Genomic DNA, 57,671 nt, shown 5'->3' with positions numbered 1-57,671 from the left:
GTGCGATACCGCTGTTTCTGGCTGAGAACCCTCATCTGAGCTTTACCGATGCGGTTTTTGAATCGGTATCCGGTCTGAGTACCACAGGTGCAACGGTGATTACAGGCCTCGATAGTCTGCCGGAATCCATCCTCTTCTATCGCCAGCTTCTGCAGTGGCTTGGCGGCATGGGTATCATTGTTTTGGCTGTCGCTATTCTGCCAATGCTCGGCATTGGTGGTATGCAGCTCTACCGTGCCGAAACGCCGGGACCGGTTAAAGACAACAAGCTGACACCTCGTATTACCGAAACGGCAAAAGCCCTCTGGTATATCTATCTGACCCTGACGGTTCTTTGTGCATTGGCATACTGGGCTGCCGGTATGACACTGTTTGATGCCATCGGCCATAGCTTTGCTACTGTGGCTATCGGTGGTTTCTCCACCCACGATGCCAGTATCGGTTACTTCGACAGTGCAGCCATCGAGATGATCGCTATCATCTTTATGCTGATCTCAGCCGTTAACTTCTCGCTGCACTTTCTTGCCTGGCGGGAACGCTCCGTGAAGAACTACTTCTATGATCCGGAGTTTAAGTTCTTTATCTTCCTGATCGGACTTACCTCCGTCAGCACCATAGGTGTTCTCTGGATCACCAATACCTATGAGATTGCCGATTCCATTCGACATGGTCTGTTTGAAGTCGTCTCAGTCGCGACAACGACAGGGTTTGGTGTTGCAGACTTCTCACAATGGCCGAGCGTGCTGCCCTTCACCCTTTTCCTGGCAGCCTTTGTCGGCGGCTGTGCCGGTTCTACCGGTGGTGGTATGAAGGTGATGCGCATTCTGCTGATCCTTAAGCAAGGTATCCGTGAGATTAAACGTCTGGTACATCCGAATGCCATCATCATGGTGAAACTGGGTGGTCGCAGCGTTCCTGACCGTGTAATCGAAGCGGTATGGGGCTTCTTCTCGGTTTACCTGATGCTGTTTGTCGTCATGCTGATCGGGCTGTTAGCCACAGGCCTGGATCAGGTAACAGCCTGGTCTGCGGTAGGTTCAGCACTAAATAACCTGGGGCCGGGCTTGGGCGATGTCGCTGCACACTATGGCGATATCCCGGATACCGCCAAATGGATTCTAATTGTGGCTATGCTGCTGGGCCGTCTTGAGATCTTTACCCTGTTAGTTCTCTTTACCCCAATGTTCTGGCGTCGCTGAATTCGAAACCGCCAATCAATAAAAAAAGGCCTGAATTTCAGTCAGAAATTCAGGCCTTTTTGCTTATTCTTTACGGCAAAATTAGTAAAACCTTTTTTCGCCCTCAGGGCGGGATTTAAAGCGCTTATACTCCCACTGATACTGGTCGGGAGCCATCGCTACCAGAGCTTCAACCGTGCGGTTCATTGCCGTCACAGCCTCGATATCATCCCGGCTATAAATTCCATCATCCGCATCGATAAAATGAATATTAAAGCCTTCGCCATTGGGTAAACGCTCAGCAAAACCTGCAACAACCTTTGCACCGGTTTTACTGATCAGTCGGGTAACGAGCTTTGGAGAAAAAGCTTCGATCCCCATAAAAGGTGCAAAAACGCCACCTGAACGGTCATCCGGCTCCTGATCAGGAAGATTGCCCACCATCTCGCCCTCTTTGAGAAGCTTAAGCAGCTGAGCTACCCCTTTCATATTGGCTGGGGCTAATTTCATGCCAGCGCGGGTTCGGCCTGCAACGATAATCTGTTCAAGGGCAGGATTTTTGGGGATGGCATACATCACAGAAAAGGGAAAATGCTGATTGATCAGATGACCCAGAAGCTCCCAGTTACCCAAATGTGGCCCAAGGAAAATTACCCCTTTGCCGGCCTCGTGAGCGCGCTGTAACACATCCAGGCCATGAACCTCTTTTATCTGGTCGAGAATCTGATCCATAGGAGCCATCCAGCACCAACCAAATTCGCAGCCGGTTTTCATGGTTTCTCTCAGACTCAGGCGAACCTTTTCTTCAAGCTGCTCCGGACTCAGTTCCGGATAAGCCATAGACAGATTTTTACGGGTGATTCTGGCGGCCTTAGTGTTCTTCCGGTACATAAGATCGCCCAACCAATCGCCCCACTTTTGTAAACGAGGTAATGGCTGACGGCTCAGGAAACGCAACAGTGTGCCAGTCAGGCGTTGTTCCAGAAACCGCTTAACCGACTGTTTCATCTTTTTCATAATGTCAGGCGCTCTTTCTCGACTTCATCGCCTGTTCGATGATGGCAAACTGCTTATCCAGTGCTCCACGATTACTTTCCACCACAGCCATAACTTTCTCACCCAGCTCCCGTCTCAGGTCAGGTAATTCCACCAGAGGGCGTAACTGAGCAAAAATATCCGCAGGGTCTGAACAGCGAATCAGAGCTTTATGCTGATCAAAGGTCTCCGCAACATCTGCAAAGTTAAACAGATGACCACCAGACAACACCGGCTTACCCAGAGATGCGGGTTCCAGAAGGTTATGCCCCCCAATAGGCATAAGACTACCGGCAACAAAGGCGATATCCGATGCAGCATACATCAGCATGAGTTCACCCATGGTATCGGCGAGTAAAACCTGATCGCTTTCCTCAAAACCTTCGTCACGGGAGCGACGCTTAAAACTGAACTCCTGACTTTCAATCAGATCAGCAACATCATCGAAGCGTTGCGGGTGACGGGGCACGAGTATCAGTACAGCATCAGAATGTTCCTGAAGCAGTAGCTTATGCGCTTCCAGAAGCCGCTCATCCTCACCGGCATGAGTACTGCCAGCTACCCAAACAGGTCGTTCACCAAATAGTGATTCTTTTAACTCCTGCCCTTGCTCAAGCAGTTCAGGAGCGGGGTTAATATCAAACTTGATACTACCGGTAACCGAAACCTTATCCCGTGGTGCTCCCAGTTCAATAAAACGCTGGGCATCCTCTTGTGATTTAGCAGCAACCGCATAGATATCAGCCAAAACCTCTTCCGTCGTTTCTTTAAACTTCTGATAACTCAGCATCGATCTTTCTGACAGGCGACCATTGGCAAAAACCAGAGGGATCTCTCTTTGATGGCAGCCATGGATCAGGTTTGGCCAGATCTCTGTTTCCATAATAATGGCTACTTCCGGCTTCAGGCTATCGAGGAAACGATTAGCAAACCAGGGCAGATCCAATGGGATCATCAGCTGTGTTCCTTTGCCTTTCAGAGCCTTTCTGGCCTGACGGGCACCGGTTGCCGTCATTGTCGTGACAACTAAAAGATGCTGATCAAACTGCTGTTGCAGGCGATCAATCAGGGGCGTTGCCGCGATAACCTCACCCACTGACGCTGCATGCAACCAGATCACCGGTTTGATCGGCAGGCTTGGGGTATAACCCAAACGTTCGGAAAAGTTATTCAGTTCTGTGGTTTCTTTTTGCGCTTTCCAGAGCAGAGCCGGCGATAACAGGGTAAGAATCGTGCTGTAGAGGCCGCGGGTAATCTTCATAAATTCGGTATTCCGGTTATCCAGTTGTCCGGTTAATCATCTCAATCGTATGGTTTACAAATTGTCTCTGGCCTACGAGCCCTTAGCCTGATATTCCGCCATCAGGCGGTCGATCTGACTTATGACATCCTGCGTTTCGATCAGCTCCATCGCATGGGGATGTCGTACACGCTCCCCCCAGGAGAGCTGGTCTACGGATTTATTCATATAGGTTTTTGCAGCATCCGGATATCGGTTCACGACCCATTGCTGCCATTTATAAGGTCCCGTACGCAGCACATTGGAAGTTGCGAACAGGCCTATCACCGGCGTATCAACAGCATTCGCAAAGTGCACAGGGCCAGAGTCGGGAGCAATAACCAGTGAAGCCCTTTGTATCAGAGCGACCAACCCCTGCAGTGAGGTCTGTGCGACCAGATTAAGTACCGGGGTCGTCGCCCGTTCCATAATCTCCTTCGCGTAATAGTGCTCAATATCCCGGTTACCACCGGTGATAACCGCTTTGATACCGTACTCCCGGTAAAGGTATTCAACCACTTCAACGTAGCCATCAAGCGTCCAGTTACGGAAATTTCGTGCCCGCTGGCTTGAGCAGGGGGAGATCACCACATAACGATCACAGGGACATTTTTGCTTCGCTTCAGCCAGCGCCTCATCTGAAACCGGAAGTTGCCACTCGAGATCAGATGGCATCTCCGGAGCAATTCCAAGGGTATCCAGAAAATCATAAAAGCCTTCAACAACATGGCCCTTCTCACGAGGTACAATGCGTTCATTGGTGAACAGCCACTGCCAGTCTTTTGCTCTGGCTTTATCAAAACCAAGTTTCACCTCAGCCTTGATCCCCACTGATAACACTGAGGCACGCAGGGCAGCCTGCAGATGCAACATCAGATCAAACCGGGTGTCCGCCAGCTGTTTCCAGATCGCTTTCATGCCTTTAAAGCCTGAGGCTTTGTCGTAGACAATAAACTCGACCCCCGACAGTCCCTTAAGTAGACTGTGCTCCGCCTTACCGGTAACCCATACAATTCGGGTCTCTGGCCAAACCTGCTGTAATCGCTTAACAACAGGAACGACATTAGACACATCGCCTAACGCTGACAGCCTTAAAATACAGATTGTCTGGGGTGGTGTTTTCCGGAAACGAGACATGACCATCGAGATATATTCCTCCAAGAAGCAGCACATTCTATATGATGCTGATCACCTGTCACAAATTGATGGCACTTTCTTTGATCCTGAATTCTGGAAGCACCAGAACCGCTTAACGGAGCCCAGCGGAGGACGTGGACAGGCTTTCTTTGTGGATCATCCGGATGGCTTTCAATATTTACTGCGTCACTATCGTCGGGGCGGACTTGCGGCAAAAGTCAGTCAGGACAAATACTGGTATTCAGGTCTCGAGAACAGCCGGCCTTTTCAGGAGTTCCGCCTGACCCATGAACTCTTTACTGCAGGACTTCCGGTTCCTCAGCCTCTGGCAGCAAGAGTCTGTCAATCAGGGCTTTTTTATCAGGGTGATCTGATGACTCTTAAGATTCCTGGAGCCACGCCTTTTGCGAAATTTCTGCCAGAGCCCGATCAACATCAGCTTTGGTGGAATGTGGGCTCCATGATTGCCAAATTCCATAAATGGGGGCTTAACCACGTTGACCTGAATGCCAATAATATTCTCGTCGATTGCAATGCAAAGGTTTGGCTGATTGATTTTGACCGATGCAAAAAAATGCCCGTAACAGGTCAGTGGCAAGAAGAGAATTTGCAACGTCTCAGGCGTTCCATCAGCAAACTTACCTGTCGAGAAGTATCTGATGACTTATGGCAGGCCTTACAGAAGGGCTACAAAAGTTAAAGCTGAGCAGCATTAAATCTGTATTACTTACGGGGTAATAATCGTCACTTGAGAGCTGATCGGTTATATTGATCACAACTTTTAAAACGATCAATTATTAGAATTTACCAATATGTTAAAGAAAATTATCGCAACAGGATTAGCTCTGGTCTCCTTGTCAGGTCATTCATTGGCTCAGGATGATCGAGGTCTGACCGGTTTTGCCTCCGACCTGGGGACAGGTTATAAAAACGTTTACAGTTCTGACAATCTACCCTGGTTAGGTAAGACATTACTTGTAGGTGGTATTTTCGCTAATACCGACTTAGACCAGAACATTCAGGATAGTTATAACCGTAATATTCTGTCTGATAGCTCTAACGACTTCTCCAAATTCACCAAGACCTTTGGCGATACCGCTCCCACAGCTATTTACTTTGGTTTGGCTGCAATAAACCGCATGGCCTGTGATCGTGATTGTGGTCCTATTCCCGAGTGGGGCGATCGCAGTTTGCAAGCGCTGTTGGTGGGACTGCCAGCGGTATGGACCTCTCAGGCTATTTTGGGTGGTGCCCGCCCTCGTCACGGTGTCGGCTCCGAATGGAACATTTTCGAATTTGAATATGAACATACTGTCAGTGGACACGCGTACGTGGGTGCAGTGCCCTTCCTGACCGCCGCTCAAATGACTGACAACCCATACGCCAAAGCAACCTTCTATGCTTTATCGCCTCTGACGGCAATTTCTCGTATCAATGACCAGAAACACTACTTCTCTCAGGCACTCATGGGCTGGTTATATGCGGCAAAAGTTACGGAAGTGATCAACAGTGATCTACAGCCGGAAGATACCGTTGTGCTACCCTATGCCGACGAAGATACTGTGCTTGTAAGCGTGATTAAGCCTTTCTGATAGATTCAGAGCGACAAATACCGAAGATCACCGAAAAAAGCGGCTATATCAGCCGCTTTTTTCATGCTTGTTGCCCAATGTCCACTACATAGATATGCGGTCGAAATGTATACTTGATCGTTTATAAAAATTCATTAGCTCATTGATGGTGGCTAACTGAGATGAATCAAAATACGCCAGACGTAAAAACTTTTCAGGGCCTGATTCTGGCCCTGCAACAATACTGGGCCGATCAGGGCTGTGTTGTTCTGCAGCCACTGGATATGGAAGTGGGTGCCGGTACTTTCCACCCGGCAACTTTCCTGCGCTCCATCGGTCCTGAGACCTGGAATGCGGCTTACGTGCAGCCTTCCCGCCGTCCGACTGATGGCCGTTACGGCGAAAACCCGAACCGCCTGCAACACTACTATCAGTTCCAGGTGGTGATGAAACCTTCGCCAAAAAACATTCAGGAACTGTACCTGGGTTCTCTGCGCATGATGGGTATCGATACCAATGTGCATGATGTGCGCTTTGTGGAAGATAACTGGGAATCCCCGACTCTGGGTGCCTGGGGTCTGGGCTGGGAAGTCTGGCTGAACGGCATGGAAGTGACTCAGTTCACTTACTTCCAACAGGCCGGTGGCATCGAATGTTACCCGGTAACCGGTGAGATCACTTACGGTCTGGAACGTATCGCCATGTACATCCAGGGTGTAGACAGTGTTTATGATCTGACCTGGACCATCGATCCTGACGGCAACAAGGTGACCTACGGCGACGTATTCCACCAGAATGAAGTGGAACAGTCCGCGTTCAACTTTGAACACGCTGACGTGCCGATGCTGTTTAAAAACTTCGACCATTACGAGTCGGAGTGTCAGAAGCTGTTGGCTCTGGAAACCCCTCTGCCACTACCCGCTTATGAGCAGGTACTGAAAGCATCCCACACCTTTAACCTGCTGGATGCCCGTCACGCTATCTCGGTAACCGAACGTCAGCGTTACATCCTGCGCGTGCGCACCATGGCTCGTGATGTGGCCAACGCCTACTTTAAAGTACGTAAGGATCTGGGTTTCCCGCTGGCACCTGAAGCCCTGCGTGAAGAAGTTCTGGCTCAGTTCAAAGAGGAAGAGGCATAAGATGGCTGAAGTACGCGATTTTTTAGTTGAACTGGGTACCGAAGAGCTGCCGCCAACGGCACTGAAACGTCTGTCTGATGCCTTTGCTGAAGGTATCAAAGCAGGTCTGGAAAAAGCCGATATCCCATTTGCTGAAGTTAAAGCCCTGGCTACCCCACGCCGTCTGACGGTTCAGGTTAAAGACCTGGCCGTTGCACAGCCTGACCGTGAAATCCAGCGTCGTGGCCCTGCACTGCAGGCGGCTCTGGATGCCGACGGCAAACCGACTAAAGCAGCAGAAGGTTTTGCCCGCTCCTGCGGTATCGAGTTTGACCAGCTGGAAAAACTGGAAACCGACAAGGGTACCTGGCTAGTATTTAATACCGTGCAGAAGGGTACTCAGACCGCTGACCTGCTGCCGGAACTGGTAAGCAAATCCGTTGCTCAGCTACCGGTTCCTAAGCGCATGCGCTGGGGTGCAAGCCGCACTGAATTCTCCCGCCCGGTACACTGGCTGGTGAGCCTGTTTGGCAGCGACGTAGTGGATATGGAAGTACTGGGTCTGAAAGCAGGCCGTACTACCATGGGTCACCGCTTCCACCACAATGAAAGCATCGAACTGACCTCCACCGAAGGTTACGTGGAAACCCTGCGTAACGCTTTTGTACTGGTGGATATGGACGAGCGCCGTGACACCATCCGTAAGCAGGTTAATGAAGAGGCCTCTAAGCTGGGTGCGGTTGCTGAGATCGACGAAGATCTGCTGGATGAAGTAAACGGCCTGGTTGAGTGGCCGGTTGCACTGACCGGTTCTTTCGAAGAGCGTTTCCTGGAAGTGCCTGCGGCCTGTCTGATCTCTTCCATGAAAGAGCACCAGAAGTATTTCCACCTAGTGGATCAGAACAACAAGCTGAAGCCAAACTTTATTACGGTGTCCAACATCGTCAGTAAAGATCCAGCTCAGGTGATTGCCGGTAACGAAAAAGTGATCCGTCCGCGTCTGGCGGATGCGGCTTTCTTCTTTGAAACCGACAAAAAACGCCCGCTGGCCGAGCGTATCGATGCCCTGAAAACCGTGACCTTCCAGAAGCAGCTGGGCAGCATCTACGACAAGTCCCAGCGTGTTAGCCAGATCGCTCAGTTTATTGCTGAGCAGATTGGTGGTGACAAGGCTAAAGCGCAGCGTGCAGCCGACCTGAGCAAGTGTGACCTGGTAACCGAAATGGTACTGGAGTTCACCGATCTGCAGGGCATTATGGGTGCGCACTACGCCGCCAACGACGGTGAAGATGCAGAAGTAGCTCAGTCCCTGAACGAGCAGTACATGCCGCGTTTTGCCGGTGACGAACTGCCTGCAACCCAAACCGGTATGGCACTGGCTATTGCCGACCGTATCGATACCTTAGTAGGTATCTTCGGTATCGGTCAGCGCCCGACCGGTGACAAAGACCCGTTTGCCCTGCGTCGTGCCACCATCGGTATCCTGAGCATTCTGGTGCACAACAAGCTGGATATCGATCTGAAGGACCTGATCGAACTGAGCATTGCTCAGCACGGTGATCTGCCAAAAGCAGAAGGTCTGGCAGACGACGTGCTGAACTACATGCTGGACCGTTTTCGTGCCTGGTATCAGGCGGAAGGCATTCCTGCGGAAACCTTCCTGGCAGTACGTTCCCGTCCAGTAAGCAACGCTTATGACTTCGACCGTCGTGTGCAGGCAGTAACCGCCTTCAGCAAGCTGGATGAAGCTGAAGCACTGGCAGCTGCCAACAAACGTGTAAACAACATTCTGGCTAAGCAGAACTACCAGGGCGATGCTCAGGTGAACACTGCTCTGCTGACTGAAGATGCAGAGAAGGTACTGGCAGAGCAGGTAGCTGCGAAGCAGGCTGAACTGGCACCTCTGTTTGCTGCTGCAGACTATCAGACTGCACTGAACAGTCTGGCCAGCCTGCGTAGTGCGGTAGATAACTTCTTTGACAATGTGATGGTGATGGCCGATGACGAGCAGGTTAAAAATAACCGTCTTGCTCTGCTGGCTTCCCTGAGCAGCCTGTTCCTTGAAGTTGCTGATATCGCCCTGCTACAGCAGTAAGCATCATCAGAAAAAGCTAAAATCACAAACTGTTTCCTGTTTTACATTTTGTGGTTGTTAAAGCTAAAAAAGAGCCGTATTTTTACGGCTCTTTTTTTATCCCTGATTTTTATCCGACAATCATCCACACCAAAGAATACGACTATTACCATGACTAAACTGGTTATCCTAGACCGCGACGGCGTTATCAATCTGGATTCTGATGCTTTTGTAAAAAGTGCTGATGAGTGGATTCCTATCGAACCCAGCATTAAAGCAATCGCTCGTCTTAATAAAGCGGGTTATCAGGTAGCCGTTGCCACCAACCAATCTGGTCTGGGACGGGGTCATTTTTCTCAGGCTGATCTGGATGCCATGCACGATAAAATGACCGCACTGGTAGAAGCTGAAGGTGGCCACTTTGCCACCATTAAGTATTGTCCGCATAAACCGGACGAAGGTTGTGAGTGCCGCAAGCCTCTTTCAGGTCTGATTGATCAGATTACTGAAGAACTGAGTATTCACTCACTTGATGGTTGCTACATGGTTGGGGATAGTTTACGCGATCTTCAGGCCGGTGAAGCCCGTGGTTGTAAAGCAGTTCTGGTTAAAACCGGAAAGGGCGAAAAGACTCTGGCAACCAATGAAGGCCTTGAGAACGCTCTGATTTTTGATCAGCTGGCTGACTTTGTAGAGTGGGTGTTGTCTCAGGAGTCCTAACTATCTCCCGTATGCCTCACTGACTCAGCCACAAAAAAAGCAGCCCGCGGGCTGCTTTTTTCATTTGGATCGTCTAAAAGTGATAGCTATTAAACATCCAGGTTTTCTACTGTCAGGGCATTAGTTTCAATAAAGTCACGACGCGGCTCTACTTCATCACCCATCAGGGTGGTAAAGATCTGATCGGCAGCTACCGCATCTTCAATGCTCACACGCAGCATACGACGGGTTTCCGGATCCATGGTGGTTTCCCACAGCTGATCAGGGTTCATCTCACCCAGACCTTTATAACGCTGAATACTGAAGCCACGGCGCGCTTCACCAAGCAACCATGCCAGAACATCAGCAAAGCGGTTAACGTCGTGCTTGCGCTCGCCTCGTTGGATATAAGCGCCTTCTTCCAGCAACCCATCCAGACGTTCTGCCAGTTCGCTGATCGCCTTGTAATCCTGAGACTTAAAGAAATCCAGACCAAAGCGGTAATCAGTCGGTACACCGTGCGCAATGATGGTGACTTCCGGCAGATAAACACTACGCTCGCTATCGTGAGCAACGCGCCATTCGAAACGCATCGCCGGGTGGCGACCCGCATTTTCTTCCAGAATATCCTTCAGACGATCAACCCAAGCCTGAACCACAGACTGATCTGCAAGGGCTACGTCATTCAGTGTTGGCAGTTCCAGCATCTGATCCAGTACAGGCTGAGGATAAGCACGATACAGGCGCGAGATACGACGCATCACATCCTGATAACTGGCTACCAGATCACCCAGACCTTCACCGGAAATACCAGGTGCTTCAGGGTTCACGTACAGAGCCGCACCATCCAGAGCCGTATTGGTCAGATATTCTTCCAGAGCCAGCTCGTCTTTCAGATACTGCTCCTGCTTACCGCGCTTAATCTTGTACAGCGGAGGCTGAGCAATAAAGATATGGCCGCGCTCAATCAGCTCCGGCATCTGACGGAAGAAGAATGTCAGCAGCAGCGTACGGATGTGAGAACCATCCACGTCCGCATCCGTCATGATAATGATGGAGTGATAACGCAGTTTGTCAGGGTTGAACTCTTCACGACCGATACCACAGCCCATCGCGGTAATCAGAGTGCCAACTTCTGCAGAAGACAGCATCTTGTCAAAACGTGCCTTCTCTACGTTAAGAATCTTACCTTTCAGCGGCAGAATCGCCTGAGTCTTACGGTTACGCCCCTGCTTGGCAGAACCGCCCGCAGAGTCACCCTCCACCAGGTAAAGTTCAGACAGTGCCGGATCTTTTTCCTGACAGTCCGCCAGCTTACCCGGCAGACCTGCGATATCCAGAGCACCTTTACGGCGAGTCATCTCACGGGCTTTACGGGCTGCTTCACGGGCACGAGCCGCATCCAGCATCTTATTGACGATCGCTTTCGCTTCGTTCGGTTTTTCCAGCAGGTAATCAGCAAACAGACGGCCCATTTCCTGCTCAACCGCAGACTTCACTTCCGAAGAAACCAGCTTGTCTTTCGTCTGGGATGAGAACTTTGGATCCGGCACTTTAACCGAGATAATTGCGGTCAGACCTTCACGGGCATCTTCACCGGAGGTGTTTGCCTTATCTTTCTTAACCTTAGGATCCTGTTCGATATAGCTGTTCAGGGTACGGGTAAGTGCGGCACGGAAACCTGCCAGGTGGGTACCGCCATCGCGCTGAGGAATGTTATTGGTAAAGCAGAAAATGTTCTCCTGATAGGAGTCATTCCACTGCAGTGCCACCTCAACACCGACACCATCTTCCCGCTCAGTGGAGAAGTGGAACACATCGTTCAGAGCAGTTTTGTTCTGATTCAGGTAGCTGACAAATGCGCTCAAACCACCTTCGTACTTGAAGTTATCGGTACGACCAGAGCGTTCATCCAGCAGAGTGATGCTGACACCTGAGTTCAGGAAAGAGAGCTCACGCAGGCGCTTCGCCAGAATATCGTAATGGAATTCAACATTGGTGAAGGTCGCTGCAGACGGGTGGAAACGGGTTTCGGTACCGGTTTTATCAGTCTCACCGATCACCTTCAGGGGCTCCTGAGGCACACCATGAACATATACCTGCTCGTGAACCTTACCACTACGCCAGATGGTCAGCGTCAACTTTTCAGACAGGGCGTTTACTACAGAAACACCTACGCCGTGCAGACCACCGGATACCTTGTAGCTGTTATCATCAAACTTACCACCAGCGTGCAGTACGGTCATAATAACTTCTGCTGCTGATACACCCTCTTCTTCATGCATATCCACAGGAATACCACGGCCGTCGTCTGATACAGTGATCGACTCGTCCGGGTGGATAATGACTTTAATATCAGAACAGTGTCCTGCCAGTGCCTCGTCGATGGAGTTATCCACCAATTCAAACACCATATGGTGCAAGCCTGTTCCATCATCGGTATCGCCGATATACATCCCTGGACGCTTACGAACCGCATCGAGACCTTTTAGAACCTTAATGCTGGATGAATCGTATGATTGTTCGCTCATATCCTGTTCCTGTGTTTACAGCCGTCCCAGCTCACCAGTAGGTGTTATGGGTTTCGGGTGTGTTCTAGCTGACCATGTTTCACGTGAAACACGTTCATTGGCGTTGATGCCGACCAAGAATCGATCAGGGCATCAGCCTCCACACTGGTAATAAAAACCTGGCACTGCATCTCTTCGAGTACCCGGCATAAATAAATTCGGTGTTCACTATCTAACTCTGCAGGAAGGTCATCAACCAGATAAATACTTTGCTTACCGGTAACCTTCTGCATCAGTCGCCCCTGAGCTAACAGGAGTGCGCACACCACTAATTTTTGTTGTCCCCGGGATAACACATCTACCGCTGGCAGTTTGTTCACCCGGATTTTCAGATCAGCCCGATGAGGACCTGACTGAGTAAAGCCAAGGGCCCAATCTTTCTCACGGTTTTGCCGGAGTACATCAAGGCAGTCTGAACCCCGCTCCCAACCCCGATAATAACTGAGTGAAACCTGATCCGAGAATGACAGCTCAGAAAGTGTTGCCTCAAATTCCGGTTTCAGCAGTTCGATATAGCGGGAACGGTACTGATCAATCTGTTCTGCATAACCTGCCAAGGATTCATCCCAGATATCAAGTTGCGCAGAGCCCTGTATTTTACCATATTTCAGCAGTTTATTGCGTTGTTTCAGCGCTTTTTGCCCCGCCTGCCAAACAGGAAAAAAACCATGTTCCACGTGAAACACTCCCCAGTCGACATACTGTCGGCGTACCTTTGGGGAACCTTCAAGTAACTGGAACGACTCAGAGTTGATCGTTTGAACCGGCAATAGCTCAGCCAACTGAGAGGCCGAACGGGCCTGCTGACCTGCAATGCGAATCTGTTGTTCACTTTGCCGGTTGCGGGAAATGCCTACAGGGACAATCTGCTGATGTTCGGCCAAGGCATTAAAGACCTCAGCAAACAGGGTGTAGGCATCCTCTTCAAAATTGATAATGGCCGGAGTACGGCTGGCCCGAAAGGAACGCCCTGTCGATAAGACAGAAATCGCTTCCAGTATCGAAGTCTTACCCGCCCCATTCTCACCAATAATTAGATTAACCCCAGGTGCAGGCTGTAGACGTACAGAATTCAGATTTCTGAAATTGGCGATATCCAACCGTCTGAGACTCATGAAAAGCATCTCCGGTTGAAACAATGAAAGGCAAAAACAAATAAAGCCTCACCGGTAGTCCGGTAAGGCTTTATCAGAATGCGGTAATCAATCTGCATGACAGAACTGATGCATTTCAAACTTAGGGATTTCAAAAAAAGAAATCGTCAGTCTTACAGACGCATCGGCATCACAACATACAGAGAATCGTCCTCTGTACCGAACTCTTCAATCAGCGCACTGCTGTTAGCGTCAGAAGCTGTAATCTTAATCTGCTCGTTGTTCAGTACATCAAGAACGTCCAGAACATAAGTTACGTTGAAGCCAATCTCCAGCGCATCGCCCTGGTAATTTACGCTGATGTTCTCTTCCGCTTCTTCCTGCTCAGTCGGGTTATTCGCTGTTACCTCCAGATTACTATCGGTCAGGCACAGGCGAACACCACGGTATTTTTCATTGGAAAGAATAGAGGCACGGTGCAGTACTTCACGCAGTTCCTGACGATCTGCAACAACCACTTTATTACCGTTACGGGGAATAACACGCTCGTAATCCGGGAACTTGCCATCAACCAGTTTAGAGGTGAAAACATAGTCGCCAGTCTTAACGCGAATATGGTTGCTGCCCAGTACTACCTGAACCGGAGTATCGGACTCATCGAACAGACGACCCAGACCCACAATACCTTTATGCGGCACGATAGAACGAACCACACTTGTAGCACCATGATCGATCGATAGTGAACAGGTCGCCAGACGGTGGCCGTCTGTTGCCACACTGCGCAGCATGCCAGGGCTTAGTTCCAGCAGCAGACCATTCAGATAATAACGAACGTCGTTTTGCGCCATGGCAAAAGAGGAACGATCCAGCAGACGTTTGAATTCTTTCTGTGTCAGTTCGAAAGACAGATCCTGTTGGCTCTCTTCTACTTTCGGGAATTCCGCAGCGGGAAGTGTTGAAAGAGAGAAGCGGCTACGGCCTGAACGAATGATAACCTTTTGATCTTGAAGGGAAAATTCGATATTAGACTGATCCGGAAGCGACTTGCAGATATCAAAAAGCTTCTTCGCAGGAACCGTAGTTGCGCCCGGTACTTCCACCGCACCATCAATGGACAGATGGCTCAGAATTTCCACTTCCAGATCCGTACCTGTCAGAGATAGCCCCTGAGGGTCGGCAACTACCAGTACATTAGACAGTACAGGCAGAGTCTGACGACGCTCAACAACGCCATTCAAAAGTTGCAACGGACGCAGCAGTGCTTCACGGGAGACAGTAAATTTCATAACAGGCTATTCCATAAACAGTTAACTGATGCCGAAGCTAACAAGGCTCCGGTCATTGGTAAATTCTTTTTCGTGAGAAATCCGGATTTGCTTCTAGCTGGTCAAAGCTCTCAACAGACTCTTATAGTCTTCACGGATTTCTGCATTCTCTTCCTGCAGCTCTTTCACCTTACGGCAGGCATGCAGTACCGTCGTATGGTCACGGCCGCCAAAGGCATCACCAATCTCAGGATAACTGTGATTGGTCAGCTCTTTTGCCAGAGCCATAGCAACCTGACGCGGACGGGCAACCGAACGGCTGCGGCGCTTAGACAGAAGATCCGGTACTTTAATGCTGTAGTACTCTGCAACGGTACGCTGGATATTGTCGATACCCACCTGTTTATCCTGAACCGCAAACAGGTCACGCAGGGATTCACGAATAAAGTCAGTCGTAATCGGCTGACCACGGAAATGAGAATCCGCGATTACCTTCTTCAGCGCTCCCTCAAGATCACGAACGTTGGATCGGATTTTCTGAGCAATAAAGAAAGCCGCATCATCAGATAGCAGCACACGTGCCTGATCTGCTTTCTTCTTCAGAATCGCAACACGGGTTTCCAGCTCAGGCGGATCGATAGCAACCGTTAACCCCCAACCGAAGCGGGATTTAAGGCGCTCTTCCATACCACTGATCTCTTTCGGGAAACGGTCACTGGTCAGAATCATCTGCTGACCACCTTCAAGCAAGGCATTAAAGGTGTGGAAGAACTCTTCCTGTGAACGCTCTTTACCGGCAAAGAACTGAATGTCATCGATCAGCAGGGCATCTACGCTGCGATAGAGACGTTTAAAGTCGTTAATAGCATTCAGCTGCAGTGCTTTAACCATATCCGCCACAAAGCGCTCAGAATGCAGATACATCACCTTAGCGTTAGGGTTCTGTTGAACCAGATAGTTACCCACGGCGTGCATAAGGTGGGTTTTACCCAAACCAACACCACCGTACAGAAAGAGCGGGTTATAAGCACCACCGGGGTTTTCAGCCACCTGACGGGAAGCAGCCCGGGCCAGCTGGTTCGACTTACCTTCAACAAAGGTTTCAAAGGTGTGATTCGGGTTCAGGGCACTCTGATGTTTCAGTGCGCCATCAACCTGAACGGTACGTTCCGTTTTGACAGGAGAAGAACCTGAAGATGGTGAAGAAGAAACTAACGCCGGCGCTGCAGGTTTTATTGCTTCTATTAAAGAAGGTGCTGTGTCTTCTGCAGCAACCTGTGTTTCAGGCTCCTGAATAAAATGCGGTCTTGGAGGGGTCGTACGCACAATAACACCAGGCGGAGTCACAGGCTTGGCAGCTGCAGCCTCAGGAGCCGATACCGTGCGTTTACTGCCGATCTCCAGAATTAACTGAGGCGGCTGACCGTTACTGAGTTCATTCAGCAACTCAGAAATGCGGGTCAGATATTTATCTGATACCCACTGCAGAACAAAACGGTTAGGTGCTAACAGTTTCAGACTTTGCCCTTCAGTATCAGCCTGAAGAGGGCGAATCCAGGTATTGAACTGCTGAGATGGCAGCTCATCCTGCAAGTAACCTAAGCATTTCTGCCAGAGTGCTAATGACACGGTCGATCCCCAAGAAAAACAAAGCAACATTTTATCGGTTAAGTCTCAGGTTATCCACATAGAGGCTTTGAAATTGACGAATTTCATTCACTTCCCGGCTGTGGATAACAGGGCATACAAACAGAAGTGAGTTCTGGGGAGTAATCAAGGCATAATTTCGGGTGTGTATAAGGCTTCTTTTTATCCACAGCACACCACAAACATGCTGACAGAAAGATTGCTTTTTATCTTCAGCCTTATACATCAGTTAAAGTCTCTGTTTTCAAAGGCTCAGATCGCTTATCCACAGAAAAGTCTTTCCTCTATATATATCACTTCAATTATCTTTCTTTTCTTAATAAATCTATATTGCTTCTGTTTACGAGTATGGATAACTCGAGCCTCTGGATAATTGTTTTACTCTGAATACATCCGGCGGGTTTCGAGATGAAAATCGATTTAGTGATGAAGATTTCAGTTATTGGAAGATCTCCAACAACGGACTGGTATCGCGAATCAGGAAAAGTCCCTTCAGGATCTGCAAAAGCTTTTGAATTTATGAAATGAATTCAGGAAGATAGCGGTCTGCATCAACAATAAAACTTATACACAACCACTTTTTCTCAGGAAATATTTGAAGTCTCCGGCGTAATTCAATAGAATTCCCGCCCTGATCAAAGACTAGGCGCACTTTCTGCGCCATTTTGAAAGTGAAAGTGTGGGAATACAGTCATGAAAAGAACTTTTCAACCAAGCGTTCTGAAACGCAAGCGCAACCACGGCTTCCGTGCTCGTATGGCTACTAAGAACGGCCGTAAAGTCATCACTCGTCGTCGCGCCAAAGGCCGTGCACGTCTGAGTGCTTGATTTCTGGTCTGCTGATTTTTTAGCGCAATGACCAGTTACGGATTTCCCCGGGATGTCAGACTTCTGACAGCCGGGGATTACCGTTCCGTTTTTGACGACGTCCAGATTAAAGTATTTGGCCGTTGTTTTATGATTCTTGCCCGTCCCAATACTCTGCCCCACCCTCGCATCGGCCAGATCCTGGCTAAAAAAAATCTTCGTCGAGCAGTCGATCGAAATCGGATCAGACGTCTAACCCGCGAATCGTTCCGGTTGAATAAGCATCAGATGCCCGCGATGGATCTTGTGTTACTCACCCAGAAAGGTCTCAGCGATCTCTCTTCTGAAGAATATGCTCATCAGCTTGATTTGGCTTGGAAACGGCTAGAGACGTTACATCGCAAGAAGTCATCCGGTCAAAAGTCCGGCCACAAACCTCGTGGTAAGCGGAAACCTCGTCCGGAAAAATAATAATCCTGATGCTATTTCATAGATTTATCCCCGGTATGGCTTGCCAGAGAGCAGTGCCACACTCAAAATAGCATTTCATTTTTTTCAACACGAATCCGGTAAGAGCATACCCATGGACGTGAAACGTTTATTTTTGATCATCTCCCTGGCCTTAGTGTCTTATCTGATGGTGGTTCAGTGGAATAAGGATTATGGTCCTCAGGCACAAGCGCCTGTGGTTCAGAATACTTTGCCTTCCTCTGCCCCTTCAGCGACTAACTCTGGCAGTGACGATATCCCGCAAAATTCTGCCCGTGGTGATCTGGCAGCCAACTCTGAAGCCAGTACTTCTCTGATTGAAGTTCGCACTGATGTTCTGGATCTGCGAATCGATCCAAAAGGTGGTGATATTGTTTACGCAGCGCTGCCTCAGCATACTGCTCGCGTAGATACCCCAGAAATTCCTTTTGTTCTGCTTGAGCGCAGCAAGAGCCGTACTTATGTCGCTCAAAGTGGTCTGGCCGGTGTAAACGGTCCTGACGCTTCCCGTAATGGCCGCCCACTGTTCAGCACTGAACAGGCGAGCTACGAGCTGACTGAAGGTGCTGATTCTCTGCAGGTTGATCTGAACTTTGTTCAGGAATCCGGTGTGCAAATCACCAAACGATTCACTCTGCAGCGTGACAGCTACGATATCCGTGTTGAATATCTGATCAATAACGCAAGCTCTGAAGTATGGTCCGGTTACCACTTCGCACAGCTGAAGCGTGATAACTCTCCTGATCCGACTCAGGCCGAAGGCATGGGTATGGTTTCTTATCTGGGTGCAGCAATCTCCAGCCAGGCTGAGAAGTACGAGAAGATCACCTTCCAGGATATTCAGGAAAAAGACGTTAAGCGTGAATCTGTGGGTGGCTGGGTAGCCATGATTCAGCACTACTTTGTAAGTGCGTGGATTCCGGATCAGAACGTAAAGCAGGAATACAGCACCCGCAGTACTTCCCGTGGCGACAACATTGTTGGTTTCTCCAGCCCTGAGACTGTACTTCAGCCTGGCGAGCAGGTAACTCTGGGGAGCAACCTGTACGTAGGTCCTAAGGTTCAGGAACGTCTTGAAGCTGCAGCGACCAACCTTGAGCTGACCGTAGACTTTGGTTGGTTGTGGTTTATTGCACAGCCGCTGTTCTGGATGCTGGATATCCTGCACGGTTTCCTGGGTAACTGGGGTTGGGCAATTATCATCCTGACTGTGATGATCAAAGCGGCCTTCTTCCATCTGTCTGCCTCTGCATACCGCTCCATGGCGAACATGCGTCGTGTCGGCCCTGAACTCCAGCGTATGAAAGAGAAGTACGGTGACGATCGCCAGAAGATGTCTCAGGCGATGATGGAGCTGTACAAGAAAGAGAAGATCAATCCAATTGGCGGTTGTCTGCCTATCCTGATTCAGATGCCGGTATTTATCGCGCTGTACTGGATGCTGATGGAAAGTGTTGAACTGCGCCACGCGCCGTTCATGCTGTGGATCACCGACCTGTCGGTTAAAGATCCATACTTCGTACTGCCGATCATCATGGGTGCGTCCATGTTCATTCAGCAGCTGCTGAACCCAACGCCTCCGGATCCTATGCAGGCGAAGCTAATGAAGATGCTGCCAGTGGTATTCACGGTATTCTTCCTGTGGTTCCCTGCTGGTCTGGTACTGTACTGGGTAGTGAACAACGTACTGTCTATCGCACAGCAATACGTGATTACCAAACGTATTGAAGCCGGCGATGGCAACAAAGCTAAAGCCTAGCGGGCAGATGACACATTAAGTGTCAGCTGCACCTAAGCTGAGAAAAGCCCCTGACGGGGCTTTTTTCGTTTTATCCACATCCACTTTTTGATATAAGCCTGTCACAGCTCTGGGCGCCAGCAGTTCAGACGGGGCACGTTTTCAGACAGAAACCAACGGAGATCAGCCATGACACAGGCCACGGCATCAAACATCGATACCATTGCGGCACAGGCCACACCACCGGGTCGTGGTGGCGTAGGCATTATCCGGATCTCAGGACCTGAATCTGCTGATGTGGCTAAGAAACTCCTGGGTACTCTGCCTCAGCCCCGCTTCGCCCATTACGGCCCTTTCTATGCCGAAGATGGCAGCGTGATGGATGAAGGCATAGCGCTCTGGTTCCCGGGACCAAACTCCTTCACCGGTGAAGATGTGCTGGAACTGCAAGGGCACGGTGGCCCTGTGATTATGGATATGATGCTCAAGCGTGTGCTTGGCTGCGGTATCCGTATGGCCCGCCCCGGCGAGTTCTCCGAGCGTGCTTTTCTGAATGACAAGATGGATCTGGCTCAGGCCGAGGCGATTGCTGATCTGATCGACAGTGTTTCCGAGCAGGCAGCGCGTAATGCTGTGCGATCTCTGCAGGGTGCCTTCTCCGATAAAGTCCATCAGCTTGTGGATAAACTAACCCACCTGCGTATGTATGTAGAAGCGGCTATCGATTTCCCTGAAGAGGAGATTGATTTTCTGGCAGACGGCAAGGTGATGGCAGATCTGGAAGCGATTCAGACAGAACTTCGTCAGGTTCAAAGCAGCGCCAGCCAGGGTGCGCTGATGCAGGAAGGCATGACGGTGGTTATTGCGGGTCGCCCTAACGCCGGCAAATCCAGCCTGTTAAATAGCTTATCCGGTAAAGACAGTGCCATCGTCACCGATATCGCAGGTACAACCCGTGATGTGCTGCGAGAGTATATTCATATCGATGGTATGCCACTGCATATCGTGGATACCGCAGGTTTGCGGGATACACCGGATCAGGTAGAACAGATCGGTGTTGAGCGCGCCTGGAACGAAATTAAGAAGGCAGATCGCGTGCTGCTGATGGTGGACAGCTCCGAAACCAAAGAAACCGATCCGCATACGCTGTGGCCGGAATTTGTCGATCAGCTGCCTCCATCCGTACCGATTACTGTGGTTCGGAATAAGATTGATCAGACCGGTGAAACTGCTGGTCTTGATGCTGACACCTACCCGACCGTGATTCGCCTTTGTGCTAAATCCGGTGAGGGTGTGGATAAGCTAACTCAGCATCTGAAAGAAGCGATGGGTTATACAGGCAGTACCGAGGGTGGCTTCAGTGCCCGCCGCCGCCACCTTGATGCGCTGGAGCAGGCCGGTGAGTTTATCAATAACGGTCATTACCAGTTGCTGAATATGGGGGCTGGTGAATTGCTGGCTGAAGACCTGCGTATGGCGCAACAGGCTCTGGGCGAAATTACCGGCCAGATGAGTGCCGATGACCTGCTGGGTAAGATCTTCGGATCTTTCTGCATCGGTAAATAAAAGTGATTCAGCAGCCAAGAGACAACGATGGGATTTAGTGCACCGGTTCGTGCGGCTCTCTGGATGTCCGGAGCCCTCTTCTCCTTTATGGTGATGGCGGTTTCCGGTCGTGAGTTGTCAGCTGAGCTTGAGACCTATCATATTCTTTTCTTCCGTAGCGTCATTGGCGTTGTTCTGATTGGAGCTCTGATCAGCTATTACGGAACTCATCTGCTGAAAACCCAGCATCTGATTCGACATGGCCTGAGAAATATCGCTCACTATGCCGGACAATATGGTTGGTTCTATGGGTTGGCCTATATCTCTTTAGCAGAAGTGATCGCCATTGAATTCACGACTCCTGTCTGGACAGCACTCTTTGCCTTCTTCCTGATAGGGGAAAGACTGACTGCTGCTCGCCTTATCGCACTGACACTGGGGCTGGCAGGGCTGGTGATGATCCTGAGACCTTCAACTGAGGGGATGAATCCTGCGGCACTGGCAGTTCTTGCCGGAGCGGTAGGCTATGCCTTCTCCTATATCCAGACCAAGTCCCTGTCAGCAACGGATGCTCCGCTGACTATTCTTTTCTACATGACCGTAATGCAGCTGCCATTTGGTTTAGTACCCAGTGTGCTGGATTGGCGATTACCCTCGCTGGAAATGATGCCCTGGGTCGTGCTCGTGGGAATCACAGCGATGACCGCCCACTACTGTATGACCCGGGCCTTCAAACTTGCGGATGCCACTGTGGTTGTTCCTATGGATTTCCTGCGCCTGCCCCTGATTATGGCGGTAGGTTTTATCGTCTATCAGGAGTCCGTGGATATCTGGGTATTGGCAGGCGCAGTGGTGATGTTCTCCGGTAATCTGATCAATGTGCGTGCCGAGCAGAAGAAGTTAAGAGTCTGATCTTCTGCTGTCAGGCGCATGATATTCAGGCGATAGCCAAAGTGACCGTTGCTTTAGCAACCAGCGTTTTCTGATCATCCCTCACCGCCCAAAGCATGGATTCAACAATGCTGAGGGTATTTCCCGGTTTAAGCACTTCAGCTTCACAGATAAGGTGTTCACCGGAAGCCGGGCGAAGCAGATTGATCTTAAACTCGGCAGTCAGTACCCGTTTTCCTTCCGCAATCAGCGTTGCTCCGGCTGCCCCTGCGGTATGGTCACAGAGGGTTGCCTGAACCCCGGCATGAACAAAACCATCCTGTTGTTGATGATCCTGCCGAATGAAGAGCTGGGTGGTGCAGATACCAGGTTTGATCGTTTCAGCCTGCATCCCTAAAGCCTGAATAAAGGGCGCACTTTCAAGCACCCTTTTGACTTCCTGTTGGTAGTTTTCATTTTTAGGTATGAACTGATTCTGAGAAGTGACGACTGAGCTCATGGACTTGCCTTATTGTTATTGTGTCAGAGCCTCATGGTAGAGGCTCGATAAGCTAAAAGGCAGCGCGCACTGTGAACCGTCAGTCGCTTTTCATTCCGAGTCAGTGAAGCCAGTTAGACATCAGCAAACGGAGACGCGTAGGATGTGTTTAGTGTTTAGTGAGTGTGCTCAGCGCTTAGCCAGAATCAGCAGGTTTCTCGGGCTAATGGATTTATCGCAAAACCGGTGAAGTTCCACGTGAAACCCCGCTTCTTCGAGAGCCAGTGCCCGGTCAGCCACCAGCCATATTTCCAACACGCGCCGAAAATGGCTTTGCAGCCATTCCAGCTTACGAACCCTAAGCAGCCTTTCTTCCCCGTCCAATAAAGCCTGAGATAATTCTGCGTCATTGAAAGGCAGATCTTCAATGATGCTATGTTCGCTCTGAAGCTTGCGATTGATCAGAGCCCAGTGCACAAAATCTTTGAATTCACCGGATAAGAGTTTCTTTGGGAAGGCTGGCAGAGGTTTATAGTGAGTTTCCCCGGTAAGAGTCTGGCGTAACAGATCGAAGCTTAATCGCCAGTGCAGCTCAATATCCCGTAATCGGCTGATACGTTGCCCACCCGTAACGGTTTCCTGCAGTGGGACTTTCAGATCCTGACGACTTAAGGTGAGACTGCTTTTCTGGCCTGATATCGAAAAGGGCTGGTAGGTATCTGCTTCCGTCAGGTGATAACAGCAGGGCGCGATAGCCAGTTGTTCAATCGCCTGATCCGGCTTGCAACACTGAGTGATAAGTCGGGTGTGAAGATCACCACAGGCATGAAGGGCAACAGCGGTCTGATGCTGGTTTAAAATGCTTGCGGCTTCATCAGAAAGCGCATCGCCCTGCAGTAAACTTTGCTGCAGTTGTGGATAACGCTTTTGTTGCTGAAGAACCAATGCTTCTCCCTGATTACAGAGACTTTGCTGCCATTCAAGGCTGGTGACCTGATAACCTTTGCTGACCGACAGCAGTCGACCCAGGTGGCCTTTACCAGCACACCATTCGAGTAACATCTGCTTTGATGCGTATTCAACGCTCGGTAGAAAATCAGCAAACTGCTCAATCTGGCTCCATTTACGACCGGGAATACCAGTGCTCAGATGTTTTATGCACAACGGCTTTTGTTGATAGGCCGTTTCTGAGTTATCCACATCAGGAATGCTTTGCTCAATCTGTTCCAGTTCATTCAGACAGGTAATCCATTTATCCAACCACTGCTTTCCGGCATCAGCGTTGGCGCTCAAATGCTCGAATTGAGCTGAATCCAGTTTTTCCAGTTCTGTCAGCAGATTTTCCGGTAACTGACTACACTCATTGAGTTGCCGAAAATGGAACGGCTGGATCTGCCAGTAGGGTTGATATTGGGTAAGCAGTTGATCAGCATGATGAAAAAGTGAACGCAGCACATCAACCTCAGAAATGAGCGATAAGGAAAGAGAAACCTGTTCGAACACAGCTGAAAATCAGCCATTTGAACGGGAAAATTCAATTTTACCGCTTAATAAGTAAATAAGTGGCGATAAATGGAAACTAAATTGGATTTTAGCCCCGAATGCAGGCACAATGCGTGCCCCTCAGGGTGTAAGACAGCTGTTTTCTCCGTATCTGATCCTCGAATCAGCCCCGATTGCGCACAGCGCGTACCCTGCCAAATTGATAGCCATTTCCCGGCTATATGAAATTGTGAGTAGCCGTGCACTGGATTTGTGCAGCTGACTCCATGAAGCGAAGTGGAACCCGTAATTGATATTGAGCGATATGATAGCGCGTCAGTATGCTTGGATGAGATGCCAGGGGTTCCGTCATTTATACCTTAACGACTCAGGTAACCCTTGAATGTCATCAGAAGAAACTGTTGTAACCAGCTTTGCTGAGCTGGGCCTTCCCGAATCCCTTGTTGCATCCGTAAAAGAGATTGGCTACGAAACCCCATCACCGATTCAGGCCGCGAGTATTCCGGTTCTGCTGAAAGGTGACAGCCTGCTGGGTCAGGCTCAAACCGGTACCGGTAAAACCGCATCTTTCGCACTGCCTATGCTGGCTCGTGTTGATGCCAAACAAAACAGCCCTCAGGTGCTGGTACTGACCCCTACCCGTGAACTGGCAATTCAGGTTGCAGAAGCGTTCCAACGCTATGCACGTGATATCCGTGGTTTCCACGTACTGCCGATTTATGGCGGTCACAGCATGACGCTGCAGCTGAAACAGCTGAAACGTGGTCCTCAGGTTATCGTGGGTACTCCGGGCCGTGTTATGGACCACCTGCGTCGTGGCACTCTGGACACCTCTACCATGAAAGCCGTGGTACTGGATGAAGCCGATGAAATGCTGAAAATGGGCTTCATCGACGACGTTGACTGGATTCTGGGCCAGGTGCCTCAACCACGTCAGGTTGCTCTGTTCTCTGCGACGATGCCGAACGAAGTTCGCAAAGTTGCCCGTCGCCATCTGGATGGTGCACAGGAGATTCAGATCGCAGCGAAGACCTCTACCGTTGATACTATCAATCAGCGTTACTGGCAGGTAAGCGGCGTTAACAAAATGGACGCCCTGACCCGTATTATGGAAACCGAAGATTTTGATGCGGCGATCATTTTCGTACGTACCAAAACCGCTACGGTTGAGCTGGCTGAAAAGCTGGAAGCCCGTGGTTACAGTGCTTCTGCACTGAACGGTGACATGAACCAGGCACTGCGTGAGCGTACTGTTAACCAGCTGAAAAACCGTAAGCTGGATATCGTTATCGCCACTGACGTTGCAGCCCGTGGTCTGGACGTTGAGCGTATCACTCACGTAATCAACTATGACATTCCTTACGACACAGAAGCCTACGTACACCGTATTGGCCGTACTGGCCGTGCGGGTCGTATCGGTGATGCGATTCTGTTCGTTACCCCACGTGAGCGTGGCATGCTGCGTGCGATTGAGCGTGCGACCCGTCAGCGCATTGAGCGCATGGATCTGCCAACCCGTGAAATGGTTGCTGATCAGCGTGTTAAACAGTTCAAAGACAGCGTTGTTGAGATGTCCACAGCCGTTGGCGCGGATATGGATTTCTTCCGTAACCTGATTCAGCAGCTGACTCAAGAGAACGAAATGTCTCTGGAAGATATCGCTGCGACTCTGGCCTGGAAGGTTCAGGAGAAACGTCCTCTGATCCTGCCACCGGAAGAAGAGCGTCCACGTCGTGAGCGCCGTGATCGTGATGATCGTCGCGATGACCGTGGTGAGCGTCGTCCACGTCGTGAGCGTCCGACTGATGTGAACTTTGTGCGTTACCGTATCGAAGTGGGCCGTACTGATGGTCTGCAGCCGGGTGACGTTGTTGGCGCTATCGCTAACGAAGCCGGTATCGAGAGCAAGTACATCGGTAATATCCGTCTGTACGATCAGTTCAGTACCGTTGAGCTGCCGGAAGGCATGCCTGAAGACGTTCTGAACCATCTGCAGAAGACCCGTGTACGTCAGGTTGCGATGAACATCAGCGTTGATAAAGGTCCGGCTCCTAAAGATGAGCCTCGTGGTGACCGTCCGCGCCGTCCACGTAACGATCGTCGTGGTGACAATCGCGGCGACCGTCCGCGTCGTCCACGTGGTGATCGTGATAGCCGTGACAATCGTGGCGGAGACCGTCCACGTCGTCCACGCAATGACGGTTAATCATCACTGATGACTGACCGATAAAGCGCAAGCTTTGAGAAACCCGCCCGTAAAACGGCGGGTTTTTTTGTGCCTGTAGAAAAGTCATGACACTTTTTTTACCGGTATTTCGGTCGGTATAAAAGCTGTATGAATGAGCCTAAGAACTCTGGATAAACTGAGGCAATCCGGAGGTGTTGATAAGTCACTGTTTTATCCCCAGCTTCCCCGAAGGATACTCCAAGCTAATCCGAAGGAACTCCGATGAGTTAAACACAAGCGCAAAGTTCTCTGGAATCAGGGGTAGCGGGACTTATCCACAGAAACTATCCACATAATAACTATCACTATAATCATCTTTTTAAATAAATGACTTTAATGATGTTAATTGTGTGCAAAAGAACAAAAATCTTCACGCTGACAGCCTTTACAACCCTTCTCATTTACGCAGGCAGGTATATACTTGTCTCCCTTCGCGAAACCAGTACTTATACACAGTCTGCCCTTGTCCCCGCGCGGATCAGAAAGTCAGCCTGACAAGTGCGTAACCAGATAGTTAGAGGTGATATTGTGGATTATCCAACCCGCTTTGATGTGATAGTGATCGGTGGAGGTCATGCGGGAACGGAAGCCGCTCTGGCATCAGCACGGATGGGCTGTTCTACCCTTCTGCTGACCCACAATGTCGAAACACTGGGACAGATGTCCTGTAACCCGGCTATTGGTGGTATCGGTAAAAGTCATCTGGTGAAAGAGATCGATGCTTTAGGCGGTGCTATGGCACTGGCAACCGATAAAGGTGGTATTCAGTTTCGCGTACTGAACAGCCGTAAAGGCCCTGCAGTTCGGGCGACCCGTGCTCAGGCTGACCGAATTCTTTATAAAGCCGCTATCCGTACTATTCTGGAAAATCAGGAAAACCTGACCATTTTCCAGCAGGCCGCTGACGACCTGATTATGGATGGTGAGAAAGCTGCTGGCGTGGTGACTAATTCCGGTATCCGTTTCCACTCTGAAACCGTGGTGCTAACCGCTGGTACTTTCCTGGGTGGTGTGATTCATATCGGTCTGGAAACTCAGTCCGGCGGTCGTGCCGGTGATCCGCCATCGATTGCGCTGGCCAATCGTCTGCGTGAAATGCCTTTCAGAGTGGGCCGTCTGAAAACCGGTACGCCACCACGTATCGATGCCAAGTCTGTGGATTTCTCTGTGATGGAAGCTCAGCCCGGTGATACACCGACTCCGGTCATGTCGTTTATGGGTAAACTGGAAGATCATCCGGAGCAGATCAGCTGCTATATCACTCATACCAATGAACGCACTCACGATATTATCCGCTCCGGTCTTGATCGTTCACCGATGTACACGGGTGTTATCGAAGGTGTGGGCCCGCGTTATTGCCCGTCCATTGAAGATAAGATTCACCGTTTCTCGGATAAGGATTCCCACCAGGTATTTATCGAACCTGAAGGTCTGACGACCCATGAGCTTTATCCGAATGGTATTTCTACCAGTCTGCCGTTTGATGTTCAGCTGGAGCTGGTACGCTCCATCCGTGGTATGGAAAACGCTCATATCATGCGTCCGGGTTATGCGATCGAATACGATTTCTTTAATCCACAGGACCTGAAACACACGCTGGAAACCAAATTTGTCCCCAACCTGTTCTTTGCCGGCCAGATCAATGGCACCACAGGCTATGAAGAAGCCGGTGCCCAAGGGCTGTTAGCGGGTCTGAATGCTGGCCTGCGTGCTCAGGGCAAAGAGGGCTGGTATCCGCGTCGTGATGAAGCCTATATCGGTGTGATGGTGGATGACCTGATTACGCTGGGTACCAGCGAGCCGTACCGTATGTTTACCAGTCGTGCGGAATACCGCCTGATCCTGCGTGAAGATAATGCCGATCTGCGCCTGACCGAAAAAGGCCGTGAACTGGGTCTGGTTGATGACCTGCGCTGGGCTGCATTCAGCGCGAAGAAAGAACAGATTGAACAGGAAACCAGCCGTTTAGCGGGGACCTGGATTCAGCCTAAGACAGAACAGGCTTCTGCTGTGGAAGCGAAAACCGGTCAGCCGATGACCCGGGAATACAACCTGCTGGACCTGCTGAAACGTCCGGAGCTGGAATATGATGATCTGGCTGGGCTGAAAGGTGAGCCTGTGGATAATCCACAAGTGGCTGAACAGGTCCAGATTCAGGTGAAGTATGCGGGTTATATCAGCCGTCAGCAGGATGATATTGAAAAACTGCGTCGTCATGAGAACACAGAGCTGCCTGCGGATCTGGATTACGATGGCATCGAAGGTATGTCGAAAGAGATTCGCCAGAAACTGAGCGAAAATCGTCCGGAAACACTGGCGGCGGCAAGCCGCATTCCCGGTGTGACGCCTGCAGCCGTTTCTCTGTTGCTGATTCACCTGAAGAAACGGGCGATGGCCAGCAACAGCCAGCTGGATAATAAATCAGGCAGCAAGACTCCGGCCTGATCGCCGATATCGACAACTAAGAATTTCATTGGGCAGAGATTCTGCTCTGAAGCGCAGACAACGAGTAAAGGCAGCAGGTAAAGGCTTTGAACGACAACGCACTGGAATATCAGTTACGCCGTGGTATTGAGGCGATGGGGTTAGAAATCAGTGACTCACAACAAGGGTTACTGATGGATTACCTTCGCTTACTGGAAAAATGGAACAAAGCCTTTAATCTAACGGCAGTGCGTGATCCGGCTCAGATGGTGGATCGCCATCTGCTGGATAGTCTGAGTATTCTGCCTTACATCAAGGGCCCTAACTGTATCGACGTAGGTTCCGGTGGTGGTTTACCGGGGATTCCAGTGGCTATCGTGCGTCCTGATCTTAATATCACCCTGATGGACAGCAATGGTAAAAAGAGCCGATTCCAGTTTCAGGCCGTAACCGCTCTGAAGCTGGAAAATGTTACCGTGGTCAACAAGCGGGTTGAGCAATATCAACCGGAGCAGTTGTTTGATCAGGTGATGAGTCGCGCATTCAGCTCACTGCAGGATATGATGCAGTGGACGCGCAATCTGGGAACGCAGGATGCTGAGTGGCTGGCCATGAAAGGTGTCTACCCTGAGGATGAACTGGAACATCTGCCGGAAGGCTTTGTTTGCAAAGAAGTTCACCGACTGGATGTACCTGGTTCTGATGGCGAACGTCATTTGGCGCTTATTAAGCGCAGTGGTTTTTGATGGCATTTAGAGAAGGTCTCTGAAGCCACAGAAGGCTGACAGAAACTGATAGCAGGAAGAAACGGATGACAAATGTATTCGCAGTAACCAATCAGAAAGGTGGTGTGGGTAAAACAACCAGCTGCGTGAATCTGGCCGCATCTCTGGTTGCGACCCGTCGTAAGGTATTGCTGATCGATCTGGATCCGCAAGGTAATGCCACCATGGGCAGCGGTGTCGATAAAAACGAATGCGAGTTTTCTGTTTGCGATCTTCTGCTGGGCGAAGCCACCATTGATCAGGTGAGAGTGAAAACGGATCCTGCCGGATATGACTTACTGCCTGCAAACTCGGATCTGACCACTGCTGAAGTCCAGTTACTACAGATTGAAGCCGGAAATTTCCGACTGAAACGGGTTCTGGCTGAAATGGCTGACCAGTATGACTATGTACTGATCGACTGCCCACCGTCACTGAACATGCTGACGGTGAACGCTCTGACAGCATCCGATGGTGTGATTATTCCGGTTCAATGTGAATACTATGCGCTGGAAGGTCTTTCCTCGCTGATGGAGACCATTCAGCAGATCAAAGAAACGGTGAATCCGGATCTGCGTGTTGAAGGTCTGTTGCGCACTATGTACGACCCGCGCAATAGCCTGACCCGTGATGTGTCTCAACAGCTGATTCAGCACTTCAATGACCGTGTGTATAAAACGGTTATCCCACGTAATGTACGTCTGGCTGAAGCCCCGAGTCACGGCATGCCTGTACTGAATTACGATGAGAAATCAAAAGGTAGCCTTGCCTACCTGGCTCTGGCCGGTGAACTTGTGCGCAAAACCAGTCAGGCTGCCTGATACTGAACACTTTTTGATCACTTAACACTTTATCAATTAACACTGTACGCTTTTATTTAACGGGAGAACCAATGTCGGCGAAAAAACGAGGTTTAGGTCGTGGACTTGATGCATTGTTGGGTTCTGGATCATCCAGTCTGACGCAGCCCCGTGAAGTCTCAGTGGTTCCTGAAGTAAAAGCTGATCAGTCGAGTGAGCCCTCCCGAAAAGAAACTCTTGATGGCGAAATGCGTCATCTGCCGGTTGAGTTTCTGAGCCGCGGCCGTTATCAGCCACGCCGTGATATGGATCCGGACTCCCTAGAAGAGCTGGCCAGTTCGATTCGAGCTCAGGGCATTATGCAGCCGATTGTTGTTCGTCCGATCGAAAAAGAGCGTTTTGAAATTATCGCCGGTGAACGCCGCTGGCGTGCGGCACAGTTGGCAGAGCTGGATCAGGTTCCTGTCATCATTCGCGATGTCAGCGATGATGCGGCCGTTGCCATGGCTCTGATTGAGAACATTCAGCGGGAAAATCTGAACCCGGTTGAAGAAGCTTTTGCACTTCAGCGTTTGCAACAGGAATTCGAATTAACCCAACAGCAGGTTGCTGATGCTGTGGGTAAATCCCGTTCAGCGGTGACGAACCTGCTTCGCCTAATTGCCCTACCCGATGATGTGAAAAAAATGCTGGAGCATGGTGATCTGGAAATGGGTCATGCCCGAGCAATTCTGGGTCTTGAAGATAAAGATCAGAGCCCTGCCGCAAGAACGGTTGTCGCCAAAGGGATGTCTGTTCGTCAGACCGAAGCTTATGTGCGTAAACTGCAAACGCCCGCGGAAGAAAAAGAGGATCAGAAACCTCAGGCCGATGTGGAATTCCTGCAGCGAAAACTGGCGGAGACACTCGGTGCCCCAGTGCAGATTAGCCACAATAAAAAGGGCAAAGGGAAGCTTGTGATTAATTATTCCAGCCTTGAAGAGCTGGACGGCATCCTGTCTCACATCCAATAAAGATTGCTTCGGCAATCTCCTTCTTAAGGCGGATAAGGCTTATCTATTGGTCTTAGATCAGGTTTTGAGCGGGTAATTCAGTTGAATGGCTTGCTTAATCAACCTATAATCCTGCGGTCACAAAATGACGTTACTCTGTTTCTGTACTGTGAATAACACAGTAGGCAGGGTTTCTACGCGCAGATAGTTTTAGGAGAGAAGATGGGCGCCAAAAGCGCACAGTTGAAACGGCCCAAGGTATTTCGGGTTGTCGGACTGCAGATTTTCGTCACTCTCCTGATCGCGGGCGGATGTTTATTATCCGGAGATCCCGTTCTGGCGTACTCGTCTCTCTTAGGTGGTATGGTGTGTTCGTTTCCGAACCTGTACTTTGCCTGGAGAATGTTCCGACATATGGGAGCGGCTTCAAAAGAAGTTGTGCGTTCTTTTTATCGGGCAGAGGCGATGAAGTTTGGTTTAACGGTCGTATTGTTTGCTCTGGTTTTTATCCTAGTACGCCCCTTAAACCCAATTTCTTTTTTCTTAACTTACGCGGTAGTTCAGTCAGTTCATTGGTTAGCGCCTTTCATTATGAAACGATAGTTTCGAAAGGTTGTCCCATAGGCTGGTTACGCTACTACTAAAAATTCGAGGAAGACAATGGCAGGCGCAAATCCGACACCTTCCGAGTATATTCAACACCACCTGACGAACCTGACGTTTGGTATGCACCCTGAAAACGGCCTGAGCTTTGCTCATGGTGCGAAGGAAGCGTCCGAAATGGGTTTTTGGGCGATTCACGTTGATACTCTAGGTTGGTCCCTCTTCTTAGGTTTTATCTTTATCTTTCTTTTCCGCAAAGCTGCTAAAAGCGTTACTGAGGGTGTACCCGGTGGCCTGCAGAACTTTGTAGAAATTCTTGTTGAATTCGTTGATAAGAACGTTAAAGACAGTTTCCACGGTAACAGCAAACTGATTGCGCCTCTGGCACTGACAATCTTCTGCTGGATCTTCCTGATGAACCTGATGGATCTGGTTCCGGTAGATTTCGTACCGACCCTGTTTATGATGGCTGGCGTTGACTACATGAAAATTGTACCAACGACTGATGTGAACGCGACTCTGGGTATGTCCCTGTCTGTGTTCTTCCTGATCATCTTCTACAGCATCAAGATTAAAGGCGTAGGTGGCTTTGTTGGTGAACTGACTCTGCAACCTTTCGGCAAAAAACTGATCCCATTCAACTTTGTACTTGAAGGTATTGGTCTGATTGCTAAGCCAATCTCTCTGGCTCTGCGTCTGTTCGGTAACCTGTACGCGGGCGAATTGATCTTCATCCTGATCGCGATTATGCCGTTCTGGATTCAGTGGGCGCTGTCTGTGCCTTGGGCGATTTTCCACATTCTGGTAATCACTCTGCAGGCTTTCATCTTTATGATGCTGACAATTGTTTACCTGAGCATGGCTTGCGAAGATCACTAAAAGTTTCTGGCTCCGCTGCCTCGGCAGTGGAGCCGGCAAAATGAGTTTCTTTAAACCTTAAAATCTAAAACTGTAATATTAGGAGTTAAAATGGAACAAGTAGTAAGTATGACTGCAATCGCGGTAGCTATGCTGATCGGTCTGGCTGCACTGGGTACTGCAATCGGTTTTGCTATCCTGGGTGGCAAGTTCCTGGAAGCATCTGCTCGTCAGCCTGAACTGGCGCCTATGCTGCAAACCAAAATGTTCATCGTAGCTGGTCTGCTGGATGCTGTGTCCATGATCGGTGTTGGTGTTGCTCTGTTCTTCACATTTGCGAACCCATTCGTTGCTCAAATTGCTGGTTAATCATTAAGTTGGTTTTTTTTAACCCTTATATGATTAACACTGGAAAGCAAGGGGTGATGGCGTGAATCTGAACTTAACTATATTGGGCCAAGCCATCTCGTTCGCGATCTTTGTCTGGTTTTGTATGAAGTATGTATGGCCTCCAGTAATGGCGGCTATGCAGGCTCGTCAGAAAAAGATTGCAGATGGTTTAGATGCTGCAAGTCGTGCTCAGCGTGATCTGGAACTGGCTAAAGAACAAGCTGGCAAACAGTTACGTGAAGGCAAAGAACAAGCAGCCCTGATTTTAGAGCAAGCAAACAAGCGAGCTAATCAAATCGTTGATGAAGCTAAAGAGAACGCACGTTCTGAAGGCGCACGTTTACTTGCCGCTGCTCAGGCTGAAATTGAGCAGGAAGTAAACCGTGCGAAAGAAGAGCTTCGTGCCCAGGTGTCTACTCTGGCACTGAAAGGCGCAGAGCAAGTTCTTAACGCTTCTATTGACGAGAAAGCCCACGCTGAGCTTGTAGAGAAACTCGCAGCTGAGCTTTAAGCGAGGTGACCGATGGCTGAATTAAGCACTGTTGCCCGGCCGTATGCAAAAGCTGCATTTGAGTATGCTTTGAGCCAGGGCAAATTGGCCGAATGGTCTAACATGTTGAATCTGGCAGCTCAGGCTGTGGCGGATTCAGCTGTTCAGAATGTTCTGGGCAATCCGGCAATCAGTCAGGCACAGAAAGCAGAAATCGTAATTGAGATCTGCACTGGCCTGGATGAAAACGGTAAAAATTTTGTACAGACACTGAGCGAAGTAGGCCGTTTGTCCCTGTTCCCTCAAATTGCTGAGCAATTTGAAGCGCTGAAAGCAGAACAGGAAAAAACGGTTGAGGTAGAGATTACTTCTGCCTATGAGCTGACAAGTGAACAGCAGACCAAATTGGCACAAGCTCTGCAAAAGCGTCTGAATCGTGAAATTAAAATCCAGACTCAGGTTGATCAAAGCCTGATCGGCGGCGTACTTATCCATGCTGGCGACACTGTTATTGACGGTTCAGTACGTGGAAAGCTTGCGAAATTGGCCGAGGCAATGAATTCCTGAGTTTGAGGGACATGGCATGCAGCAACTGAATCCATCTGAGATCAGCGAAATTATCAAGAAGCGCATCGAGAATACCGATGTAACTTCTGAAGCCCGCACTGAGGGCACCATTGTAAGTGTATCCGACGGTATCGTAACCGTTCATGGTCTGGCTGACGTAATGTACGGGGAAATGATTGAGTTCCCTGGCAGCGTGTTTGGTATGGCGATGAACCTGGAGCGTGACTCCGTTGGTGCAGTAGTGCTGGGTGATTACCTGTCACTGCAAGAAGGCATGACTGCCAAGTGTACTGGCCGCATCCTGGAAGTACCGGTTGGTCCGGAACTGAAAGGTCGCGTTGTTGACGCACTGGGTAACCCTGTTGATGGCAAAGGTCCAATCAATGCCAAACTGACAGATGCCGTAGAAAAAGTTGCACCGGGCGTTATTGCTCGTCAATCAGTAGATCAGCCTGTACAGACTGGCTATAAAGCGATTGACGCAATGGTACCGGTAGGTCGTGGTCAGCGTGAGCTGATTATTGGCGACCGTCAAATTGGTAAAACTGCTATCGCGATTGACGCGATCATCAACCAGAAAGACTCAGGTATTACCTGTGTTTACGTTGCGATCGGTCAGAAGCAGTCCACTATTGCAAACGTTGTACGTAAGCTGGAAGAGCACGGCGCGATGGAAAACACCATCGTTGTTAACGCTGGTGCATCTGACCCTGCAGCAATGCAGTTCCTGGCTCCGTATGCCGGTTGTACTATGGGTGAATACTTCCGTGACCGCGGTGAAGACGCTCTGATCGTTTATGACGATCTGACTAAGCAGGCTTGGGCATATCGTCAGATTTCCCTGCTGCTGCGTCGTCCGCCAGGCCGTGAAGCATACCCAGGTGACGTTTTCTATCTGCACTCCCGTCTGCTGGAGCGTGCATCCCGTGTGAACGCTGAATACGTTGAGCAGTTCACTAACGGTGAAGTGAAAGGTAAGACCGGCTCTCTGACCGCTCTGCCTATCATTGAAACCCAGGGTGGTGACGTATCTGCATTCGTACCAACTAACGTGATCTCCATTACTGATGGTCAGATCTTCGTTGAAACCAGCATGTTCAACGCGGGTATTCGTCCTGCGATGAACGCGGGTATCTCTGTATCCCGTGTTGGTGGTGCTGCGCAGACTAAACTGATTTCGAAACTGGGTGGCGGTATCCGTCTGGCTCTGGCTCAGTACCGTGAGCTGGCAGCATTCTCCCAGTTTGCTTCCGACCTTGACGAAGCAACTCGTAAGCAGCTTGAACACGGTCAGCGTGTAACTGAGCTGATGAAGCAGAAGCAGTACTCTCCAATGTCCATTGCTGAAATGGGTGTTGTACTGTTTGCCGCTAACGAAGGTTACCTGGACGATGTTCCAGTTAACAAAATTGGTGACTTTGAAGCCGCTATCCTGTCTTTCTTCAACAGCGAGAAAGCAGACTTCATGGCTGAAGTTAACCAATCTGGCGCTTACAACGACGAAATCAAAGCTGGCTTTAAAGCTGGTGTTGAGCAGTTCAAAGCTACTCAGACCTGGTAAGTTGTTTGCCCACAGTTCGCTGTGGGCTTCAGTTACTGAGTTTTAGTAGGTTTTTTGAATAAGGCGAGATGCTATGGCAGTCGGAAAAGAGATTAAAAACCAGATCGCGAGCATCGGTAACACGCGCAAAATTACTAGCGCGATGGAAATGGTTGCCGCGAGTAAGATGCGCCGTGCACAGGATCGCATGGCCGCCAGCCAGCCTTATGCCAAGCAGATTCGTAAAGTTGTAGGCCATATTGCCAAAGCAACGCCGGAATATCGCCACCAGTACATGGAAGAGCGTGATGTAAAACGTGTGGGTTACATCGTTGTTGCTTCCGATCGTGGTCTTTGTGGCGGTTTGAACGTTAACCTGTTCAAAGCGATGCTGAAGTCCATGAAAGAGTGGAATGAGAAAGGTGTAGAGCAGAAGTTCTGCGCAATCGGCTCTAAAGCCGCAACTTTCTTCCGTTCTTATGGCGGTAATGTTCTGGCAACCAAAACCGGGCTCGGTGATGCCCCGGTTGCGAGCGATCTGATTGGTAGTGTTAAGGTAGTACTTGATGCGTACGATGCCGGCGAACTGGATCGTGTTTACCTGGTTTATAACAACTTTGTAAACACCATGACCCAGAAGCCACTGGTACAGCAACTGCTGCCTTTGCAGGCTGAAGAGGAAACCACCTCTGATCACTGGGATTACCTGTACGAGCCAGACGCTAAAGAGCTTCTGGATAAGTTACTGGTACGTTATGTGGAATCTCAAACGTATCAGGCAGTGGTCGAGAACAATGCTTGTGAACAATCTGCGCGTATGTTGGCGATGAAGAATGCGACCGATAACGCGGGCGACCTGATCAACAGCCTTCAGTTGGTATACAACAAGGCACGTCAGGCTGCGATTACGCAGGAAATTTCTGAGATTGTTGGTGGTGCTGCGGCGGTTTAATCCGCAGCTACACACAAGCAGGTTTCAATTACAGGTTTAAGAGGAACCAAAATGAGTAGCGGACGTATCGTTCAGATTATCGGCGCTGTAATCGACGTGGAATTCCCACGTGATTCCGTGCCAAAAGTTTACGACGCGCTGACGGTTACCAACACCGAGATTACTCTTGAAGTTCAGCAGCAGCTGGGTGACGGTGTTGTACGTACAATTGCGATGGGCTCTACTGAGGGTCTGAAGCGCGGACTGGAAGCAGTCAACACAAATGCTCCGATCTCTGTACCAGTAGGTACTCAGACTCTGGGCCGTATTATGGACGTTCTGGGTCGCCCTATCGATGAGAAAGGCGAGATCGGCGAAGAAGAACGTATGCCTATCCACCGTACCGCTCCGTCTTATGCGGATCAGTCTAACAGCACTGAACTGCTGGAGACCGGTATTAAGGTAATTGACCTGGTTTGCCCATTCGCTAAGGGTGGTAAAGTTGGTCTGTTCGGTGGTGCTGGTGTAGGTAAAACTGTAAACATGATGGAGCTGATCCGTAACATCGCGATCGAGCACTCCGGTTTCTCTGTGTTTGCAGGTGTTGGTGAGCGTACCCGTGAAGGTAACGACTTCTACCACGAAATGACCGAATCTAACGTACTGGACAAAGTATCTCTGGTATATGGTCAGATGAATGAGCCACCGGGTAACCGTCTGCGTGTAGCTCTGACTGGTCTGACAATGGCAGAGAAGTTCCGTGACGAAGGTCGTGACGTTCTGTTCTTCGTAGATAACATCTACCGTTACACTCTGGCTGGTACTGAAGTATCCGCACTGCTGGGCCGTATGCCTTCTGCAGTAGGTTACCAGCCGACTCTGGCTGAAGAGATGGGTGTACTGCAGGAGCGTATTACGTCGACTAAAACTGGTTCCATTACCTCCATTCAGGCGGTATACGTACCAGCGGATGACTTGACGGATCCATCTCCGGCAACAACCTTCTCGCACCTTGACGCGACCGTTGTACTGTCTCGTGACATCGCATCTCTGGGTATCTACCCAGCGGTAGATCCACTGGACTCTACTTCTCGTCAGCTGGATCCTCTGGTTATCGGTCAGGAGCACTATGAAGTTGCTCGTGGCGTACAGGGTACTCTGCAGCGTTATAAAGAGCTGAAAGATATCATCGCGATTCTGGGTATGGACGAGCTGTCTGATGAAGACAAGCAGACTGTATCCCGTGCGCGTAAGATTCAGCGATTCCTGTCTCAGCCGTTCTTCGTAGCTGAAGTATTTACCGGTGCACCTGGTAAGTACGTGTCTCTGAAAGACACTATTAGTGGCTTCAAAGGCATTCTGGAAGGCCAGTACGACGAGCTGCCTGAGCAGGCGTTCTACATGGTTGGCAGCATCGACGAAGCTGTGGAGAAAGCGAACAAATAAGTTCGTTTCTCCTTGACATAGAAGAGGCAAAGCTATGGCTATGAGTGTTCATTGCGATATCGTAAGTGCCGAAGAGTCTATCTTTTCGGGACGAGCTGAGCTGGTCGTTGCTTCTGGTGTACTTGGTGACCTGGGTATTGCCCCGGGTCACGCAGCGCTTCTGACAGAGCTGCAACCCGGACCTGTTCGGGTGAAAAAGCAAGGTGGCGAAGAAGAGATCTTCTACGTGACCGGTGGCTTTATCGAAGTGCAGCCAAATGTAGTAACGGTGCTTGCTGATACTGCTGTTCGTGCGGATGATATTGATGCCGCTGAAGCAGAGAAAGCGAAGGCAGAAGCACTGCGGGTTATCTCTAACAAAGCATCTGAGTTTGAATACTCACGTGCAGCGGTAGAGCTGGCCGAGGCAACTGCCCGCTTACGTACAGTGCAGCAACTGCGTCGTAAGCTCGGTGCGTAACAGTACCAAACAAAAAGGCGGCTTAGGCCGCCTTTTTTTTATCTTCAATTTGTCCTACTCTACTTCCCCCACTATTTATTCTGTATTTGATTAACTTCGTTAAGGATTAACAGTATGGCGATTGATATTGTGATTCTGGCTGCTGGCCAGGGTACTCGCATGCGTTCCAATAAACCAAAGGTGCTTCATTCAATCGCTGGCAAACCTATGGTCCAGCATGTGTTGGACCAGGCTAACCTGTTGGAGGGAGCGAAGGTTCATCTTGTTGTGGGTCATAGTGCTGAGCAGGTTCGTGAAGCCCTTGAAGGTCAGGCTATTAATTTTGTTGTTCAATCTGAACAGTTAGGTACGGGGCACGCTGTTGCTCAGGCATTACCTGATTTGGCAACCGATAGTAAAGTACTGATTCTGTATGGCGACGTACCTTTAACACCGGTGGATCTTTTTGAAGATTTGCTTAACAGCGTATCTGATACACAGATGTCATTGCTGACGGTTAATCTTGAAAACCCTATGGGTTATGGCCGTATTGTGCGTGATAACGGCGTCGTTAAAGCTATTGTTGAACAAAAGGATGCTTCTGCAGATCAGTTGCTGATTCAGGAAATCAACACAGGCATTATGGCGGTTAGCCAGCAGCATCTGTCTGAATGGTTACCTAAGCTCTCCAGTAATAATGCACAGGGTGAGTACTACCTAACCGACATTATCGCCATGGCGGCAGATCAGGGTATTGAGATTAAGACTGCCCAACCTCAATTTGAACAGCAGGTTCAGGGTGTGAACAATCGCCAGCAGCAGGCAGAACTTGAGCGTTGGAACCAGAATCAGTTGGCTGAAAAACTGATGATTGAAGGTGCAAGTCTGGCTGATCCATCCCGTATTGATATCCGTGGTTCGTTGTCGGTAGGTAAAGACTGCTTTATTGATATCAATACAGTCTTCGAAGGTGACGTAACTCTGGCCGATGGTGTAGAAATTGGCCCCAACTGTATCATTACAAACTCCGTCATCGGTGCCGGCACCAAAGTTGAGGCCAACAGTGTAATTGATGGCGCGTCTATCGCCGAAAATTGTGCGATAGGACCGTTCGCCAGAATTCGCCCTGCCAGTGAACTTAAAGCCGGCGCAAAAGTGGGTAACTTTGTTGAGACCAAGAAAAGTGTGATTGGTGTCGGCGCTAAGATTAACCATCTGACGTACATTGGCGACGCTAATATTGGCTCCAAGGTGAATGTGGGAGCAGGAACCATCACTTGTAATTATGATGGTGTTAACAAATTCAAAACTGAGATTGGTGACGGGGCCTTTATCGGTTCCAACAGCTCACTGGTAGCGCCGGTATCCATAGGCGCGAATGCTGTTATCGGCGCAGGATCAACCATTACCAAAGATGTTGAAGCCGATGCACTTTCAGTAGGCCGTGGCAAACAGATCACAAAGTCTGGTTGGAAAAAATAAGATACCTGAATGCATTTTCGGATCTGTCATCAGGTTAAATAATAGTTTTAGGAGAGTTATCCCCGATGTGTGGCATTGTAGGTGCGGTAGCACAAAGAGCTGTTTCTGGAATCCTGTTAGAAGGACTGCGTCGTCTGGAATACCGGGGATATGACTCAGCGGGCCTTGCTGTTTTTGAAGGTGAGCAAATTCATCGCCTGCGCCGTGCGGGAAAGGTCGAAAACCTGACTCATGCAGAGCAGGAAACGCCGTTGAAAGGTCACAGTGGTATTGCTCATACCCGCTGGGCGACTCATGGTAAGCCGACAGAAAACAATGCCCACCCGCACATGTCCGGAGACGATCTGGCAATTGTGCATAACGGCATTATCGAAAACTTTGAGCCGCTGAAACATCAGTTACAGCAGGATGGATTTGTTTTCACGTCTGATACTGATACTGAGGTTATTGCTCACCTGGTTGCCCGTGCTGTGAATCAGGGCAAAAATCTTCAGGAAGCTTTCCTTGAAACGGTTTCTCAGTTGGAAGGCGCCTTTGCTCTGGGTGTGTTACACAAGGATTATCCTGATCAGATCCTAGCCTCCCGTAAAGGGAGTCCATTGGTTGTCGGTATCGGTATTGGTGAAAACTTTATCGCTTCTGATCAGATGGCACTACTACAGGTGACAGACCGTTTTATCTATCTTGAAGAAGGTGACTTCGTTCAGGTAACTCCTGATGAGGTGATGATCTGGGATGCCAATCTTGAGATTGTTGATCGCCCGGTTAAAAAATTCGAACACAGCCTGTCTGCCGCAGATAAAGGCGAGTTCCGCCACTTTATGATGAAAGAGATCTACGAGCAGCCGGAAGTGGTTAAAGCAACACTTCAGGGCCGTATCTCTGATAAACATCTGCTGGAACAAGCTTTTGGTAGTGAGGCAGCATCTGTATTCGACCAAACCCAACATGTGCAGATCATAGCCTGCGGTACCAGCTTTCACGCGGGTCTTGTTGCCAAATACTGGCTGGAAGATCTGGCAGGCATCCCCTGCTCTATCGAAGTGGCCAGTGAGTATCGCTACCGCAAGCATGTGATTCCGGCAAACACCCTGTTTGTGACTATCTCCCAATCCGGTGAGACTGCAGATACCCTGGCCGCACTTCGTGCCGTGAAAGATAAAGTTCTGGCCAGCCTGACTGTTTGTAACGTACCGGGCAGCTCTCTGGTTCGTGAATCCGATCTTTGCCTGATGACTAATGCAGGTCCAGAGATTGGGGTCGCTTCCACCAAAGCCTTTACCACTCAGCTGGTGGCCCTTCTAATGCTGACAGTGGCTTTAGCTCGCCGCCATGGACTGACGGAGCAGCAGGAAACTGACATTGTAGAGGCGCTCCATAAACTTCCTGGATTGCTGCTAGCGGCAGTTAAACTGGATAAAGAAATTGAAATACTGTCTCAGGATTTTGCTGAGAAAAACCATTCTCTTTTCCTAGGCCGTGGGCCTTTGTATCCGGTGGCGATGGAGGGTGCTCTGAAACTGAAAGAGATCTCTTATATCCACGCAGAAGCTTATGCTGCGGGTGAGCTTAAGCATGGCCCTCTGGCTCTGGTGGATAAAGAGATGCCTGTGGTTGCCGTTGCACCAAACAATGCTCTGCTGGATAAACTCAAAGCCAACCTGCAGGAAGTTAAAGCCCGTGGTGGTGAGCTTTTTGTTTTTGCCGGAGCCGATCATGTGAAACCGGAAGATGGCCTGAAGGTTGAGCAGATGCCGGACGTGCCTGAGATTCTGGAACCAATCGTTTATACCATTCCGCTACAGTTATTGAGTTACCACGTCGCAGTACTGAAAGGTACAGATGTGGATCAGCCTCGTAACCTGGCTAAATCGGTAACAGTGGAATAAGTTTCGGAGTGTAAGAAAGACTGACCGGCCTGGATTTCAGGCCGGTTTTTTTGTCCAGGCGAAATTTTAATGCGTTAAGAGCAGGCTTCGCTTGGATGGAAAAAGGAGTGCTTAACTGCGCTAGTGGTTTACATCGTCTTCAAGACTGTAGTCGTCCAGCTCTTCCACCAGACGTTTCTTTTCAAAGTGCTTTTCAATACCCCTTCGGGCTTCAAGCTGTTTCAGCGCTTCACTTTTTTTGCGCTGTTCATGTTCTTCCACCTCAATGGACATGAAAATATCAAAAATCTCATCTTTTACCTGATCAAGCTTGCCATGATCAGCAGTCGGGTTGTGTCTCATATCAGCATCCTCCCTCAGGCTTTCCTTGAGGCTTGGTTGAGAAGCAAGTGACAACCTATAGCGATTTAGGGCTACTATCCTAATATAGCGCGTATGAAATTCCTGTGACAAGAGTAAGAGTTTTTGCTGTCGGAATAAAAAATGACGTTGCGATCAAGTTACAGGTAAAATGAAAAAATATCTAAGAGCTTAATTAACCAGTGGTAAACCGGTGAAAGAAAACATCCTAGAAAAAATCCATCATTCCAAAACACAGTTCCGACGCTCAGAGCAAAAGGTTGCTGATTATGTCCTTAGTCATGCTACGGATGTGATCCACATGCGTATTGTTGATCTGGCCACAGAAGCTAATGTGAGCGAACCAACCGTTGTTCGTTTCTGCCGTGCCTTAGGTTGTGATGGTTTTCAGGACTTTAAACTTCGATTGGCTCAGGTGCTGGCAAAAGAAACCCGCTTTGCCCAGTTCTCTATGAATGAAGATGACTCCGTCAGCGATTTCACCAACAGTATTTTTGATACCACTGCCAGTGCTTTGTTGGCGGTAAAAAACCGGATCAACACTGATCGTGTGCAGGAAGCGATTGCGGCCCTTAGTAGCTCGGATCGTGTGGAGTTCTTTGGTTTTGGTGCATCCGGTGCGGTAGCCACAGATGCCCAGCACAAGTTTTTCCGTTTGCAGATGTCTACAGCGGCATACTCAGACCCACACATGCAGAATATGTCGGCGGTGACACTGTCTGATACTGATGTGGTGGTGGCTATTTCTCAAACGGGACGCACAAAAGCTTTGCTGCAAAGTATTCAGCTGGTACGTGAGGCTGGTGCGAATGTAATTGCCCTTTGCCCGAGTGGTTCGCCACTGGCTGAACTGGCAACGATCCCGCTATATATTGATGTTCCCGAAGACACCGAGATTTATACCCCGATGACATCCCGAATTGCTCATCTGGTGATGATTGATGTTCTGGCGGTAGGTGTCGCTAAGATGCGTGGCCCCAAGCTTGCAGAGCACCTGAAAGCGGTGAAGCGCAGTCTGCATTCCCTGAGACTGACAGACAGTTGATCGCCTGATATTGACGAAATTGCGCTAATAAAAAACGGAGCCTAAGGCTCCGTTTTTTGTTTAGAGGATGTTACGGCTCTCTTTGCTGTTATGGTTTTCAACCAACTCGAAGAAGGTCTGAGGAGGCACCGGCGGGCTGATATAGAAGCCCTGGGCGAAATCACAGCCCTGGCGGCAGAGGAATTCCAGTTGAGCACGGGTTTCAACACCCTCGGCGACTATCTTCATCTCCAGATTATGCCCGAGAGCTATAATCGCCTTTGTCAGGGTTGCCTGTTGTGGATCAGAGCTATGGATCTGCTTAAGAAAGCTACGATCAACCTTGAGAATATCCAGCGGGAAACGCTGAAGATAGCTCAGGGATGAATAACCGGTACCAAAGTCATCAATTGCCAGTGTAATCCCCAGAGCCCGGATCTGATCCAGCACTTCGACAGTGTGTTCCGGGTCATCAATCAGTGAGCTTTCAGTCAGCTCCAGTTCAATCAGGTGGTGAGGAATTCCGGCATTACGGATCGTCTGATCGATAAAGCTGACCAGATCGTTATGTACCAGCTGCTGAGCAGAAAGGTTTACTGAGACTTTTATCTCTACACCCTTATCAAGCCAGTTTCTGACCTGCTGACAGGATTGCACCAGAACCTGCTCACCCAATGCTGCAATCAGACCAGTCTCTTCTGCAATCGGGATAAATGAGCCCGGGGAGATCAGACCGGATTCCGGATGATTCCAACGTACCAGAGCTTCAGCTTCGTAGATCTTATTGTCGGTGAGAGAAACTTTAGGTTGGTAGTAAACACAGAGCTCATCCCGTTGCAGAGCTTTTCGCAGATCGCTTTCCATTTTCAGGCGTTCCAGAGAACCTGTCTGAAGTTCCTCGGAATAGAATTCAAAGCCGGAGCCGCCCAATTGCTTAACTTTGTTGCGTGCCAAATCTGCCTGATTGACCAGAATGTTGAGTCCCCGGGTATGTTTCGGGAACAGGCTGATGCCCATGCTGCAGGAAACAATCAGCTCGTGGTCTTCAATCATCACAGGGGTGTGCACCAGCTTGTAGATCTTCTCAGCAAGCTCTGTCACTTCAGCCTGCTCCTGATACTGATCCAGAATCAGTGCAAACTCGTCAGCGCCAAGGCGGGCAATGGTATCGATGCCTTGTAGCTGATGGGTCAGCCGGTCAGCAAGCTCGCGCAAAAGCTGATCACCAACATCGTGGCCCAGGGTGTTGTTAATGGCTTTGAACCGGTCGATATCCAACAGAATCAGTGCCATCTTGCCGCGATTTAAGCGTGCCTGAGTGATCGCGATATGCAGCCGATCTTTAAACAGATTCCGGTTCGCGACGCCGGTCAGATCATCATAGTTGGCCAGATAGCTGAGCTTTTCTTCCGCTTTCTTTCTCTGGGTCAGATCAGAAAACATACCGACATAGTGGGAGCTTTCACTCTGCTGGGAGGGCACCCGATATATCTTCAGCCACTCCGGAAACTTGTCGCCATTTTTGCGCTGTTCGATCAACTCCCCTTCCCAGGCTCCCAGCTGAATCAGCTGATCCCGGATGCGTTGGTTGAGTTCATCGTCCAGTTGCCAGAGGGGCCCCTTATCGAAGCTTGTATCCTGCAGTTCTTTACTCGTGTACCCCGTGATCTGGTAGAAGGCTTCGTTATGGGTGGTGATGACAAAGTTTTCATCAAGAATAAAGATCGCTTCGCTGGAGCTTTCAAAAGCCTGCCAGGCAAGACGCAGTTTCTCATCCCGGGCAATCTGGTCGGTGATATCCCGACGCGTGCCGATCATGCGAAGTGCTTTACCGGACAGAGGATTACGGTCGATGACCCGACCGGTATCTTCCAGCCAGCGCCACTGGCCATTTTTATGGCGGATGCGGAACTGAATCTTAAACTGGCTGGTGACTCCCTTCAGAGTATCTACAAGCGCGGTGCGCAGAGCCGGATAATCCTCTTCATGCACCAGAGGCTGCAGGTGTCCCATAAAGTGGGGAATTTCATGCTCGGAGTAACCAAACAGCTGTTCAAAGTGTGAATGATAGATCTCGTCACTGGTCAGATCCCATTCCCAAAGCCCAAGATCACTCGCCTCGATCGCTTTGGAATAGCGCTGCCGGTTACGTTCAAGATTCAGGCTGGTTTGTCTCTGTTCAGCGACGGCAGACTTCAGGCGGTCATTGGTTTCAGACAACGCGAGAGTTCGCTCTTTGATCTGAGCTTCCAGATTGGCCTGAGCCTGCTTCAGCTGCAGTTCTGCTTCTGAGCGTATTTGGGCTTCCTGTTCCAGCTGCTGGTTTAGCTGCTGAGTAATCTCCTGCTCCTGAGTGACCTGATCCAGCAGAAGGCGGTGGTTCACATTTTTGCTCAGAGAGCTTTTCAGCAATAGATGATTGCGCCATGCGCTGTAGATCAGAAAGGCCAGAAAAACAGGAATAACCGCTGGCGAGATAATGGGTTCAGGACTGTTATATTCCAGCAGCATAAAAGGGATAAAAGCAGGCAGAATAAAGCCCAGATAACTGATCAGCAGTGCCGAAAAGATGGCACTGGCGTACAGTGCAAGTCCAGTCATGGCCAGTACGACTGCCGATTGCAGGAGCACATTATCCGGTGGCGTCAGTAATACCAGCAAGGCTCCCCAGCAACTGCCGACCAGAACTCCGCCGAGGGTAAAGAGGTGTCGCCATTTAGAGAGGCACTTCCGGCTGGCTTCCTGCCCTGCCTGTTGGGAGGTCTGCAGATGTTTCTGAAAGCGACTGTTGAGGCTGATACCGCCCCAGGTCAGAAGAGCATAGACCAGCAGCCAGCCCCCCAGAAGAGCGTTGTTGGTGTGGTTCCACAGCAGGGTGCAGCAGACCAGTGCACAGCCCATTCCCAGTCGGTAGTAGGCCGTCGAATCACGGTATAAAAGGGTCAGCTGCTCGCAAAGGAGCGCTTTGCCAAAGGAGGCAGCATCAGTCTGCCCCTGAAGCATTGAAGGCTGTTCAGGGTGAGTCATGGTTGATGGGTACTCAGGTGTCGTCTTATTTTTGTTCTGTCAGAGCCTAATTCCCTTAAGCTCCCGATGGCTAAAAGATACCAGATGCCTGAAGGCTGAAGAATAGGTGGGTAAAGGTTTTCGGTAACATATTGTGATAGAGTTTGGCGTCAAATTCCGGCCTGAAATCACCTGCCGGAGACCTGCTGCTAACCTGATCAATCGCCTAACCGACAGGAAGATTATGGAAGTTACACATCTCATCGATGCCCTTAATGATGCACAACGTGAAGCGGTCACCGCGCCGGCGCAACACATGCTGGTACTGGCGGGAGCCGGTAGTGGTAAAACACGGGTTCTGGTGCATCGGATCGGCTGGTTGGTTCAGGTTGAAGGGATCTCCCCTCACAGCATTATGTCGGTGACCTTTACCAACAAAGCTGCCGCTGAAATGCGCACCCGATTGGAAGCGCTTCTGAATTTGCCAATGCGCAATTTCTGGGTAGGCACCTTCCACGGTATCGCTCACCGTTTGCTGCGTACCCACTGGCGGGACGCCAAGCTGCCGGAAAACTTTCAGATTCTCGACTCTGATGACCAGCTGCGCCTGATCAAGCGTCTGATGAAAGATCATGGCATCGATGATGAGCGTTGGCCTCCGCGTCAGGTTCAGGGCTACATCAACGGTCAGAAAGATGAAGGCCGCCGTGCCGGTTACTTTATGGATACCGGTGACCGCTTCACCGCGACCATGAATCATCTTTACAGCCTGTACGAAGAGCACTGTCAGCGCACCGGTCTGGTGGACTTTGGTGAGCTGCTGCTGCGGGCCCATGAGTTGCTGCGGGATAATCCTCTGCTGCTGAAGCACTATCAGGAGCGCTTCCGTCATATCCTTGTGGATGAGTTTCAGGATACCAACACCATTCAGTATGCGTGGCTGCGACTGCTCACATCCGGTAGTGACAACTTACTGACCGTCGTCGGCGATGACGATCAGTCGATTTATGGCTGGCGCGGTGCCAAGGTAGAGAATATCCATCAGTTTGCCAGTGATTTTTCCGGCAGTAAGACGGTACGCCTGGAGCAGAACTACCGCTCAACCGGCACTATTCTGGAAGCTGCGAACAGCCTGATCGCCAACAACTTTGACCGTATGGGTAAAGAACTCTGGACCGAGGGCAATGACGGTGAGCCTATCTCCCTCTATGCCGGTTTTAATGAACAGGATGAAGCCCGCTTTATCGTCGATACTATCGAGAAATGGGTACAGGAAGGCGGCACCCGCTCGGAAACAGCTATTCTGTATCGTTCCAATGCCCAGTCCCGGGTGCTGGAAGAAGCACTGATTCGGGCCGGAACGCCTTATCGCATTTATGGCGGTCAGCGTTTCTACGAACGTCTTGAGATCAAAAATTCCCTCGCCTACCTGCGTCTGATCCAGAGCCGCAATGATGATGCAGCCCTTGAGCGTGTCATCAATACGCCAACCCGTGGTATCGGTGCAAAAACCGTCGATACCCTGCGGGAGCTGGCGCGTAATGAAGGTTGTTCATTATGGGAAGCCGCCGGTCACTGTATTGCCAATAAGATTCTGCCTGCCCGTGCACTATCGTCATTGGGTGGTTTTATGGCGCTGCTGGATCAGCTGGAAGACTCCGCCCATGAACTCAGCCTGCACGAGCTGGTGGATCATGTGAATGAAACCACGGGTCTGGTGGAGTTCCACCGTCAGGAAAAAGGTGAAAAAGGTCAGGCCCGGGTGGAAAACCTTGAGGAACTGGTTACCGCTGCCCGTGGTTTTACCCCGGCGGAAGATCCTGCAGAAACTGACGAAGATGAAGGCGCAGATACCCTGATCATGCTGCAGAGCTTCCTGTCAGAAGCGGCTCTGGACGCTGGTGAGCAGCAGGCAGATGAATATGAAGATGCTGTCCAGCTGATGACACTGCACTCCGCCAAAGGTCTGGAATTTCCGCTGGTATTTATGGCGGGTGTAGAAGAAGGTCTTTTCCCGCATAAGATGTCGATGGAAGATCCTTCCCGTCTGCAGGAAGAACGTCGTCTCTGCTATGTGGGTATCACTCGTGCCATGCAGAAGCTTTACATCACCTACGCCGAGATGCGCCGTCTCCATGGTCGCGAAACCTACAACACCCCTTCCCGCTTTGTGCGTGAGATTCCGGATCGCCTGATGGAAGAGGTTCGCTTACGGGGTCAGATCACCAAACCGGTGACCAGCAGTCGTTCCGGTTCTCAGTGGAAGCCAACAGAAGCATTGGATAGTGGAATCGATGGCCCTATGCTGATGGTTGGCCAAAGAGTACAACATGCTGTTTTTGGCGAAGGCATTGTACTAAATTACGAAGGTCAGGGGCCGAAAGCCCGCATACAGGTCAGCTTCGACAGTGAAGGCGAGAAATGGCTGATGGCCGGTTTTGCCAAACTGGAAGCGCTGTAAAACCTGCAGGGTGTCGACTCCGGAAAACCGTCAAATATCCCTTGGTTTTAAAGGGATACTGTCGGCAGAAAATGCTTCCGGAATGGGCTTTTAACCCGCCTGACGATTGATGACTCCCGAATAGTGTAACCCAACTAAAAATCTGATAATTTTAGTAGGGATACACTAGAAAAATGAAAACAAGAATATAAAAAATCAGGAGCTAAAAAGCATGAAGCGTCGTGAGTTTGTTACCGCACTGGGTGTGGGCGCAGCAGGTGCTGTACTGGCTGGTTGTACCGGTTCTGAATCGGGCAGCGAGAAGCAGCAGGCAAGCGCAAAGCAGGAAACCATCAAATGGAAGATGGTCACCACTTGGCCTAAGAACTTCCCTGGTCTGGGCACAGCAGCAAATAGTCTTGCAGAAAAGATCACCAAAATGAGTGGCGGTCGTCTGGAAGTTAAAGTGTACGGTGCCGGTGAACTGGTTCCTGCATTCGGTGTGTTTGATGCCGTATCAAGCGGTACTGCACAAATTGGTCATGGTGCATCTTACTACTGGAAAGGTAAGGCACCGGCAGCACAGTTCTTTGCAGCAGTACCTTTCGGTCTGAACGCACAGGAAATCGCCAGCTGGATTTACTACGGTGGCGGTCTGGAACTGTGGAAAGAAGTTTATGAGCCATTCAACCTGATTCCTACTGCAGTAGGTAACACAGGTGTTCAGATGGCGGGTTGGTTCAACAAAGAGATCAACTCTCTGCAGGACCTGAAAGGTCTGAAAATGCGTATTCCGGGTCTGGGCGGTGAAGTAATCAACCGTGCCGGTGGTACCGCGGTGAGCCTGCCGGGGTCTGAGCTGTTCACCTCCCTGCAGACCGGTGCGATTGATGCAACCGAGTGGGTTGGTCCGTACAACGATAAAGCCTTCGGTCTGTATAAAGCTGCGAAATACTACTACTACCCGGGCTGGCACGAGCCAGGCACCGTTCTGGAAGGTATGCTGAACAAGCAGGCGTTTGAAGCCCTGCCTGCAGATCTGCAGGAAGTGGTTATGGTTGCGACCCGTGCAGCGAACCAGGACATGATGGACGAGCTGACCTACCGTAACGCTCTGGCTCTGAAAGAGCTGGTTAACGATCACGGTACTGAGCTGCGTGAGCTGCCTTCTGAGGTTTATCAGGAGCTGCGTACCATCTCTGATGAAGTGGTATTTGAAGAAGCGAAGAAAGACGATCTGTCACGCCGCATCTACGATTCCTTCATGAACTTCCGCAGCCTGTCTGAGGAATATCAGAAGATCTCTGAGTACGCGTACCTGCATGGCCGTATGATGACCAGCAAGTAAGTTTATGCTTCCGCCTCGTTTCTGAGGCCGGAAATAAAAGAGGCCGGTTTAACCGGCCTCTTCTTTTTTGTCTTACCTGACAACCTTCACCCTGTATTTGCGCTGCTCCGTTACACATTATCGATTAGAAGCTGTGCAAAAGAGCTGACCGTTCAGGATTCTGGTACCGCCCGGATACGTCCGTTAGCGTCGATCGCTACCATCACGAATTTAGCGTCAGAGACTTTAAACATCTCCAGCTCATCGCTTTCAAATGGCGGTTGAATCCAGGCTTCAACACGCACACTGATGGAGCTGTGACCCACCTCTTCCACATGGGTGTAGATACCAACTGTTGAACCGATACGGATCGGACACAGAAAGTCCATCTCACTGATGGCGACGGTTGCTGTACGGCCTTTCGCCAGTTTACCGGCACTGATTTCGGCTGCCAGATCCATCTGGGAAACCAGCCAACCACCGGCGATATCACCATAGATATTGGTGTCCTGAGGGGTCGCTGCGATTTTCAGCGTCAGATCACCAACCGGTGAAGGAATATCCTCAATATTATCCACGTTGCTCATTAGCTTTTCTTATTTGTCTGAGTGGGTTTGTCAGGTAGACCTGAAGTAGATGAACCGGCGGTTAATGCCTCATAACGGCGGGTTCACAGATCTTGTGTCTGTCAGGCGCAGACTATCACTAAATCCTTTAACTATCACTACTCCCTATGACTGTACAGCCAGATCTCATCAGGGACTGAAGGATTAGCTCCGGCGAGTATATTTCGATGGAACGGAGAGACGTCTCGGATAAAAAACAGTTACAAAAAGAGTTTGTGAGCTAAATATGACATTCATATAACTGTCACAAACCCACCCTATAGTGATCTCCATCGCAAGACTACTGATAAACAAAATCCTATCTGGTAACAGAAAAACGGACGTAATGTTCAGGAGATAACATGAAAATGAAGAAGATGATTGCAGCGGTATCTATCGTTGCTGCAAGTGCTGTAACAGCAACCGTAGCCAACGCTGCAGCGGAACTGGATGCAAACCTGCCGGTTTACAAAAAAGCGAGCGGTGTATCCGGTAACCTGTCTTCCGTAGGTTCTGATACCCTGGCAAACCTGATGACACTGTGGGCAGAAGAGTACAAGCGTACTTACCCTAACGTGAACATCCAGATTCAGGCAGCGGGTTCTTCTACTGCGCCACCAGCTCTGACCGAAGGTACTGCAAACCTGGGTCCAATGAGCCGTAAAATGAAAGACAAAGAGCTGGAAGCTTTTGAAAACAAGCACGGCTATAAGCCAGTACCGGTTCCTGTTGCGATCGATGCTCTGGCGGTATTCGTACACAAAGATAACCCGATCAAAGGCATGAGCATCAAAGACGTTGATGCTGTGTTCTCTTCTACCCGTAAGTGTGGCGCTGGTAAAGATGTTGCTACCTGGGGTGATCTGGGTCTGACCGGTTCCTGGGACAACCGCAGCGTACAGCTGTTCGGTCGTAACTCCGTATCCGGTACCTACGGCTACTTCAAGAAGAAAGCTCTGTGTAAAGGTGACTTCAAGAACAGCGTAAACGAGCAGCCAGGTTCTGCGTCTGTTGTTCAGTCTGTAAGTACCTCTATCAACGCGATCGGTTACTCAGGTATCGGTTATAAGACTTCAAGCGTTCGTGCAGTTGCTCTGGCTAAGAAAGATGGCCAGCCGTTTGTAGAAGCAACTCCTGAAAATGCTGTAACCGGTAAATACCCACTGTCCCGCTTCCTGTACGTTTACGTGAACAAGAAGCCGAACCAGCCCCTGCAGCCTCTGGAGCGCGAATTCATCAAGATGGTGATGTCTAAGCAGGGTCAGGAAGTTGTTGTGAAAGACGGCTACATCCCTCTGCCAGCTGCAGTCGTAGAGAAAACTCTGAAGGCTCTGGACATCAAATAATCCGGGCCGGATAGACGTGAACAAGGATGTTCAGCGCTACATGCTGAAGAAAAGCTGAAGAAAGGGCGGGCGCTATGTCTGCCCTTTTTTCTATCCCCTTTGAACGCCTGTCTGGTGTCATACAACTGTCATATAAGTGCAGTATTTTTTCCGCTATGAAAGAAAATAGCCCAAACGCCCCTGTAATCGATTTTGATACTCCGGCACTTCGTATGCACCGGAAGATCCGATCGTATAAAGACAAAGTTGCCGAAGTTGGTGTCGGTGTTGGTGGTATCAGTGTGATCGTCGCGATCCTGCTGATCTTCCTGTACCTGATGTATGAGGTTGTACCTCTGTTCAAATCGGCGAGTGTTGAACCCGTTGCGGAGTATCAGGTCCCTGCTACCTCCGTGCGTCCCGATGACGCGAAAACCCTCTATCTGGCAACAGAAGAGCAGGGTGAAGTGGCGATTCGTCTGACCAGTGTCGGCGAAGTGGTCTTCTTCAATGCTGCTGATGGCCAGGTGGTTGACCGCGTACAGCTCAATCTGCCGGAAGGCGTTGAAGTGACATCGGTACAACCTGAAGGTCCGGCTTCTACCCTGATGGCGGTAGGCCTGTCTAACGGTAACCTGCTGATTATCCGGGATCGTTATCGCATCACCTACCCGGGTAATGAGCGACTGATCACGCCTCGTATCGAATATCCATACGGTGAAGAGCCGATTGTAATCAGCGAAGCGGGTCAGGCAATTACCAAAGTGGCTCTCAGCGATGCTGAAGAGAGCCTGATCCTGTCTGCGGTAACTGCAGATAAGAAAGCGTATATGGTGCAGTTCGTTAAAGAGGAATCCCTGTTTGGCGACGAAGTGACCCTGACGCGTAACGAAATTACTCTGCCGGTTGTTGAAGGCAACCTGCACAGCATTCTGATCTCACCGGATCAGCAGTGGGCGTATCTGGCCAGCGAGAAAGGCACCATTGATGTGCTGGATCTGCGCGAAAAAGACGAGCCTAAGCTGAATGCCCGTCTGAAGGTAACCGAGCAGAACAGCGCCATCGGTGATGTAACCTTCCAGCTGGGTGGTATCTCTGTTCTGGTGGGTGATCAGAAAGGACATCTGTCTCAGTGGTTCCTGGTTCGTGATGAGCAGAACGAGTGGGCACTGAAAAAGATCCGTAGCTTTGATCACGATGGCACTCCAATTTCGCTGATCATTCCTGAGCATCGCCGCAAAGGCTTCCTGATGATGGATGCCAAAGGTGAGCTGGGTATCTACAGCACCACGGCACACCGAACTATGCTGACTGAAAAACTGCTGGATCAGCAGCCTGCGGTTGCGGCGATCAGCCCCCGTGCCGATCTGCTGATTGTTCAGCGTCAGGATGGTGTGATTCAGACCTTTGAAGTGCACAACGAGCACCCTGAGGTTTCCTGGAAAGCGCTGTGGGACAAGGTTTGGTACGAGAGCTACGAAGAGCCGGAATACACCTGGCAGTCGTCTGCATCCACCAACGACTTTGAGCCTAAGTTCAGCCTGATGCCTCTGGCGTTCGGTACTCTTAAAGCTGCTTTCTACGCCATGATTGTGGCAACACCACTGGCGATCTGTGGTGCGGTCTTTACTGCTTACTTTATGGCGCCGGCTATGCGTCGCAAAGTGAAGCCGATCATCGAGCTGATGGAAGCACTGCCAACGGTAATTCTGGGTTTCCTGGCGGGTCTGTTCCTGGCTCCGTTTGTAGAAGGTAACCTGCCGGGCATTTTTGCACTGCTACTGCTTCTGCCGATTGGTATGGTGGCCTTTGGCTTTGCCTGGGCGCAGATGCCGGACAAAGTTCGTCATGCTATTCCTGATGGCTGGCAGGCGGCTCTGTTGATCCCTGTGGTACTGCTGGTGAGCTGGTTTGCACTGGGCATGAGTTCTCACCTTGAGATCGTGATGTTTGACGGAGACATGCGTACCTGGCTGAGCAACGATCTGGGCATTCCTTTCGATCAGCGTAACGCGCTGGTGGTAGGTCTTGCGATGGGTTTTGCCGTGATTCCGACCATCTTCTCCATTACTGAAGATGCGATCTTCGCGGTACCTAAGCACCTGAGTTACGGTTCTCTGGCACTGGGCGCAACCCCGTGGCAAACCCTGACCCGTGTGGTACTGCCAACGGCCAGTCCGGGTATCTTCTCTGCGGTCATGATCGGTATGGGTCGTGCGGTAGGTGAAACCATGATCGTACTGATGGCCACCGGTAATACGCCGATTATGGATGCCAACATCTTTGAAGGTATGCGTACTCTGGCAGCGAATATTGCAGTGGAAGTACCTGAGTCTGAAGTGGGCAGCTCCCACTATCGAATCTTGTTCCTCGCAGCCTTCGTGCTCTTCATGTTTACCTTTGTTGTGAACACGATTGCTGAGATGGTTCGTCAGCGTCTGCGTAAGAAATACGGCGCTCTGTAAGCGATCCAGGAGAGAAAGGAAAAAGTTATGCGTGAATCTTTTGGTAGCTGGGCCCGTAGTGGTTCCCCCTGGGTCTGGCTGAACGCCGGTGCTGTGGCGATCAGTGTTGTGATGGTAATCGGCCTTCTGGTTCTGATTGCTGCCCGTGGTCTGGGTCACTTCTGGCCTGCATCCATCATGGAAGCAGAAGTTCGCAGCGGCGACACCACTTATCATCTGGTGGGTGAAAAAGTTGAAGTCGTTTCTGTGCCGGTTGAACAGGTGCAGTCAGCGGGTATCGAACTGCAAAGTGATAAAGAAACCGTTGAGCGTTACCTGATTAAAACCGGTAACCGTGATGTATACGGTTCGGACTTCCGCTGGGTACTGGAGCCTTTCGTTCAGGAAATTACCTATCCGGAAAACCTGATCGCTGTTGAGCGTCGTGAATGGGGTAACTTCTACGGTTATCTGCTGGCGCTGAAAGAGAAAGGTGAAACTGTTGCGGTACAGGCAGCCGGTGAAAACAGCATCTGGCCAGAGTTCGAGCAGCGTATTGAGCGTGCTCTGAATATTCATGAAGAGATCTATCAGATCGAAAAGCATGATATCGGCCGCATCAACTACACCATCGAGCGTCTGCGTCTGAAACAGCGTCGTCTGGAACTGGATGGTAAGGACTCCCTATCTGCTATTGCTGAAATTGATGCTGAGCGTGCGGTGCTGAATGCCGAGTACGAAGTGCTGCAGAAGCAGCTGGCAGATCTGTATGTTGAAGCCAACCGCGACAGCTTTGTTGCTAAGGCGATGAACGGTAGCGAGATCGAAGTTTCCCTGAGCAAGGTGGTGCGTGCTTACCAGCCGAACCGCATGGGCGTGATGGAGAAGATGGGTTTCTACGGCGCAAAACTGTGGGAATTCCTGAGCGACGAACCTCGTGAAGCCAACACTGAAGGCGGTATCTTCCCGGCGATCTTCGGCACCGTGATGATGGTGATCCTGATGTCGATTCTGGTGACGCCATTCGGTGTAATCGCAGCGGTTTATCTGCGCGAATACGCTAAGCAGGGTTTCGTTACCCGTATGATCCGTATCGCGGTAAACAACCTGGCGGGTGTACCTTCCATTGTTTACGGTGTGTTTGGTCTGGGCTTCTTTGTTTATTTCCTTGGCGGTCATGTGGATGAGATGTTCTTCCCTGAAGCGCTGCCGGCACCGACCTTTGGTACCCCGGGTCTGATGTGGGCCTCCCTGACGCTGGCGCTTCTGACGGTACCGGTTGTGATCGTGGCCACTGAAGAAGGTCTGGCCCGTATCCCTCGCTCCGTGCGTGAAGGCTCTCTGGCACTGGGTGCAACCAAAGCGGAAACCCTGTGGCGCGTGGTACTGCCGATGGCGAGCCCGGCTATGATGACAGGTGTGATTCTGGCAGTAGCCCGTGCTGCTGGTGAGGTAGCGCCTCTGATGCTGGTGGGTGTTGTGAAACTGGCACCGAGTCTGCCGCTGGATGGTAACTATCCGTTTATCCACCTGGATCAGAAATTTATGCACCTGGGCTTCCACATCTATGATGTGGGCTTCCAGAGTCCGAATGTTGAAGCAGCCCGTCCGCTGGTTTATGCCACCGCTCTGCTGCTGGTGATTGTGATTGCCCTGCTTAACCTGAGTGCGATCGCCATCCGTAACCATCTGCGTGAAAAGTACAAGTCTCTGGAAATGTAATTCCGGAGTGTAATGGGCGTAATCAGGCCGCCGGAATGAGCCGGCGGTAACCCGCAGGATTCGCCCTTTACAGAAACGCAGTTAGACTGAATAACGAATTAAAGACAGAATTTTAGAGAGAGCCCCCCTATGGAAGCTCAGGCTGAAAAGACAACTACCGCAGCGCCGGTAAATGCTGAAACGGTAAACACAGTAACAGGTTCTGATATGACTGAAACTCAAAACGTGACCGGCACTCAGGATCAACCGGCCGCACACGAAACCAAAAGCCACAGTATCGATATTAGCTCCATGAACCGTGGTGACGGTGCTGCACTCTCTCTGGAACAGGAAACCACCTGTCTGGAAGTGCGTAACATGGATCTGTACTACGGCCAGAAGCAGGCACTGTTTGACGTCAACATGACGATTCCTAAGCAGCGTGTAACCGCCTTCATCGGCCCATCAGGTTGTGGTAAATCCACCCTGTTGCGTAGTCTTAATCGTATGAACGATCTGGTTGATGGTTGCCGTATCACCGGTGAAATCAACATGGAAGGCCGCAACATCTACGACAAAAATGTCGATGTTGCTGAGTTGCGTCGTCGTGTGGGTATGGTGTTCCAGAAGCCAAACCCTTTCCCGAAATCCATCTACGAAAACGTGGCTTATGGCCTGCGTATTCAGGGCATCAACAAAAAGCGTGTGCTGGATGAAACCGTAGAATGGGCGCTGAAATCTGCGGCTCTGTGGGATGAGGTTAAAGACCGTCTGCATGAGAGCGCACTGGGTATGTCCGGTGGTCAGCAGCAGCGTCTGGTTATCGCCCGTACTATCGCGGTAAAACCTGAAGTTCTGCTGCTGGACGAACCGGCATCGGCACTGGACCCTATCTCCACGCTGAAGATCGAAGAACTGATCTACGAGCTGAAAGATAAGTTCACCATTGCTATCGTAACCCACAACATGCAGCAGGCAGCACGTGTCTCTGACTACACCGCCTTTATGTACATGGGTAATCTGATTGAGTTTGGTAACACCGATATGCTGTTTACCAATCCGAAAGAGAAGAAAACCGAAGACTACATCACAGGTCGTTACGGTTAATCAAACCCAAAAGGCGAGGCTTTCCAGCTTCGCCTTCCGGTTTCAGGCCGGAAGTTTGAATCGTTAAACTTGTAAGTCTCTCTGGTTTTTAACTCACCCTGCCCCTATGACGGGCCAAGGGTTAAAACGCATATAAAGGGTATTGCCATGGAAATCACAACCGAAACCCATAGCCATCACATTTCCCAGCAGTTCAATAACGAGCTGGAAGACCTGAAAACTCATCTGCTGGCCATGGGTGGTCTGGTAGAGAAACAGGTGCAGGACGCCATCTACGCACTGACCGAAGGTGACAGTGCGGTAGCGGAAGAAGTTCGTGCTAACGACCGTAACATCAACGAGATGCAGATCCGCATCGACGAAGAGTGC

The 57,671-nt window shown here is 50.2% G+C and carries 47 protein-coding genes (2 of these 47 running past the window's edge); 35 read left to right on the top strand and 12 right to left on the bottom strand.

Translation table 11 applies throughout. The features are described from left to right. Window positions 1-1,199: the 3' portion of a TrkH family potassium uptake protein gene (locus BV405_RS06390; RefSeq protein WP_086480017.1), read on the top strand. 250 nt of this gene lie to the left of the window's left edge; only the last 1,199 of its 1,449 coding nucleotides appear in the window; the start codon falls outside the window, past its left edge; it ends in the stop codon at window positions 1,197-1,199. 81 nt (window positions 1,200-1,280) lie between these two features. Here BV405_RS06390 and BV405_RS06385 read toward each other — a convergent pair whose 3' ends face one another. The 3 genes from BV405_RS06385 to BV405_RS06375 all read right to left on the bottom strand — a co-directional run bounded on the left by BV405_RS06385 (window position 1,281) and on the right by BV405_RS06375 (window position 4,635). Continuing rightward, entirely contained in the window at window positions 1,281-2,195 is a 915-nt protein-coding gene (locus BV405_RS06385) for a lysophospholipid acyltransferase family protein (RefSeq protein WP_086480016.1), read from the bottom strand. 4 nt (window positions 2,196-2,199) lie between these two features. Then, window positions 2,200-3,474 carry a lipid IV(A) 3-deoxy-D-manno-octulosonic acid transferase gene (gene waaA, locus BV405_RS06380; RefSeq protein WP_086480015.1) on the bottom strand — a complete coding sequence of 425 codons (1,275 nt, stop codon included), beginning with the start codon at window positions 3,472-3,474 and terminating at the stop codon, window positions 2,200-2,202. A 72-nt stretch (window positions 3,475-3,546) separates the two neighbouring features. Beyond that, window positions 3,547-4,635, bottom strand: coding sequence for a glycosyltransferase family 9 protein (locus BV405_RS06375; RefSeq protein ID WP_245832255.1), 1,089 nt, complete (start codon window positions 4,633-4,635; stop codon window positions 3,547-3,549). Here BV405_RS06375 and BV405_RS06370 point away from each other — a divergent pair. The 5 genes from BV405_RS06370 (at window position 4,628) to gmhB (ending at window position 10,115) form a co-directional block, all read left to right on the top strand. Beyond that, window positions 4,628-5,329, top strand: a complete 702-nt coding sequence (locus BV405_RS06370; RefSeq protein ID WP_086480013.1) for a 3-deoxy-D-manno-octulosonic acid kinase — start codon at window positions 4,628-4,630, stop codon at window positions 5,327-5,329. The genes BV405_RS06375 and BV405_RS06370 overlap by 8 nt on opposite strands. 112 nt (window positions 5,330-5,441) lie before the next feature. Then, window positions 5,442-6,221 (top strand): phosphatase PAP2 family protein, encoded by a 780-nt coding sequence (locus BV405_RS06365; RefSeq protein WP_086480012.1) that lies wholly within the window; start codon window positions 5,442-5,444, stop codon window positions 6,219-6,221. 161 nt (window positions 6,222-6,382) lie between these two features. Beyond that, window positions 6,383-7,342, top strand: coding sequence for a glycine--tRNA ligase subunit alpha (gene glyQ, locus BV405_RS06360; RefSeq protein ID WP_086480011.1), 960 nt, complete (start codon window positions 6,383-6,385; stop codon window positions 7,340-7,342). 1 nt (window position 7,343) lies between these two features. Next, window positions 7,344-9,416, top strand: coding sequence for a glycine--tRNA ligase subunit beta (gene glyS, locus BV405_RS06355; protein ID WP_086480010.1), 2,073 nt, complete (start codon window positions 7,344-7,346; stop codon window positions 9,414-9,416). 150 nt (window positions 9,417-9,566) lie between these two features. Continuing rightward, window positions 9,567-10,115: a D-glycero-beta-D-manno-heptose 1,7-bisphosphate 7-phosphatase gene (gene gmhB, locus BV405_RS06350; RefSeq protein WP_086480009.1), complete on the top strand. Its 549-nt coding sequence runs from the start codon at window positions 9,567-9,569 to the stop codon at window positions 10,113-10,115. A gap of 89 nt (window positions 10,116-10,204) precedes the next feature. Here the strand turns inward: gmhB and gyrB are convergent, their stop codons facing one another. The 4 genes from gyrB to dnaA form a co-directional block, all read right to left on the bottom strand. Continuing rightward, window positions 10,205-12,625, bottom strand: coding sequence for a DNA topoisomerase (ATP-hydrolyzing) subunit B (gene gyrB, locus BV405_RS06345; protein WP_086480008.1), 2,421 nt, complete (start codon window positions 12,623-12,625; stop codon window positions 10,205-10,207). A gap of 44 nt (window positions 12,626-12,669) precedes the next feature. Then, window positions 12,670-13,779 (bottom strand): DNA replication/repair protein RecF, encoded by a 1,110-nt coding sequence (gene recF / locus BV405_RS06340; RefSeq protein ID WP_086480007.1) that lies wholly within the window; start codon window positions 13,777-13,779, stop codon window positions 12,670-12,672. Window positions 13,780-13,931: 152 nt separating this feature from the next. After that, window positions 13,932-15,044 (bottom strand): DNA polymerase III subunit beta, encoded by a 1,113-nt coding sequence (dnaN, locus tag BV405_RS06335; protein WP_086480006.1) that lies wholly within the window; start codon window positions 15,042-15,044, stop codon window positions 13,932-13,934. 93 nt (window positions 15,045-15,137) lie between these two features. Beyond that, window positions 15,138-16,652 carry a chromosomal replication initiator protein DnaA gene (gene dnaA, locus BV405_RS06330; RefSeq protein WP_086480005.1) on the bottom strand — a complete coding sequence of 505 codons (1,515 nt, stop codon included), beginning with the start codon at window positions 16,650-16,652 and terminating at the stop codon, window positions 15,138-15,140. A 711-nt stretch (window positions 16,653-17,363) separates the two neighbouring features. On the opposite strand from dnaA, the gene rpmH reads away from it, so the two are divergent. The 5 genes from rpmH to BV405_RS06305 all read left to right on the top strand — a co-directional run bounded on the left by rpmH (window position 17,364) and on the right by BV405_RS06305 (window position 22,161). Further along, complete coding sequence (gene rpmH, locus BV405_RS06325) at window positions 17,364-17,498, top strand: 50S ribosomal protein L34 (RefSeq protein ID WP_086480004.1); 135 nt, start codon at window positions 17,364-17,366, stop codon at window positions 17,496-17,498. Window positions 17,499-17,525: 27 nt separating this feature from the next. Then, entirely contained in the window at window positions 17,526-17,948 is a 423-nt protein-coding gene (gene rnpA / locus BV405_RS06320; protein WP_086480003.1) for a ribonuclease P protein component, read from the top strand. A 112-nt stretch (window positions 17,949-18,060) separates the two neighbouring features. After that, a complete protein-coding gene (gene yidC / locus BV405_RS06315) occupies window positions 18,061-19,725 on the top strand; it encodes a membrane protein insertase YidC (protein WP_086480002.1) in 1,665 nt (554 codons plus the stop codon). Between the two features lie 168 nt (window positions 19,726-19,893). Further along, window positions 19,894-21,270: a tRNA uridine-5-carboxymethylaminomethyl(34) synthesis GTPase MnmE gene (mnmE, locus tag BV405_RS06310; RefSeq protein ID WP_086480001.1), complete on the top strand. Its 1,377-nt coding sequence runs from the start codon at window positions 19,894-19,896 to the stop codon at window positions 21,268-21,270. A gap of 27 nt (window positions 21,271-21,297) precedes the next feature. Then, a complete protein-coding gene (locus tag BV405_RS06305) occupies window positions 21,298-22,161 on the top strand; it encodes a DMT family transporter (protein WP_086480000.1) in 864 nt (287 codons plus the stop codon). Between the two features lie 25 nt (window positions 22,162-22,186). Here the strand turns inward: BV405_RS06305 and BV405_RS06300 are convergent, their stop codons facing one another. Both BV405_RS06300 and BV405_RS06295 read right to left on the bottom strand, forming a co-directional pair. Next, window positions 22,187-22,567, bottom strand: a complete 381-nt coding sequence (locus BV405_RS06300) for a PaaI family thioesterase (RefSeq protein ID WP_245832254.1) — start codon at window positions 22,565-22,567, stop codon at window positions 22,187-22,189. Between the two features lie 240 nt (window positions 22,568-22,807). Next, the gene (locus BV405_RS06295) at window positions 22,808-24,073 is read right to left on the bottom strand and encodes a methyltransferase (protein WP_176330068.1); all 1,266 of its coding nucleotides are present in this window, start codon (window positions 24,071-24,073) and stop codon (window positions 22,808-22,810) included. Window positions 24,074-24,503: 430 nt separating this feature from the next. Here BV405_RS06295 and BV405_RS06290 point away from each other — a divergent pair, with 430 nt between their 5' ends. From BV405_RS06290 to glmS, 16 genes are all read left to right on the top strand, one after another. Further along, a complete protein-coding gene (locus tag BV405_RS06290) occupies window positions 24,504-26,327 on the top strand; it encodes a DEAD/DEAH box helicase (RefSeq protein WP_086479997.1) in 1,824 nt (607 codons plus the stop codon). A 549-nt stretch (window positions 26,328-26,876) separates the two neighbouring features. Then, a complete protein-coding gene (gene mnmG / locus BV405_RS06285; protein WP_086479996.1) occupies window positions 26,877-28,793 on the top strand; it encodes a tRNA uridine-5-carboxymethylaminomethyl(34) synthesis enzyme MnmG in 1,917 nt (638 codons plus the stop codon). 86 nt (window positions 28,794-28,879) lie between these two features. Next, a complete protein-coding gene (rsmG, locus tag BV405_RS06280; protein ID WP_245832253.1) occupies window positions 28,880-29,518 on the top strand; it encodes a 16S rRNA (guanine(527)-N(7))-methyltransferase RsmG in 639 nt (212 codons plus the stop codon). Window positions 29,519-29,583: 65 nt separating this feature from the next. Further along, window positions 29,584-30,357 carry a ParA family protein gene (locus BV405_RS06275; RefSeq protein ID WP_086479995.1) on the top strand — a complete coding sequence of 258 codons (774 nt, stop codon included), beginning with the start codon at window positions 29,584-29,586 and terminating at the stop codon, window positions 30,355-30,357. Window positions 30,358-30,428: 71 nt separating this feature from the next. Beyond that, the gene (locus tag BV405_RS06270; RefSeq protein WP_086479994.1) at window positions 30,429-31,349 is read left to right on the top strand and encodes a ParB/RepB/Spo0J family partition protein; all 921 of its coding nucleotides are present in this window, start codon (window positions 30,429-30,431) and stop codon (window positions 31,347-31,349) included. Between the two features lie 201 nt (window positions 31,350-31,550). After that, window positions 31,551-31,931 (top strand): F0F1 ATP synthase subunit I, encoded by a 381-nt coding sequence (locus tag BV405_RS06265; RefSeq protein WP_086479993.1) that lies wholly within the window; start codon window positions 31,551-31,553, stop codon window positions 31,929-31,931. 57 nt (window positions 31,932-31,988) lie between these two features. After that, window positions 31,989-32,810 carry a F0F1 ATP synthase subunit A gene (gene atpB / locus BV405_RS06260; RefSeq protein ID WP_086479992.1) on the top strand — a complete coding sequence of 274 codons (822 nt, stop codon included), beginning with the start codon at window positions 31,989-31,991 and terminating at the stop codon, window positions 32,808-32,810. Window positions 32,811-32,900: 90 nt separating this feature from the next. After that, window positions 32,901-33,158, top strand: a complete 258-nt coding sequence (gene atpE, locus BV405_RS06255) for a F0F1 ATP synthase subunit C (RefSeq protein ID WP_086479991.1) — start codon at window positions 32,901-32,903, stop codon at window positions 33,156-33,158. A gap of 61 nt (window positions 33,159-33,219) precedes the next feature. After that, a complete protein-coding gene (locus BV405_RS06250) occupies window positions 33,220-33,690 on the top strand; it encodes a F0F1 ATP synthase subunit B (protein WP_086479990.1) in 471 nt (156 codons plus the stop codon). A gap of 12 nt (window positions 33,691-33,702) precedes the next feature. Continuing rightward, window positions 33,703-34,236, top strand: a complete 534-nt coding sequence (locus BV405_RS06245; RefSeq protein ID WP_086479989.1) for a F0F1 ATP synthase subunit delta — start codon at window positions 33,703-33,705, stop codon at window positions 34,234-34,236. A gap of 16 nt (window positions 34,237-34,252) precedes the next feature. Further along, entirely contained in the window at window positions 34,253-35,797 is a 1,545-nt protein-coding gene (gene atpA, locus BV405_RS06240) for a F0F1 ATP synthase subunit alpha (protein ID WP_086479988.1), read from the top strand. A 73-nt stretch (window positions 35,798-35,870) separates the two neighbouring features. Further along, window positions 35,871-36,728, top strand: coding sequence for a F0F1 ATP synthase subunit gamma (atpG, locus tag BV405_RS06235; protein WP_086479987.1), 858 nt, complete (start codon window positions 35,871-35,873; stop codon window positions 36,726-36,728). 51 nt (window positions 36,729-36,779) lie between these two features. After that, window positions 36,780-38,153, top strand: a complete 1,374-nt coding sequence (gene atpD, locus BV405_RS06230) for a F0F1 ATP synthase subunit beta (protein ID WP_086479986.1) — start codon at window positions 36,780-36,782, stop codon at window positions 38,151-38,153. A gap of 34 nt (window positions 38,154-38,187) precedes the next feature. After that, a complete protein-coding gene (locus tag BV405_RS06225) occupies window positions 38,188-38,613 on the top strand; it encodes a F0F1 ATP synthase subunit epsilon (protein ID WP_086479985.1) in 426 nt (141 codons plus the stop codon). Between the two features lie 114 nt (window positions 38,614-38,727). Continuing rightward, on the top strand, window positions 38,728-40,074 hold the full coding sequence (glmU, locus tag BV405_RS06220; RefSeq protein WP_086479984.1) for a bifunctional UDP-N-acetylglucosamine diphosphorylase/glucosamine-1-phosphate N-acetyltransferase GlmU: 1,347 nt from the start codon (window positions 38,728-38,730) through the stop codon (window positions 40,072-40,074). A 65-nt stretch (window positions 40,075-40,139) separates the two neighbouring features. Continuing rightward, window positions 40,140-41,963: a glutamine--fructose-6-phosphate transaminase (isomerizing) gene (gene glmS, locus BV405_RS06215; RefSeq protein WP_086479983.1), complete on the top strand. Its 1,824-nt coding sequence runs from the start codon at window positions 40,140-40,142 to the stop codon at window positions 41,961-41,963. A gap of 120 nt (window positions 41,964-42,083) precedes the next feature. Here glmS and BV405_RS06210 read toward each other — a convergent pair whose 3' ends face one another. Then, window positions 42,084-42,305 carry a PA3496 family putative envelope integrity protein gene (locus BV405_RS06210; RefSeq protein WP_086479982.1) on the bottom strand — a complete coding sequence of 74 codons (222 nt, stop codon included), beginning with the start codon at window positions 42,303-42,305 and terminating at the stop codon, window positions 42,084-42,086. 211 nt (window positions 42,306-42,516) lie between these two features. Between BV405_RS06210 and hexR the strand changes: the two genes are divergently transcribed. After that, a complete protein-coding gene (gene hexR, locus BV405_RS06205; protein ID WP_086479981.1) occupies window positions 42,517-43,368 on the top strand; it encodes a transcriptional regulator HexR in 852 nt (283 codons plus the stop codon). A gap of 60 nt (window positions 43,369-43,428) precedes the next feature. Here the strand turns inward: hexR and BV405_RS06200 are convergent, their stop codons facing one another. Then, window positions 43,429-46,374, bottom strand: coding sequence for an EAL domain-containing protein (locus BV405_RS06200; protein WP_086479980.1), 2,946 nt, complete (start codon window positions 46,372-46,374; stop codon window positions 43,429-43,431). A gap of 220 nt (window positions 46,375-46,594) precedes the next feature. On the opposite strand from BV405_RS06200, the gene uvrD reads away from it, so the two are divergent. Next, window positions 46,595-48,814 (top strand): DNA helicase II, encoded by a 2,220-nt coding sequence (gene uvrD / locus BV405_RS06195; RefSeq protein WP_086480162.1) that lies wholly within the window; start codon window positions 46,595-46,597, stop codon window positions 48,812-48,814. A gap of 211 nt (window positions 48,815-49,025) precedes the next feature. Further along, window positions 49,026-50,141 carry a TRAP transporter substrate-binding protein gene (locus BV405_RS06190; protein ID WP_086479979.1) on the top strand — a complete coding sequence of 372 codons (1,116 nt, stop codon included), beginning with the start codon at window positions 49,026-49,028 and terminating at the stop codon, window positions 50,139-50,141. Between the two features lie 152 nt (window positions 50,142-50,293). Here the strand turns inward: BV405_RS06190 and BV405_RS06185 are convergent, their stop codons facing one another. After that, on the bottom strand, window positions 50,294-50,707 hold the full coding sequence (locus BV405_RS06185; RefSeq protein WP_086479978.1) for an acyl-CoA thioesterase: 414 nt from the start codon (window positions 50,705-50,707) through the stop codon (window positions 50,294-50,296). Window positions 50,708-51,087: 380 nt separating this feature from the next. Here BV405_RS06185 and BV405_RS06180 point away from each other — a divergent pair, with 380 nt between their 5' ends. The 5 genes from BV405_RS06180 to phoU all read left to right on the top strand — a co-directional run. Next, the gene (locus BV405_RS06180; protein WP_086479977.1) at window positions 51,088-52,071 is read left to right on the top strand and encodes a PstS family phosphate ABC transporter substrate-binding protein; all 984 of its coding nucleotides are present in this window, start codon (window positions 51,088-51,090) and stop codon (window positions 52,069-52,071) included. Between the two features lie 155 nt (window positions 52,072-52,226). Beyond that, window positions 52,227-54,515 carry an ABC transporter permease subunit gene (locus BV405_RS06175; protein ID WP_086480161.1) on the top strand — a complete coding sequence of 763 codons (2,289 nt, stop codon included), beginning with the start codon at window positions 52,227-52,229 and terminating at the stop codon, window positions 54,513-54,515. A 27-nt stretch (window positions 54,516-54,542) separates the two neighbouring features. Beyond that, window positions 54,543-56,216 carry a phosphate ABC transporter permease PstA gene (gene pstA / locus BV405_RS06170; RefSeq protein ID WP_086479976.1) on the top strand — a complete coding sequence of 558 codons (1,674 nt, stop codon included), beginning with the start codon at window positions 54,543-54,545 and terminating at the stop codon, window positions 56,214-56,216. A 207-nt stretch (window positions 56,217-56,423) separates the two neighbouring features. Then, window positions 56,424-57,302, top strand: a complete 879-nt coding sequence (gene pstB, locus BV405_RS06165) for a phosphate ABC transporter ATP-binding protein PstB (protein WP_086480160.1) — start codon at window positions 56,424-56,426, stop codon at window positions 57,300-57,302. A gap of 147 nt (window positions 57,303-57,449) precedes the next feature. Continuing rightward, window positions 57,450-57,671, top strand: partial view of a phosphate signaling complex protein PhoU gene (gene phoU / locus BV405_RS06160; RefSeq protein ID WP_086479975.1) — the beginning only. Its footprint extends 501 nt past the window's final position; only the first 222 of its 723 coding nucleotides appear in the window; its start codon is at window positions 57,450-57,452; the stop codon falls past the right edge of the window.

Source organism: Oceanospirillum sanctuarii (genome assembly GCF_002150805.1).
In the GTDB taxonomy this organism is placed as follows: domain Bacteria; phylum Pseudomonadota; class Gammaproteobacteria; order Pseudomonadales; family Halomonadaceae; genus Oceanospirillum; species Oceanospirillum sanctuarii.
The sequence above is the reverse complement of the archived record's forward strand: the minus strand, read 5'-3'. Positions and strand labels throughout refer to the sequence as shown.

Bases quoted from the DNA above. Each gene is read 5' to 3' on its own strand.
- atpB (WP_086479992.1), top strand. From the start codon at position 31,989: ATGGCAGGCGCAAATCCGACACCTTCCGAGTATATTCAACACCACCTG.
- pstB (WP_086480160.1), top strand. From the start codon at position 56,424: ATGACTGAAACTCAAAACGTGACCGGCACTCAGGATCAACCGGCCGCA.
- BV405_RS06305 (WP_086480000.1), top strand. From the start codon at position 21,298: ATGGGATTTAGTGCACCGGTTCGTGCGGCTCTCTGGATGTCCGGAGCC.
- BV405_RS06185 (WP_086479978.1), bottom strand. From the start codon at position 50,707: ATGAGCAACGTGGATAATATTGAGGATATTCCTTCACCGGTTGGTGAT.
- BV405_RS06190 (WP_086479979.1), top strand. From the start codon at position 49,026: ATGAAGCGTCGTGAGTTTGTTACCGCACTGGGTGTGGGCGCAGCAGGT.
- rpmH (WP_086480004.1), top strand. From the start codon at position 17,364: ATGAAAAGAACTTTTCAACCAAGCGTTCTGAAACGCAAGCGCAACCAC.
- atpG (WP_086479987.1), top strand. From the start codon at position 35,871: ATGGCAGTCGGAAAAGAGATTAAAAACCAGATCGCGAGCATCGGTAAC.
- BV405_RS06180 (WP_086479977.1), top strand. From the start codon at position 51,088: ATGAAAATGAAGAAGATGATTGCAGCGGTATCTATCGTTGCTGCAAGT.
- waaA (WP_086480015.1), bottom strand. From the start codon at position 3,474: ATGAAGATTACCCGCGGCCTCTACAGCACGATTCTTACCCTGTTATCG.
- gyrB (WP_086480008.1), bottom strand. From the start codon at position 12,625: ATGAGCGAACAATCATACGATTCATCCAGCATTAAGGTTCTAAAAGGT.
- BV405_RS06200 (WP_086479980.1), bottom strand. From the start codon at position 46,374: ATGACTCACCCTGAACAGCCTTCAATGCTTCAGGGGCAGACTGATGCT.
- yidC (WP_086480002.1), top strand. From the start codon at position 18,061: ATGGACGTGAAACGTTTATTTTTGATCATCTCCCTGGCCTTAGTGTCT.
- BV405_RS06375 (WP_245832255.1), bottom strand. From the start codon at position 4,635: ATGGTCATGTCTCGTTTCCGGAAAACACCACCCCAGACAATCTGTATT.
- rnpA (WP_086480003.1), top strand. From the start codon at position 17,526: ATGACCAGTTACGGATTTCCCCGGGATGTCAGACTTCTGACAGCCGGG.
- atpD (WP_086479986.1), top strand. From the start codon at position 36,780: ATGAGTAGCGGACGTATCGTTCAGATTATCGGCGCTGTAATCGACGTG.
- BV405_RS06225 (WP_086479985.1), top strand. From the start codon at position 38,188: ATGGCTATGAGTGTTCATTGCGATATCGTAAGTGCCGAAGAGTCTATC.
- BV405_RS06175 (WP_086480161.1), top strand. From the start codon at position 52,227: ATGAAAGAAAATAGCCCAAACGCCCCTGTAATCGATTTTGATACTCCG.
- BV405_RS06385 (WP_086480016.1), bottom strand. From the start codon at position 2,195: ATGAAAAAGATGAAACAGTCGGTTAAGCGGTTTCTGGAACAACGCCTG.
- mnmE (WP_086480001.1), top strand. From the start codon at position 19,894: ATGACACAGGCCACGGCATCAAACATCGATACCATTGCGGCACAGGCC.
- BV405_RS06370 (WP_086480013.1), top strand. From the start codon at position 4,628: ATGACCATCGAGATATATTCCTCCAAGAAGCAGCACATTCTATATGAT.
- atpA (WP_086479988.1), top strand. From the start codon at position 34,253: ATGCAGCAACTGAATCCATCTGAGATCAGCGAAATTATCAAGAAGCGC.
- BV405_RS06290 (WP_086479997.1), top strand. From the start codon at position 24,504: ATGTCATCAGAAGAAACTGTTGTAACCAGCTTTGCTGAGCTGGGCCTT.
- recF (WP_086480007.1), bottom strand. From the start codon at position 13,779: ATGAGTCTCAGACGGTTGGATATCGCCAATTTCAGAAATCTGAATTCT.
- BV405_RS06270 (WP_086479994.1), top strand. From the start codon at position 30,429: ATGTCGGCGAAAAAACGAGGTTTAGGTCGTGGACTTGATGCATTGTTG.
- BV405_RS06265 (WP_086479993.1), top strand. From the start codon at position 31,551: ATGGGCGCCAAAAGCGCACAGTTGAAACGGCCCAAGGTATTTCGGGTT.
- BV405_RS06245 (WP_086479989.1), top strand. From the start codon at position 33,703: ATGGCTGAATTAAGCACTGTTGCCCGGCCGTATGCAAAAGCTGCATTT.
- dnaN (WP_086480006.1), bottom strand. From the start codon at position 15,044: ATGAAATTTACTGTCTCCCGTGAAGCACTGCTGCGTCCGTTGCAACTT.
- glyS (WP_086480010.1), top strand. From the start codon at position 7,344: ATGGCTGAAGTACGCGATTTTTTAGTTGAACTGGGTACCGAAGAGCTG.
- pstA (WP_086479976.1), top strand. From the start codon at position 54,543: ATGCGTGAATCTTTTGGTAGCTGGGCCCGTAGTGGTTCCCCCTGGGTC.
- BV405_RS06275 (WP_086479995.1), top strand. From the start codon at position 29,584: ATGACAAATGTATTCGCAGTAACCAATCAGAAAGGTGGTGTGGGTAAA.
- glmU (WP_086479984.1), top strand. From the start codon at position 38,728: ATGGCGATTGATATTGTGATTCTGGCTGCTGGCCAGGGTACTCGCATG.
- gmhB (WP_086480009.1), top strand. From the start codon at position 9,567: ATGACTAAACTGGTTATCCTAGACCGCGACGGCGTTATCAATCTGGAT.
- BV405_RS06210 (WP_086479982.1), bottom strand. From the start codon at position 42,305: ATGAGACACAACCCGACTGCTGATCATGGCAAGCTTGATCAGGTAAAA.
- atpE (WP_086479991.1), top strand. From the start codon at position 32,901: ATGGAACAAGTAGTAAGTATGACTGCAATCGCGGTAGCTATGCTGATC.
- glyQ (WP_086480011.1), top strand. From the start codon at position 6,383: ATGAATCAAAATACGCCAGACGTAAAAACTTTTCAGGGCCTGATTCTG.
- BV405_RS06365 (WP_086480012.1), top strand. From the start codon at position 5,442: ATGTTAAAGAAAATTATCGCAACAGGATTAGCTCTGGTCTCCTTGTCA.
- glmS (WP_086479983.1), top strand. From the start codon at position 40,140: ATGTGTGGCATTGTAGGTGCGGTAGCACAAAGAGCTGTTTCTGGAATC.